Below are 56755 nucleotides of genomic sequence, written 5' to 3'. Positions count from 1 at the left end.
ATTGCTCGGACTGCATCCGATCCTGAATGGATTGGTTCCAGCTTCTTTCGTCTGGCGTCAATTCATGAGCATGCGGATGTTCAAGATTCCAGGATAAGAATGCCATTTCCTTTCCTTCAATGGGATTTCCGTCAGAATCAGCATAGGGATTTAATTGATCTGCTGCTGGTGTCATTTGAGTAGCTGAGCCGTTTCGCATACGTTTGAAGTCTCTTTAATTTACGACTTTTGGACCAACAGTGCAGAAAATTAACAAGGAAATTGTATTTGTTTGTTAAATAATGGGTGTACATGGTTGATGTTCCAAGTTTTCACTGATTGAAATATGAAGCCCGAGTTTATACTAACCTCTCATCAAATTTCCACGCTAGATGAATTATTAAAAGCTTATTACGACAATCGAGAGGATGTGGGTGAGCTAATATTCGAGCCCCTATTGTATAGATTGACAAAATCTTACGATAGTGCAGAGCTATACAAAAATACGCTAACCCATGATGGACACCTAGAGTTGACCCTTTCTGAATATGATAGGAGTCCTTGTCACCACGGACACATAACCCAAAGTGGAATCTCTTTTTATGAATCAGGAGGGTATCTTGCCCAGTCAAAGGCGCAACGCCAATTGCAGGAACAAGAGCAGGCTTTTCGACTAAGAGAAATTAATGCAGCCGAAGATAGTGCCAAGGCAGCGATACGAAGTGCCAATAGTGCCGACCAAAGTGCGAAGAGTGCGAGAAAAGCAAATCGATTATCGTTTTCATCCGTGCTAGTGGCTATGTCGGCCTTCGTGTTGTCAATATTCCAGTATATTGATAATCGAGGGCAAAATGAAGAAATTAGCTCCTTACGTGATAGCAAAAGGGTGCTCACATCGAAAGTTAGACAACTCAATTCGCAATTGATAGAAGATAAAATGAATCTAATCAGATTAAAGTCTCGATTTGATTCATTGTCTAAACGGGCGAATACTGGGCTTAAATCGAATTACCCTTCGAAATAATTTTCAATGTGAAAGAGAGGGGCGTATAATCAAAGTGCAATTTGGGCTGTGTGTAATTCTTAATATTTCGTTTTACACTTTTTAATAATTGGTTCTGTCACTCATAAGTCCGTGAGTTGCGAGTTACTCAATGAGGTTGCTAAAACTCACGGACTGAAGTCCGTGGGTACGTTGTATATTTGCGGCATGATTTTACAAAATGACCTTTTCCTGCGGGCGGCCCGGGGCGAGAACGTGGAGCGCGTTCCCGTCTGGCTGATGCGGCAGGCTGGCCGGATTCTGGCCGAATACCGGGCGGTTCGCGAAAAAGCCGGGAGTTTTATCAAGCTGGCAACGACGCCCGAACTGGCCGCCGAAGTTACCATTCAACCCGTTGACATTCTGGGCGTTGATGCCGCCATCATCTTCTCGGATATTCTGGTCGTTCCCGAAGCGATGGGGCTGCCGTACGAGATGATCGAGCAGCGCGGGCCGGTTTTCCCAGAAACCGTCCGGACGGCCGAACAACTCGAACGCATTCGGATTGCCGACGCCGAAAGCGACCTGGCTTACGTGCTGGAAGCCATCAAAATCGTGAAGAAAGAGTTGAATAACCGGGTGCCGCTGATTGGTTTCGCCGGTGCGCCGTTCACGATTTTTTGCTACATGACCGAAGGACGCGGCTCCAAAACGTTCTCGGTGGCGAAAAAACTGCTCTACGCCGATCCGGCGTTTTCGCACGCTTTATTGCAGAAAATAACCGACAGCACCATCGAATACCTGAAAGCCCAAGTGCGGGCCGGGGCCGATCTGGTGCAGATTTTCGATTCCTGGGCCGGAATTCTGTCGCCTGACCAATACCGCACGTTTTCGCTGCCGTACATCAAACAAATCTGCGACGCGGTGTCGGAAGCGACGGGCGTTCCGGTGACGGTTTTTGCCAAAGGGGCCTTTTTTGCCCGGCAGGAAATCGGGCAGTTGAGCTGCTCGGTGGTGGGGCTCGACTGGAACATGGACGCGGCCGAATCCCGGCGGTTGATTCCGAACAAAACCTTGCAGGGCAACCTCGATCCCTGTGTGCTGTACGCCGATTACGGCCAGATCAAAGCAGAGGTTCGGAAAATGCTCGACGCCTTTGGTACGCAGCGGTACATTGCCAACCTCGGCCACGGCGTTTACCCCGACACCGACCCCGAGAAGGTGAAGTACTTCATCCAGACCGTCAAAGAATTCACGGCATGAGCGAGTCGACCAAAAAAGTAGAAGCGGTTTTCAACCGGCATTCGGAAGCCGAAGTGGCGTATTTCGACACTGCCGAAGCCGCCATTGCGTTTCTGGATCAGGGATTGAAAGACAAGGAAATTCAGCCCATTGCCGTCATTGCCAACTACAAGGTGGTGCGTCGGTATCAGAACAACCGGGGCAAGAACTACACCGACGATTACATCAAGGAAACCCGGCAGAAAGCGTTGTAACCCAGTTTTTACCGCCGAATAGCGTCATCGTCGTATTTTTCCATGATGGTTTCCGGTTTGCTGAGCTCCGTAAAACCAAACTGGCGGTACAGTCCGTGGGCGTCGCGGGTGGCGAGCAACCAGCGACGGATCACCTGAAGGTCGGGGTGGCTCAGGATGGTTGCCATGAGCCACTTAGACAAGCCCTGCCCCCGGTACTCTTCCAAAACGAAGACGTTGCCGAGGTACGCAAAGGAGGTGTAGTTGGTCAGCACCTGTGCGTACCCGATCTGGTTTTCGCCCTCGTACAGCCCGAAGTGCAGCGTGGAATGCTCCATCTGCTTTTTTAGGGTTTCGCGGCTGATGCCGGTGGCCCAGTACGAGCGGTTGGCCAGAAAATCATAGATTACGTCGAACTGGAGCCGCGACGGATCGGTCGAAATCATGAACTTTCCCTGCTGAATGTCAGTCATATTCCTAAATTTTCCTTCAAGGCTTCCACTTTGAGCCGCTGTTTATCAATCGGAACTACGCCCAGCGACTCGCAGACCAGCCCACCCGCCAGGTTCGACAGCCCGGCAATGAGTCGGGGCGACAAACCGAGGGCGACGCAACAGGCGGCTACACTGATGACGGTATCACCCGCGCCCGAAACGTCGGAAATCTGACGAATATGGGCCGGAAACCGGTGCGTTTCACCCTGAAAATCAATCAAAACGCCCCGTTCCGAGAGGGTGATCAACGCCCCCCGAATGTGCAGGCGGTTTTTCAATTCGTCAATGGCCGATTGCAATTCATCCGGTTTTGTTACGTCAAAATCGATCTTCAGGCCTTCTTTCAGTTCTTTCAGATTGGGCTTGAACAGCGTTGTGTGGTGGTACGCCAGAAAATTGCGCTTTTTCGGATCGACTACCGTCGGCACGCCCTGCTGGTTGGCAAATTCGGTGATGACCGCAATGGCTTCCGGGCTCAGCACGCCTTTGTCATAATCCTGAAAAATAACGACCTGACAACTCGGAATTAGTTGTTTTGCTTTCTCGATCAGGAGGTTACGCTCGGTTACGGTAATGGCTTTGTCGGTTTCGGTATCCACCCGGACCACCTGCTGCGATCCGGCCATGATGCGCTCTTTGATGGTCGTAATGCGCGCATCGCTCCGGATCAGGCCGTCGCAGTTGAGCCCGCGTTCGGTGAGTTGGCCGACCAGCCGGTCGCCGGGTTCGTCGGTGCCGATCACCGAGCAGACGATGGCTTCGGCACCGAGCGATTGCACGTTCAGAATCACGTTGCCGGCCCCGCCCAGGCGCAGTTCCCGGCGCTGCACGGTCACGACCGGCACCGGCGCTTCCGGCGAAATCCGGTCGACGCGGCCCCAGACGTAGGAGTCGAGCATGACATCACCGATAATCAGCACCCGCAGCGTGTTGAAGGCTTCAAAAATCTTTTCCAGGGAGGGGGTATTGACCGGTTGGGTCATCGTGTAACGTGGGTGTTAGTGGGTTAAACCGCTCATTTCAACAACGGTTTTAGCTGGGCGGTCCAGATTTCATACCCTTTTGGGTTCATGTGCAGGCTGTCGGCCCGGAACAGTTCGCCCCGAATCTGGCCATTAGCGTCGAGCATCGGTGTGTAAACGTCGAGGTACTGCGTCCGGCGTTGCGTGGCTAAATAGTCTTTAATCAGGCGGTTAGCCTCTATCGTAATGGGCAGATACTTCCGGCGCGACGGGCTGGGTTTCATCGAGATAAACACCACCGGCGTTTTCGGCAATGCTTTCCGGATCGTCGTAAACAAGGTGACAAACCGGTCGTAGACTTCCTGCGCCGTGACTTTTCCGCTGGCCACGTCGTTTTCGCCCGCGTAGATCACGATCTGTTTCGGTTTATACGGAATGATTATCCGGTCAGTAAACCGGATCACGTCGGGCAGGGAAGAACCGCCGAAGCCCCGGTTCAGCACGGTTTTGTCCGGGAAATCGGATTGTAGTGTTTCCCAAAGACGGATCGACGAGCTGCCCGTAAACAGAATCGGTTTTTTGGGGGGCGGAGTCGTCCGGTCCTGCTGTTCGAAGGCCTGAATTTCGTTTTCAAACGGAGCAGCTTGCTGGGCCACCGCAACGAAGCGAATGGAGCCGATTAGGAGAAATAGGAAAAAGAGTTTTTTCATTAGATCGGGTTTATAAAACGGACAAGAAGATATCAGTCAACCACTCGAATAGCTCCATCTTCCACGTCCTTAATTTTGGTACGAATCTCGGCTAGTGCCGTATTGACAGATTGCCACTCGATGAAATCCTCCCACTGACCAACGATTTCGTGCTCCTGCTTTTGCAATTGCTTTTCAAAATCGCTGAAATCGACGCCATACTTTGCCTGAAACTGTCTCGTGCGTTCCAGAAGTTCGCGCTGTTCGGACAGCAGGCTTAGTAAAAGCCACTGCCCAACTGCTTTTTTACTAACTAATTGCATAGCTTTTCGCAAGTAAAGGGTACTACAAAAACTGCACAACCGACTCCAGGCCCATGCCCCGGGAGCCCTTGATCAGGATCGTTGTGTTGTCGAACGGGTGGTCCATGATCCAGTTGTGTAACGAAAATTTGTCCGGAAAATAATACGCTTTCGGCAACGCGGCCAAGGCATACCGCATGTCCTGACCGGCCAGAATGACGGTATCAAAACCGCCCTGCGCCACCAGTTCGCCCAGGGCCGCGTGTTCGGCGGGACTTTCGTCGCCGAGTTCGTACATATCGCCCAGAATGACCACCTTGCGGGGCGCGTCGAGCTTCATGAGGTTTTGAACGGCGGCCGCCATCGAACTCGGGTTGGCGTTGTAGGCATCCATCAGGATGGTGTTGGTGCCCTTCTGAATGAGCTGGGAGCGGTTGTTGGTCGGGTTGTAAGTGGCTATGGCTTCGTTGGCCACCTCGGCCGGAACGCCGAAAAACTTCCCGATGCAGAGTGCGGCCGCGATGTTGTCGAAATTGTAGCGGCCGGGCAAATGCGTCGTCACCACCTGCCCGGCTTCGTCTTTGAACACCACCGTCGGGCTGTCGCTGAGGATGTCGTACTGGTCGGTGAGTTGGTAAAAAACCGCTTCGCGAAACAGCCGCTCCTTGTACATCTCCATCAACACCGTGCTCTGGGCGTTGACGAAAACCGTTCCGCCCGTCTGGGCCAGAAAATCGAACAGTTCGCCCTTGCCTTTCCGAACGCCCGCGAGGCCCCCGAACCCTTCGAGGTGCGCTTTCCCGATGTTCGTGATCATGCCGTGGGTGGGTTGGGCAATCGAACTCAGCAACCGGATTTCGCCCTGGTGATTGGCCCCCATCTCGACCACGGCCATCTCATACTGCTCGTCGATCGCCAGCAGCGTCAGCGGAACGCCGATGTGGTTGTTCAGATTGCCCTGCGTCGCGTAAGTTTTGTATTTTTTCGACAGGACGCTGTAAATCAGCTCTTTGGTAGTCGTCTTGCCGTTCGAGCCCGTCAGCCCAATGACCGGGATGCCCAGCATCCGGCGGTGGTGCCGCGCCAGTTCCTGCAAAGCCGTCAGCCCATCTTCGACCAGCAAAAACCGGCTGTCGTTAGCCAGATCCGGGTTGTCGACCACGGCGTAGCGTGCGCCTTTCTCCAGGGCCTCACTGGCGAATAAATTACCGTTGAACTTTTCGCCTTTGAGCGCGATGTACAGACAGCCTTCTGTAATTTTACGGGTATCGGTCGACACGCCCATGCATTCGTGGAAGCGGTCGTATAAGTCAGGAATGGAAATAACCATTTTCCGGCAGGTAGTAAACCAACGTTAGGAATCTGTTCGTTATCAGGTAACCACCCGGTCGGTTGACTTGTTCCGGGCGGTTTAGGAGCCAAAGGTACATGAAAAAGCTGTTTACGATACTTTGTTTGCTGATTCTTCATAGCGTACGGGCCCAAACCGGCAACGGGCCGTTCTCGTTCCGATACGATGCGGGTGCGAGCGTTAAGGTAGCGGGCCGGACCCTGGCCAACCCCTGGGCGGGCGGCCTGAACGGGGCACAATATTCGACCATTCACCTCAATGCCGATGCGGTTTTGGATTTGGTCGTCTACGAGCGGCAGACGAATCGGGTGATGACTTTTCTGGCTGAAAAACAGGTCGATGGAAGCTCAGTCTGGCGGTATGCGCCCCAGTATGAAGAGCAATTCCCAGCCATTACGTTCGGCACCTGGATGCTGCTGGTCGATTACGACCACGATGGTAAAAAAGACCTCTTCACCCACGCCAATGGCGGGTTACGGATTCTGCAAAATACTTCTTCCAACGGTAAACTGTCCTGGAAAACCATCGCTGACCCGGTTTACCACGAAGGCTTGTCGGGCACCCTGAACCTCTACATCAACTCGGTCGACATTCCGGCTATTCTGGACGTGGACGACGACGGCGATATTGATATCATCACCTACGACATCATTGGTGGCACATCGAATTTGTACCAGAACATGAGCGTGGAGCGGAAAAATGACCCCAATGGGCTGGATTTCAAGCGCATCGGTTTTTGCTGGGGTAGCTTCAAAAGCGACGATGATTGCGACGAATTTTTGTTTGGACTGGACTGTGTCTACGTCGGCAACGGGACCGAAACCGGGAGCACGCCATCGGGTGCGCGGGTGAAGCACAACGGCAATTCGATGCTGGTGCTGGACCTCGACGGCGACGGCAAAAAAGACCTGCTGACGGCCCACGTCACCTGCCCGAACCTGTCGATGCTGACCAACGTGGGTGGCAACGGGGCCACCTCCCGGTTTACGACCTTCACCAGCCGGTTTCCGGCCTCGACGCCCGTTTCGTTCAATGTTTTTCCCGCCGTTTACTGGGAAGATCTTGATTTTGATGGCGTTAAGGATCTGGTCGCTTCGCCCAACGTCTACGGGAACGAAGGCAATCTGATCGACTACCAGTCGTCGAACTGGTGGTACCGCAACGCCGGAACGAACCAGCGGCCCAATTTTCAGTACATGAGCAAAGGGTTTTTGCAGGAAGACATGATCGATTTCGGGGAAACGGCCAGCCCGGTTTTGGTCGATCTCGATGGTGACGGCGACCTGGATTTGCTGGTGGGCAATGCCGGGTTGCGGGGGGATCGGGGCTACCGGGCCAGCATCGCGCATTTCGAAAATGTGGGCACCCGAATCAAACCAGCCTTTGAACTGAGGACGACGGATTACCTGAAATTGTCGGAGCAATTCCAGTTGACCGAACTGAAACCGGCCATCGCCGACATCGACGGCAACGGGAGTCTCGATCTGGTTTTTACCGGCAATTCCATCAACCGCGCTCCGGAAATCCGGTATGTGCTGAACCAGGCCCCGCGCGGAGCGGCTTTTCAACTGGATGCCACGAAAGTGCAGCAAATTCCGACGCCCGATCGGTTGGGTACGACCGACCTGCCGACCTGGTACGATGTGGATCGCGACGGAAAAACCGATCTGCTGCTCGGAAAAAATGCGGGAACAGTGGAATACCATCGCAATACCGGCACCAGCACCGCGCCCAAATTCGACTTGCAGCAGCAGAATTACGGACAAATTACCGTGCAGCCCGGCGGGAACAGTCCATCGATTTTGATTGTGGATTTAAACGGCGACCTGCGTCCGGAAGTACTGACCGGCACCCGCGACGGGGTGCTCAAGCTGTACGAGCTACCCAGTCAGCCCGGCGATAAAATGACGCTGCTCGATTCGATGCTGGTAATCAACGAACTGACCCAGGAAGCTGACAAAAGCATTCCGGGCGGGAGCCTGGCCCTGACGGCCGCCGACCTCGACGGCGACGGACTGGCCGACGTGTTGGCCGGGACCAGTTCGGGCGGGGTTCGGCACCTGCGCAATACGTCGGAAAAGGTCATCATCACGGGGCCGGTGGGTGAGGAGCCGACGCAGCCCTGGGTGTTTCCGAGCCCGACCGACCGGTTTTTGCGGGTCAATTCGCCGAACAATGGCGTCGTTCAGGTGTTCAATCTGCACGGTCAGCCCGTGACGGGGTTGCGGACGGTAAAGGCCGATACCGAAACCGTGGTCGATCTGGGTACGCTGCCGGTTGGGGTGTATGTGGTCCGGTTGCTGCGCGACGGGCAGCCGGTTCGGCACCAGAAAATCGTATTATCGAAATAAAAACCGGGGTTTGTTTACTTTTGCCGGACCGGCCTTTAATCCCTCTGGTATGCTTGTATTCGTAAACACACCCCTGACTGATTCGCACAAAGCCTATTTCCGCCAGCAACTCCCGGCGGATTTTGAGGTGATTTTCAAAAAAGATTTGCCCGAAACCGAACAACCGGTTGCTTTCCGACGCGCCGACTTCGTCCTGGGAAACCCGCCCGTCGCCTGGTTTGCGGAGGGCAATAGCCTGAAATGGTGGCAGTTGGACTCAGCCGGTTTTGATGCGTACAAAACGGTTTCGGTTAACGCGCCGGTCACGAACATGGGCGACTACTTTGCCTGGCCCTGTGCCGAAACCATTGTGGCCGGTATCCTGGCGTTTTACCGCGACATTCATGAACTGGCGGTTTTGCAAACGCAGAAAAAGTGGGTGGGCGTGCCGGTGCGGTTCAAGCTGGATTTGCTCAAAAACAAGAACGTGATCATCCTGGGTTCGGGCACCATCGGGCAGGCCGTGCGCGAAATGCTGACCGGTTTTCGGTGTCATGTCCGGTTTCTGGCCCGGACCAATCCCGACGCTGAACTGCACACGCCGGAGGAACTGAAAACCGCCTTACCCGAAACCGATCTGGTGGTCAATTGCCTGCCGGGAACAGCCAAAAGCTTTTTTTCGGCCGAACTCATCGACGCCATGAAACCGGGAAGCTTGTACGCTAACATCGGCCGGGGCAGTACCACTGACGAAAACGCGCTCATCCACGCGCTGCAACGCGGTCACCTGGCCGGGGCGGTGCTGGATGTCACGGAAACCGAGCCGCTCCCGACCGACAGTCCGCTTTGGGACATACCCAATGTGATTCTGACGCAACATACCGGGGGTGGGCAAATGACCGAAGATCAGGGGAAAATAGACCTGTTTCTCCAGAACCTGAAGCGGTTTCAAAACGGCGAACCGCTGCTGAATCCGGTGGATCTGGCCAAAGGATATTGAAGAAAGGGGCCTCTAACGAACCAACCACCATGAAACAGATAAGCCTAGGACTATTCCTGCTCTGGACCACGGTCAGTTTCGGACAGACGCTGACCAACCCGCTGCTGCCCTCGGGAGCCGATCCGTGGAGCATTCACAAAGACGGTTTTTATTATTACACCCACACAACCGGACGGAACATTACGCTCTGGAAAACCCGTTCGCTGGCGGATCTGAAAACTGCCGAGAAAAAAGTGGTCTGGACTCCGCCTGCGACCGGCCCGTATTCAAAAGAAATCTGGGCGCCCGAACTGCATTTTATCAACCAGCGCTGGTACCTGATTTTTGCCGCCGACAACGGCCAGAACCGCAACCACCGCCTGTGGGTGCTCGAAAACGAGGCCACTGACCCGCTGCAAGGCTCCTGGACGATGAAAGGCCAAATCAAAACGCCCGACGACAAATGGGCCATCGACGGCTCGGTGTTTGAGCATAAGGGCCAGCTTTACATGGTCTGGTCGGGCTGGGAGGGCAACGAGAACGGCGAGCAGGATATTTACCTCTGCAAAATGAAAAACCCGTGGACGGCCACCGGCAAGCGCGTCAAGATTTCATCGCCCACCTACGCCTGGGAAATCGACGGCAAGATTCCGAAACCGGGGCCGGACGACAAACCGGTGGTGCTGGTCAACGAAGGGCCACAGCCGCTTCAGTACGGAAACCGCCTGTTCGTCATCTTTTCGGCCAGTGGGTGCTGGACGGACAGCTACGCACTGGGGATGCTGTATATCGACAAAAAGAAGAACATCCTGAAGGCTAAAAACTGGACCAAGCACCAGGAACCGGTTTTCAAAGCCGTGAATGTGACGGGTACCCACGCGGCCGGGCATAACTCGTTTTTTAAATCGCCCGATGGCTCCGAAGACTGGATTCTGTACCACGCCAACGCCGAAGCCGGGCAGGGCTGTGGAACCAACCGCTCCCCACGCGCCCAGAAATTCACCTGGACTGCCGACGGCATGCCGCAATTCGGCCAGCCGTTGCCCGCCAACGTCGTCATCCCGGAGCCGAAATAGTAGCACGGACCGCTGGTCCGGGTTTTTTTTTAGATAAGTTAAACAAACTTCCACGGACCAGCGGTCCGTGGTACTAGGACCACTGCTGAATGATGATGCCCAGTTGGCTATCCATCAAGGCGAATTCTTTCGCGCCCCAGGGACGAAGCGTGACCGTGCTGAGGTTGGGATGGAGGAACTCGGGGTAGGAGGTGGCTACTCGTTGGTAAACCGCTTCGATATCGTCGGTCACGAGCCGGAGTTCAGGATGATGTTCCTGGGCAAAATCCTCGTTTTCAAATAGATAGATCTGCAAGCGGTCTCGTCCTATCACGTAAAACGGCTTGCCAGCGTGGAGTTCATGATGCTCGACGGTAAATTCAAGACAATCGACAAACAGCTTCAGGGCGTCCTGAATGTCCGTGTAAAACACACTAGGAACCAGTTTGGTAAAGTTCATAGTTGATAGAAAGTTAGGATTTACCTGGCCATCAGACGCTTTGGCCGAACGTAAGCAGGTTATGGTCCGGGTCCAGCACCGCAAATTCCTTTTGTCCCCACGGTTTAAGCTGTAAAGGACCAACCAGCCGGACGGTTTCAGGGTGTTTCAGCACAGACTGGTACAAAACGTCAATCGCATCCGTTCGGAGATAGACCTGTCCGTAGTTTTGGGTAGGATCAAGGTCTTCGAACGCAAAAAAGTGCAACTCGACGCCGTCTTTCCGGATCATCAGGTAGTCCGGAAAATCAGCCTGGCCGATCTTCTCAAAACCGAGGTAAGTGAGGTAAAAATCTTCGGTGACGCGCTTGTTTCGCATCGGCAATTTCGGGTGAACAGCGGTCAGCATCGGGGTATCGTTAGGGGTAGTTAGCGGGTTCCTTTCCGGATCAGGTGGAATGCTGCAAAGATGAAAAACCGGATGGAAAAAGACACTTGATCGAAATCAAGAAATGCCCCGGGCCAGGCGTTCTCTGACCCGGCTTAGTGTTTCAGGCGCCACTTTTAAATACGCAGCAATCATTTTCAAGGGAAAAGCCTGCATCAGTTGGGGGCGGTAATCGAGAATGTATTGGTATTTCTGAAGCGGTGTGAGGTTTCCATCGAAGAAGCGAATCCGGTCCGTGGCCTGATTCAGAAGGCTGGCCAGTTGCAGGAATACCGGAGATACCGCAATAAGGTCGTGCATTACCTGAATGGTCAGTTCCAGCACGGTGCCGTCGGTGTAAGCCAGCAAGGTGTAGGCGGAGGGCGTCTGAGTGACAAAACTATGGTGATTGAAAAACCACTGACCCGGCCCGTGCAGATCGATGATGGCCGGTTCCTGTTCGTCGTGATCAGAAACCTGGTAAAAAGCACCTTCCAAACCATAATACATGGTCTGACAAATGGCTCCTTCAGAGAGTAAAACAGCGCCTTTCGGAACCGTCCGACAGTGAACATGGTTCGCCAACAGTTGAAGTTGCTCAGGACTAAAGGTGCCAAGCTGGGCAAGCACATCCGAGTTCCGATCTTCAGTCATGTATGTCCCCGGACCAGCGGTCCGGGGGAGTTTTTAATTCAGAAGTTTATACCGACTTTATGCTGGTCAGATTTCCCCGGACCAGCGGTCCGGGGTACTAGAGCACATAGGGCGTGATTTCTTCGTCGGCGTAGCACCAGAGCCAGCGTTCGCCGGGTTCGGCGGAGGCCACAACCGGATGGCCTGTCTCGTGGAAATGCTGGGTGGCGTGTCGGGCGGGCGACGAATCGCAGCAGTGCGTCTTGCCGCACGTCTGGCAGGTCCGCAGGTGGACCCAGACACCACCATGCTTGACACATTCTTCACAGACAGCGGGTTGCTCCGGCAACACAACGGTTTCGATGGCGCTCAGGTGGGCGCAGCTTTTCCGTTTTAACATCGTAATGGCTAGGTTTCGGCTAAATATTTGTGAACAAAACTGACCGCCATCGCGCCTTCGCCCACGGCGGAGGCCACGCGGTTCATGGCCCCGGCCCGCACATCGCCAGCCGCGAAGATCCCGGCGCTGCACGTTTCGAGCAGAAACGGATCGCGGTTCAGTTTCCAGAAGTCTTTGTAATCCGGGTACTTCGCCAGGTCGCGACCGGTTTCGATGAAGCCTTTCGCGTCCTTGATGATGTTCATCTGAATCCAGTCGGTATACGGTTTGGTTCCGATGAAGATGAACAGGGCGCTGGCCGGTACCTTCCGGCTTTCACCCGTTGTCAAGTCCTGAATAATGAGGCATTCGAGGTGCGATTCGCCCAGCCCTTCGACCACGCTGGTGCAGGGCAGGACGTGAATATTCGGCGTTTTGTCGATCTGATCGATCAGGTACTGCGACATGGTGGCCGTCAGGTCGGGGCGCCGGATCAGAATGTAGACATCCGATGCCATGCGCGAGAGGTACATGGCACCCTGCCCAGCCGAATTGCCCCCGCCGACCACGTACACCGGTTTTCCCTTGAAGGCATACGCTTCGGTGGTAGCCGCGCCGTAATAAACCCCCGCGCCGGTCAGCCGGTCGAGTCCCGGACAATCCAACTGGTGGTACGAAACGCCCGTGCTGAGCAGAATGCTCCGGGCTACCACCTCGCTGCCGTCGCTGAACTGAACGTGTTTGTACTGTCCATTCGGTTTTATCGCGACTACCTCCTGCGGAGCGAGAAACTCCACGCCGAAGCGGGTGGCCTGGGTGATGGCCCGGCGGGTCAGTTCGGCCCCGCTTAGACCGGTCGGAAAACCGAGGTAATTTTCGATCCGCGAACTGGTTCCGGCCTGCCCGCCCGGCGCGCGTTTGTCGATTAGAATGGTGCGTAAGCCCTCAGAACCGCCGTAAACAGCCGCAGCCAGCCCGGCCGGACCCGCGCCGATGATCGCCAGATCGTACAGCGATTGCGTTGCCTTCGGTTTCAGGCCAATTTTCTCGCCCAGCGCCTGGAGGGTGGGTTGCTTCAAAACCGTCCCGTCCTCCAGCACCACCACCGGCATGTCTTTCGAGTCAATCTGGTGCAGTTCCACCAGGTTCCGGGCTTCCGGATTCAGTTCGATGTCGAGCCACTGGTAAGGAAACAGATTCCCCGCCAGGAAATCCTTCAATTGGTGGGTATGGGGCGAAAACTGGTAGCCGATCAGCGTCAGGCCCTCGAACGGCGGGCGGTAGCTCGACTGCCAATCGTTGAGCAATTCGTCCAAAACCGGGTACAGCTTTTCGGTCGGCGGGTCCCAGGGCTTGTTCAGGTAATAATCCAGTTGCACGTCGTTGATGGCCCGGATGGCCGCTTCAATGTCCGAATAGGCCGTCAGCAACACGGTTTTGGCGTTCGGATAAATTTTCCGGGCCTTCATCAGAAAGTCAACGCCCAGCATTTCGGGCATCCGCTGGTCCGACAGAAACAGGGCCACTTCTTCGTTTTGCTTCTTCAGTTCGACCAAGGTCTCCAGCGCTTCGCTGGCGGAGGTGGTGGCCAGAATCTTATAACTTTTCCGGTATTGCGGGCGCAAATCCCGCTGAATGGATTGCAAAACCGCCTGGTCGTCGTCGATGGCAAGAATGATGGGTGGTTTCATGGGTAATGGGTTAAAACGGCGAGGAGAGAGGGTTGGGCACCAGGATTAGTTGGTTCCATCCATGACGCTGACTTCCGGCGCTTCCTGAACAGTGTTTTGAATCGGTAAACAGACTTTAAATTCAGTTTCACCCGGTTTTGACTGGACGTAAATGCGACCGTTGTGGTGCCGGACGATGCCCTGTACGATGTCCAGACCCAGACCGGTTCCTTTGCCAACGGGTTTGGTGGTAAAAAACGGGTCGAAAATATGATCGAGACTGCCCGCCGGAATGCCTGCGCCGTCGTCGATAATCCGGATCAGGACAAACTGGTGATCGATTTCGCCCCTAATCTGGAGATGACCGTCTTTACTCATGGCGTCGATGGCGTTGTCGATCAGGTTGGTCCAGACCTGGTTCAGTTCGCTGGCAAAGGCGTCGATGGGCGGCAAATCGTCCGGAATCGTCACCTCCACCTGAATGTTCTTTTCCTTTAATTTATGTTTCAACAACACCAGCGTGCTGTCGATGCCTTCGCGCACCCGGATTCGTTCACGGCCCGTGCCCCGGTCCATGTGCGTGTAGGACTTGATGGCGTTGACGAGCAGCGAAATCCGTTTGGAAGCTTCTTCAATGTCGTTGACGAGCCGCTCCGTCACCAGGTTGTTCACCATCCAGTTCAGCACCGTTCCCCGCCCTTCCAGGGCCAGATCGCCCAGCAACTCGTCCAGATCGGCCGTCGTGAAGCCAAAATCGATCAGCGATTCGGTCAGGTCGTCGGTATCCGAAACCTGGTTGTCGTCGAACCAGTCGAGCAATTCATCTTCGAGCCTGCTCCGTTCCAGCAGCGACAGCCGTTTGTTTTCGGTTGACGGCTTCATTTTGGCAAACATCATCGCACTGACGCGGTCCACCATCGCGTCAGTCACGCGCAGGGCCATCACATTTTTAAACCGTTCGGGGGTATTTTGCAAATGAGATTTCAGCGTATCGGCGCTCCGGACGACGGCCGAAACCGGGTTGTTCAGCTCATGGGCCAGCCCCGCCGACATCCGGCCCAGGGCCATCATCTTGTCGTTTTGCTGCAACATCCGCGTCGTCTCCCGAACCCGGGTCGTCATCGTATGGACCAGCGTTTGTGTCAGTTCGTACTGGGTCTGAATCATCTCGCGGAAGTGGTCGCGGTGCAGCGCCAGCAGGGTTGTGGGGCCAATGGTATGCCAGTACGCCAGCGATTCGACCATGCGCGAAAACGGCAGAACGCCTTCCAGCGAGCCGGTTTCGGCCACGCGCAATTCCTGCTGCTGCCCTTGTTGCACCAGATAATACCGGATACGACCCGTCAGGATGATCAGAAAATGGTCGGTGGGATCGCCCGGTTTGTAGAGCATCGTATCGTCGGAATGTTCCTGGCATTCCGAACGATCGACCAGCCAGCGAAGCTGCTCTTCGGGGACGGACTGGAACGTCGGATTTGTCTTGAGTGCGGTCAGGCAATCCATGAACACGTTGATTTGGAACGAAAAGATAGGAAATTGTCGGTTACATCCCATAAAATATGTTCCGCCGGGCGGTTTTTCGCCCGCGGCTGGTTGCCCGAATCACCAAAGCGGTTTTACCCGGGGGAGCCACATCCCCATCGTAGCTGCAAAAATTCCAAGGCCCATCAGGATCGTACCGAGTAAAAGAAGGACGGATGTCAGGTAGCTAATGGCCTCGTTGCGTTTTCGCTGAGCATACAGGTACATTTCCAGGATAATCAGCGACAGGGGAATCGCATATGTAAAAACCGAAAGAGCCGTCAGAAAAGGACCCGTAAAGGTTTCGGGGTCAAAACCGACCGGGCCACCGTGGATCAGGAGCCAGCACATGAGCCCTACTCTGAAAAACCAAACGCCGTTGACTACCATAAATAACCGCAGCGCCCAGATTCGATGCTGGTCGAACTGACGGGATCGGGCGTAACGGATCGCTACAAGGGCAAAGCCTATGATGTACAGAGCCTGGATGCTGATACTGATTTGTTGGGTCGAATCGCCCACCACCTGGCGAGTCCAGGCCATGATCAGCCCGGCCGTACTGACCACGATGGCGGTGATAACATAGATGCGGCCAAGCCAGCGATGAAAACCGGGGGCGTAGCGACGGATCGCGGGAATCAGTTGCAGCGGGCCACCCATGACCAGGATGGCCGCCAGCAGGATATGAAAACCGACCACAAGATTTCCTTTCCAGTCGCCTTCAACATAGCCGTGGGGCAACACCTTATTCCACCGCTGGAAATCGCCCCCCATGGCGGACGTTCCGTAGAACAGGAGAATATAAAGTCCAAACAACCATTGGCCAATGGTGGCTACCGTAAGCCAGATGGCGGCTGCTAATGTCAGGGCTTTGGTGCCAGGAGAAGCCTGTGTTTTTTCGGGAAACGAAACGGGAGTAGTCGTGATCATCGGAGAAAGGGGCTATGTGTTGACGAAAGGTAAGAAGCCCTCTTTCCCGGCTCATTAGACATTTGTCTAATAAGGATGAACGGTTTTATAAATCTATGAATGTCAGGAAGCTGTGCCTCGCCGGAGTCTACTCAGATGCCGCTGGGTAATACCCAGATAAGAGGCAATATACTGCAAGGGTACGTGCTGGACGATGGCTGGTTTTTGCCGAAGAAATTTTCGATAGCGTTCCTCGGCGGTCAGGGTCGCGATGTCGTTGATCCGGTTTTTTTCTTCCTCCAGGTGTTTTTGCAGGATCTGAATCGTGTAATCTTTCTGGGTCGTGCTGCGCCGGGCTCCGACTTCCACATCATCCCGGCTGATTCGAAGAAGTTCGCAGTCGGTAATACAGTGCAGGTTTTCGTGGGAAACCGTCTGGTTCATAAAATGGAAATAGGAGGTGAAAAACCGGGGGCCTTCGTTGAGATCAGTCGTGATTTCCCGATCCTCATGGTCGATGTAGAAGTTCCGCATATGCCCCGAAACGATGAAGTTATGATAGCGGGGAACCTGCCCGGCGGGTTCAAGAATCGTGTCTCGGGGTACAAAAACCGGTTTAAACAACTGACGGATTGAGGCTTTGTCGGTTTCCGGCAAGAGTAGAATTTCTTCGATGTAATCGAATAATCTCTGGTAATAATGTTCCATACGGCCGTATTTAACGTAAGATCGTTAAATTTAAACAAGCCGCGTAACAATGATCGTGTTGACCGGCAGAATTCAACAGCCGGTTTGGTAAATCCTGAAACCCATGCAACTGCTCACGCAACTCCTGATTGGCCTCGTGGCCCTGCTGCACCTCTACATCCTGTGGCTCGAAATGTTTGCCTGGACCACGCGCGGCCCGAAGGTTTTCAAAAACTTTCCGGCGCACCTGTTCCCGGCCACGAAGGCCCTGGCAGCCAACCAGGGGCTGTACAACGGTTTTCTGGCCGCCGGGCTGCTCTGGTCGCTGCTCATCGGCGACCCGGCCTGGCAGCGCAACGTGGCTTACTTCTTTCTGGGTTGTGTGGCGGTGGCCGGGCTCTACGGAGCCGCCACCGCCGACCGGAAGATTTTCGTCACCCAGGCGCTCCCGGCCCTGGTCACCATCGGCTTGCTTTTATTGCAGCAGGGTGCCTGATTGGGCGGTCAACGGTGGGGAAGCCATCGCTTCGCCGAAAGCACCCAGCAAAACCGGCCGGTTTTGCGCGTTTCCGGATTCGATGCGCAGGTGGTAGCGATACCGATACTGGGTCGTTGATAGCACAAGCTCGTAAACGCCCAGGGCTAACTGGCCCATGTCCAGGTAGCGTTTGTATTTCAGATGAAGACTTGTTTCGCGGTAAACTGAGTGGCCGTTCGGATCGAGCAACTGAACAGAAACCGGTTCGTCGCCCGCGTTGGTGTAATGAACGGCCACTTTAAAGGCAGGTGACGGAACGACATTGGCCCGGAAACCGCGCTGGCTTGAATCGGGCAAAGGCCATTGAAGGAGTGAAACCGGGTTGGAAACCCGGCTGACGGGAGTTTCAGGACTGCCAGACAGGGGTTGGTCGAGCGCGTTGGCCGGGAGAACCGAAGCTACCAGTTGATGATTGGTCAGCCGCGCGCAGATGTCGTCGAGTCGCCGGACGTTTTTGGGCGTCAGGCGAATGTGCTGGCCCGGCAACGTTTCCCGGTAAATGACCCGATTTTGCTGGTCGTGAAACACGACGACGGTGGCCTGCGAAACCGCATCGGTGTGCAACTGCCAGCGGCAGGACTGGTAGTAGGCGTCAGGTTGGGCCTGGGCAGAAAAGCCCGCAAGGAGCAGGGCGGCACCCAGCCAGCCCAGACGGAAGTTCATTCGTTGTTTCATCGGTTCGGACACAATTGGAAAGATTGTTGCTACGAAGAAAGACCGCATCCGGATACCAAACCGGATTATTAGGCTAACCCAAAACCGGGCTCGACAGAGGGGGCAAAAACCGGATAAAGTGCATTGGCCGGGTTGGCGTGCCGTTCGTCGGCTGCGGTTGTCGTTCGTCTAAAAAAGACCCGGTAATAAACCGCCCAATGGGGCAATGTGGTACCTTTAGGGACACGAACGACCGTTTCACCGCCGATGGACTTGCTTTACAAACTACTGTTTCGTTACCGCCTGGTCTGGCATGGCCTGTTCTGGCTCTTGCTGTTGTTGTATGAAGGGCTGGTTTGGGGCAGTATTGACGACGATTATCGGGAGCGGTTTACCATCGCGTTGATCGAATTGCCGTTCAAAATGCTGGCAACCTACCAGTTGCTGTATGTGCTGATCGACAACTATTTTATCCGTAAACGGTATGGGCACTTTCTGTTGTATCTGCTGCTGTCGATGGCTGTGGCTGGTCTGCTAGCCCGGCTGATCGCTTATTACGTGATTTATCCCAATTATTACCCGGATGCGCTCTCGATGCCGGTCATTTTTCTGCCGAAAATTCTCATTTATATCTTCGGGCTGTACTCCATGGCGGCTATTCCGGCGGCTTTTCACCTCATGAAACACTGGTATCTCGACCAGCAGGGAACCCAGCAACTGCGGGAAATGACCCAGCAACTGGCCCGTGAAAAACTGGAAGCCGAACTGAAGCTGCTCAAATCGCAAATTCATCCGCATTTTCTGTTCAATACACTCAATAACCTGTATGCCCTGACGCTGACGGGTTCGCCCAAATCGCCCGAAATTGTATTTAAACTGTCGGAACTGATGAGCTACATGCTGTACGACAGCAATCTGTCGTTGGTGCCGCTCCGAAAAGAAATACAGTACATCGAGAATTACATTACCTTGGAAAAAATCCGTTACGGCGACCGGCTGGATGTGTCGTTGAACGTGTACACGCCCCTCGACGGAATGCAGATTGCCCCGCTGATCATGCTGCCGTTTGTCGAAAACAGCTTTAAACACGGCGTTAGCAAGCAACTCGACTGCGTCTGGGTGCGGGTCGATGTGCTGGTCAACGAGGAGGACCTGATTTTCAAGATTGAGAATAGCAAGGTGAGCCAGTTGCCAAAACCGGGTGCGCAGGCTCATGCCGGGATTGGCTTGCAGAACGTCCGGAAACGGCTTGACATTATTTACGGCGACCGGTATTCGCTGAACCTGTTCAATGAGGAAGAGACGTACCTGGTCGTGTTGAAGATTGAATTGGCCGCCATGCGATCGTCCGGAACCGTCGTACCGCAAACCGAACCGATGACCTCAAACTGACATGAAGTGTATCATCATCGAAGACGAACCGCTGGCGCTGAATCTGCTCGAATCCTACGTTCGGCGGGTCGAGGGATTGACCTTGATTCGCAGTTATACCAACGCCGTCGAAGCGTTTACGTTTCTGCAGTCCCGGGCGGTCGATTTGCTGTTTCTGGACATCGAACTGCCGCAGATTTCGGGGATGGACTTGCTGCGATCGCTCAAAAACCGCCCGCCTGTGATCATGACCACGGCCTACCGCGATTACGCCGTCGATGCCTACGACCTCGACGTAGTCGATTACCTGCTAAAACCGGTCACCTTCGAGCGGTTTCTGCGGTCGATCAGCAAGGTGTACCAGGGTCAGCAGCCGGTTCCGGCCGAAGCTGTGACCAATTCGGCGACCAGTGATTATGACCGGGCTTACATTTTTTTGCGGGAAGACCGCGAAATGGTTAAAGTGTATCTGCGGGACATTCTCTACATCGAAAGCCTGCGCGACTATGTTCGGGTGAAGTTGCCCGACCGACAGATTATTACGTACCAGAAAATCAGTTACCTGGAGCAGAAATTGCCCGAAACCAAATTCATCCGCATTCATCGCTCGTTTCTGGTTGCGATCGACAAGGTAACGGCTTTTACGCCGTTATCGGTCCAGGTCGGTGATAAAACACTGCCACTGGGCCGGAATTACAAGCACCAGGCTTTGAGGGCTTTACATAGTGATAATGTCATGTTGTAAACTATTCCCTGAACTTGTTCGACAACAAGCTTATGAACGAACGCGCTACGCCTACGTTACACGACTGGCTGGGCGGCACCGACCGGCTTGAACAACTGACAACCCGGTTCCGACCGAAGCGCCCATGCCCGTGTGGGGCTGGGGCGAAACCGGTGGCCCCTATCTTGCTGACGAAATTCTCTGACGTATCCTCTGCAATCAAACCTTGAATTGTGCCTGATACCCCTGGCGATGAGCAGCTTTAAAAGTTGAAATCGCCAGCGGTATCATCGTTTATTGCCTCCCGGGAACGGTTTTTGAATCGCTCATCTCCCGACAAATAATCCTTCTGATTTACCTCTTTCACTATTCGATAAATCTTCTCTGTTCGGTCTCTATTAGTCGACAAACTAAAGGCTGCAACTAGTCCCGAAAAAAACACCTCTAACCAGTTTCTAATTTCCTATTATTTTATCTACTTAACTAGATAAAATTGTAAATCAGATATTTATACCAAAAAATAACAAAACGTTTCGTTGGCATTGCTTTTGTATACTCCTATTCGCAACAGACTTTCATTTTTATTGTCAGACAACTTTATCGGTTGATTGGGCCCAACTAGTTGATTAGTTGTCGGGGAATACTATGGGTTTAATGCGAAAAACAAGTACGAATCAAGAGTATTCCTGTGAAACCTGTTAGTTGAAATCTTTTAAAACTCAACGCAATTATGAGTACAGCACTACCTGGCCGCATTGTAGCGATTACGTTTCAAGTATTATTGCTTCTCGTTACAAACGTATTGATTGGTAGGGCCAATCCGGCCGATAAGTTAGCGCCCCAGCCACCGAAAACCGCCCGGGTTGCTTCGGTCACCACTGACAATAAACGGTATGTGGGACTAACGATCTTTAACTTTGAAATGGACCCCCGGGTTGATGACGAGCGCATTGAGCACTCGGCTGCGACGGGCTGTAATGCGGTCGAAATTACGGTCAACTGGGACCGGGTTTATCCGACCGTTGACAGCAGCCCGATCTGGGAGGTGGTCGATTCGCACGTTCAGACGGCCCAACGGCTGGGACTGAAAATTGCCCTGCGGGTCCACGTCGGTCGCGATGCGACCCGGCTGGGCGGCTTCTGGACCCGGCACGAAACCATGCAGGCGGCCGACAGCTCGCGGAGCACCAATCACGGCATTGTTCAGTTTTCATTTTCACACCAGCCGACCATCGATCGGGCCAGCGGATTTGTGAAAGAAGTAGCTGAGCGGTATCATTACTTACAGCAACAGGGAAATTTATTGTTCTTCTCGGTGGTGGCTTCGGCCGCGCTCGAGTCGGAATACTCACCGGTTTATGACCCCCCGACGGGCGGAAAATACGTAGTTCCCTACGATTACAGCATTTACGAACTCCGGGCGTTTCGGCAATACCTTCAGGCCCGCTTCAGCCTGTCACAACTAAACCAGCGCTGGGGTACTGACTTTAGCGACTGGAGCCGGGTTATGCCACCCGCCAATAACCGGAACGATCCGTACGCTTCGCAATTGGGCGTTCGGGGAAACGACTGGTATGTTTTCCGGCACCGGCAACTGAAAGGATTTATCGATAAAATCAATGCAACGGTTAAAGGCGTTGATCCGGCCATTGTGATGGTCAACCAACACGGTTGTGTCTGGGACCGGTTATCGGGCCTGCGGGCAACGTTTGCCTTCAAGAACCTGGGCCAAACCGCCGACGGGTTGAAATTTAACGACGGTCCGGATTATAATCACCGGTTTTCGATGGATGTGGTGCGGACCAACCTGAAACCCGGCGCATTTATGATCAACGCCGTCGATGGCATGTTTCACGGGTCGGTATCGGTCGACAAGTACTACGAGCAGATCGAGCAATGTTTCGAGCACGGTGCAAAAATGTTGACGCTGGCCAATTTCGGGGGCAAGGATGCAAGGGCTAAATTGACGGAACTAATCAGGAAAGTGGTCGATAGTGGGTTACTGAATCAGCCGGTGACGCAGGTGCAAACCTCCGGTGCGGCCATCGGGTATAAATTATCGGATATTCTGAAATCCCATATCATTGCGCAGGAACGCTGGAATCAACGCTACCAGCAAAACGGTAAAAAACCGGTCCGGATCGAAATTGATGAGGATTTACTGCGGAATGAACCGCCGGTGATCAACAGTTTGCCGGTTTTGAGCACTCCGCTTACCGATCAGACGGCCACCGTGGGAAAACCGTTCAGCTATTCGATTGGTCAGGCTTTTACGGATTCCGATGGCCAGATTGTCAGTGTAAACGTGGGCAGCCTCCCCCAGGGTATCCAGTGGGATCGTTCGTCGGGCGTATTTTCCGGGACGCCGACCCGCGTTGAGGCCATGCTGGTGACGCTGACTGCCCGCGACAACCTGGATGCGGTCGCAACGGGTAGTTTCCGGTTGACGGTGGTCGACTCGGTTGCGACCAATCAGCCGCCGGTGGCCCCGGTTTTAACGGCTCAGTCCGGGCAGGTCGGAAGTGCGTTCTCCTATACATTGCCCGCATTTACAGACCCTGAAGAGCAACCGCTGGTCAACACCCTGGTCGGTGTCGTTCCGGGGCTTACGTATTCGGCCGAAACCGGTATACTGAGCGGCACGCCCACAACGGCCGGCGTTTACTCGTTGACGTATTCGGCCGCCGATCCGTCGGAGGCCGTCTCGTCGGCCATTTTCCAGCTAACGATCCGGGAAGCTGCCCCGCCCGTCAAACGCACCGGTAATTTTGAAGGCTATCTGGATACCTATAATTGCGAGGGTGATATCTGGGGCTGGGTCTGGGACAAGAACCTGCCCAACACGCCCATGCCGATTGAAGTCCTGGACGGTATGAATGTCATTGCCACGTTCAACGCCGACGTATACCGGCCCGATGTAGCGGCTGCTAAAAAAGGCAATGGGGTACACGGATTTCAGTATATCATTCCCGCCAGCTTGAAAGATGGACAACCGCATACGATCAGCATGCGGATTGAAAATTCGGATTATTACCTCAAAGGGTCGCCCCGGGTATTGACCTGTCCGCCCAGTACGGCCCAAACGTCTGATCCGACGAACATACCGCCGGTTGCTGTCCCGATTACCATTCAAACGGCGTATCAGGGCGTGCCTTTTTCTTACACCATTCCGGAATTTCAGCATGAAGAAGGGCAGACCATGATCTACGCCATCAGCGGTGGCATCGCGGGCCTGACTTATGATCAACCCAGCCGGACGTTCCGGGGAACCCCGACCCAGTTGGGTACGTTCACGGCCAGCCTGATCGTTTCGGATGGGGAAGGCGGCTACACCCCGGCACTCGTAACGGTGGTCGTGACCGCGGCTCCGGCCAACCGCCCCCCCGTGGTCAACCAGACGATTCCGGACCAGGTTGGAATGGTTGATCAGCCATTTGTTTACACACTTGAAGCCGGTGTGTTTACTGACCCAGACAACAACCTGACGAGCGTTCAACTGAGCGGTTTGCCCGCGGGCCTGTCCTACAATGCGTCAACGCGCCTGATTAGTGGTATCCCTACCACTGCAGGCGTCACTACGGTAACGGCCCGGGCAACCGATGCCCAGAGCGCTACGGCTGTAACCACTTTTAAAATAACCGTTCAGGCAGCTCCGGTTTCGAACCAGCCTCCGGCCATCGTGCAGGCTCCGGTTGATCAGACGGTTGTGGTCGGTCAGTCGTTTAGCTTTCAGATTCCGCTCGAAATCTTCTCCGATCCCGACGGCACCGTTGTCAGTCTGGCGGTTGAGGGCTTACCGGCCGGGTTACTGTACGATGCCGGTACCCGGATGATCAGCGGAACCCTGACAACCCCCGGCACAGCGACCATTCTTGTCAAAGCGACCGACGACGACGGCGCGGTGGGTACAGCTAGTTTCAAACTGACCGTCGTCTCCGCTACGGCACCACCCGCGTCCAACAATCCGCCCATCGTAGCCCAGACGATTCCGGATCAGCAGGCAACCATTGGTCAGGCGTTCAGTTACGCCATTGGTAACCAGGTGTTTGTCGATACCGACGGAACAATTACATCCGTTGAGATTACAAGTGCGTTACCAGACGGATTGACCTATGCGCCCCCAGTTCGGATCATCAGCGGAACACCCGTGCCACCCTCCAGCCAACAACGGGCTTTGATCAGTACGGTTAGTGAACCAACCACCACGACCGTAACAGTAAAAGCCGTCGATGATCATGGGGCTTCGGTGACGACGAGTTTCCGGCTGACGGTTTACCCGGCTCCGGTGGAAAATCAACCTCCGGTGGTTGTTCAACCGATCCCGGACCAGACGGCTACCGTCGGGAAAGCCTTTACTTACACCATCGGAACGGGTGTGTTTGCCGACAAGGATGGCAGCATTTCAAAAGTTGAGGTATCCGGTTTGCCCGCCGGTCTGACCTACTCGGGAGCCAATCAGGTTATTGCGGGAACCCCGGCTACGACCGGCGTCGTGAACGTAACGGTAAAGGCCACTGACAACCAGGGTGCTACGGTCACCGATGTGTTCCAACTAACGGTTCAGACGGATGTTTCCGGCGGAGTCGTAACGGGGAATTTTGAAGGATTTCTGGATAAAGTGGAATGTGGATCGATTCGGGGCTGGGTCTGGGATCGCAACAAACCGAATGCCCCGCTGACGGTTGAATTCTCGGCCGACGGGAAGGTGATCGGGACGGCCGAAGCGAATATCTTCCGATCCGACCTGCTGAACGCCGGAAAGGGGAATGGAGTTCATGCCTATTTGTTTCCGACTCCGGCCAGCCTGAAAGACAACAAACCGCATGTGATCAGCGCCAAGGTGCTTAACAGTACGTATATCCTGAAACAGGCACCCAAAACGTTGACCTGTCCGTCGTCGGCGCGGATCTCGGCCGAATCGGCCGAAACTGTCTGGACCGCTTTCCCGAATCCGTTCCGCGATCAGTTGGTGGTCAGTCTGCCTGCCGAAACTCAGGATTCGCCCATACCGCTGGCTCCTTACCGTTTTTCCATTGTCTCGCCTGTCGGAAAGCAGATCACCTTATCGGCTCAGGATACGCAAATTGAAGCCGGAAAGGCGATGTTGAACGTCCAGCCCTACGGTTTACCGGCGGGTCTGTATCTGCTCCGGATTCAACGGGGAGACGACTTGAAACACACGCTGAAAATTTTAAAACATTAATACACGTAGATTGATTAGCAACCTGGACTAACTGGAAAACCTGCTCCCAGAGAGAGCAGGTTTTTTTGTGGTGATGCGGTTTTCGATAAGTTGCGCCGACGATCCGAAAAGAATCGAAATGAGCGTGTGTGGTTTGTCTGATAAAATGGTAAATTTTATTTGAGTTATTGTCATTTGTTTTGTTTTTTGCAGAAAAAGGAACATTTAGCTAAAAAAAGACTATACCGTTTAATCACATTAATAAGTAATATTACTTAGCTTTTAAAGATGTTGGTATCTTTGTCATACCTTACCATAACACAAAATGCTAATGAATGCAATTAAGGATGCTTCAGCACTCATGGCTCCTCTTTTAAGACGGGCTCAAGTATCGTCCTGTTCGTTCAAAAGTTTGCCGCAGGCGATCATTTGTGCCAACAAACTGTTCATGCAAGGATTTAATGCCCAGATTATCACCAGAGATAAAAATTATTTTTTAGTTGTTACTTCCGAAGTGGCTCGTACGATGTATGGAAGAGGGTTCCATTCTATTTACGGTCATTGATGGACACCAAACGGTTTTTAAAAGCACAATTAATCAGGTTACATAGAAGAAAAAACCAGTCAATTGACTGGTTTTTTTCTATTCAGGATAGCTATGTTACTACTCCTTCGTTCATTTGGGAAAACCGGGCCAGTTTTACGGCTGCACCGTAATATGATGGCGTAAGTCGAGTCGCTTCCCCTCGTTAAACAGACCATAAGCCCGAAAAACGCAAGTGGGTTGTTTCTGATAAAGCCCGGCCGAATACCAGCCAAGCAGAGAAGGCTGTAACTGTCCGTTGACCACTTCGACCTCTAACAGGGGGTCAATATCCAGGACGACGAGCCGTTTGATTTGCGGGTGAGAGAGCACAAACTGATTGCGTTTTTTGGCCCGAAAACGGATCGACGGATGAATGTGAAAAAGCACTTCGACGGCGACGTCTTTCTTCTTTCTTTTGCGGTCGATCTGGTCGTCAATCCGGAGCCGGTTGTTGAGTTTGTCGAACTCCAGCCGACGCTGGTGCGAACAACCGATCCGGTCGTACCCACTGTGTGTTGCACTAACTTCCTCGGTATGGTCGTTCATCTCCGCTTTGACGACCCGAACTGTATACGGGTTCAACCACCGGAGCGCCTTATCCTGAACCGCCTGGTTTAGTTCGTTCAGACAAACCGTGTTATGTGCCCGGGTGCTGGTAAAATACCGGCGCCAGTTGACGGCTGATTCCGGAAGGTAAGTCCCTGGATCGACAAAAAAAGGTTGACCATCGATGTGCATACTAAACGAAAGCGCATCGGCATGTCCACGTACGCCCAGGGGAGCCGCGTTGAAATAAATGTAAATCTCGTTGGGGGCCTCTTCCGCTTTACGCAGGATAAAATGACCTTCGGCCGCATACAACTGGCTGCTTAACCCGCCGGAACGGACCGCAAGTTTCTGAAACGTCCGACGCCCTTCGGGTCCGAAGAGAAACTGGTTTTTAAAATCAAAACGGATCGGACGGGGCTTAAAAAACGGATCACCGAACAAAACGGCTGCTGACGTGAGTAAGGACTGAAAATTGTTCGTCGGTACCTGGTAGTCGAGCTGCCATAACCGACCGATACCTTCGTCGCCGTAGGTTGGAAGGTTGCCCAGCCGGTCGACCAGGTAAGCAATGTACGACAGAATAAGGCGCAATTGGCCGACGAAGGTTTCCGAAAACGGATTGTTCGTATGAACACCGGTTAGGTGGGCCAGCAGCAGTAAATCGGTTCCGAACTGGATGGAATCGGTGGCTTCGTCCCGGTTGATGCCGTTCGCGCTATGCTGTTGTTGAATGGCGTGCTCAAGGCCATCTTTGGTGTAACTATTCCAGGTTGTCGATTCGGCAAAGGGCCAGAACGAACTGGCCACAAACAAGGCTGCGTAACCCGCCAGGCGCTGATGGCCCGTTGTCGGGGACAGGGTCAGCTCCTGATAGATGTAGGTGCAGTGCTGGTAAATAATCGGTACCCAGACGGACTCAATAAAATGGCGAAAAACCGGATCGTTTTCGGCCAGGACCGATGCGTTCAGGATATTCCAGGTAACAAACCAGTTAATCAGGCGAATGCTTACTTCCAGATTATTGTGCCAGTTGATCCCAGTCAGGTACGGATTTGCCTTTTCCCAGGAAATCAGTAGCGAGGTCAGGTGAGTCAACTCGTTCGGATTGGTCGTTAGCCGATAACGCAGCGCAAGGGTCGGCAGAAAGTAAAACCGGTTGATTTCCCATACATACCGGGCGCGGTGGTAAGCGGCTCCCGACAGGCTGATCTCCCGACTGTAAATCGCCGGGAAGCTTTTGTCTGTTCCCGGGTCCAGGTGCCAGTCGATCGGAGCGGTGCTGTCGAGAGATTGTTCAAAGACAGGAAACCGAAGCGGTAAATCGGACAGGGCAATGGCAGACTCGTCGATGCTAAAAAGACGGGCCGGATCGTTCATCAGCCGGACCGATGGTTTCCAGCCGACCTGCTTTTTTTCGACCTTTTTGCGGATAAAATGCCGAAGCCGGGCGACAAGTTTTGCCGTTGAAAAGGATTGGAGCCGGTAATAAAATTCATGATACCGATTCAGCATGTCGATGTGGGCGGTTACGTAAAATCAAACCAAGGTAACTTGCTTACGAACCCGACCCGGTTTTATGGGCGGAGGATCTTACCGGTTACCCGATGATTTCAATGCTGGACAGAGGCCCGGAGAAGGAGGAAGTCTGGCGACTTTGGTCCGGAAGAATGCGTTGCCGACGGAAAGAATTGCAGATAAGCCAGTTGAAACCAGCGTTGGGAGGGCCGAGGAGTGGAGGCTGGGTCGGCTCAATACCTGGAAGAGCAGCACAAGATTTAGTGGCCGCTAACGGCCACTAAACGGTGCCTTTCTTCTTTGTTAACGTTGAGTAAATCGTACTGTCATACCGGGAAATTACGCTTCCGTTGTATCTGGCTGAATTGGGTTAAGAAACCGCCAGGTTAAAATACTTTGCCAGCGTGGCAATGGACTTCACCCGCCGACGACTGACCGATAGCCGGGTTTCGTCTGATAACTCCACCCAACTGTTGTGCATATCGTGCAAGTCCATCTGAACAATATGTTCCGGATTGACCAGATGGGAACGCGAAATACGCCAGAAGGTCGGGTGGTATTCCTGTTGTTCTTTCAAGGTGTAACTGGACACAAAGCCATGCTGTTTCGTGAGAAAAATACGACTATAGTTGCTCCAACCTTCAAAAAAGAGGATTTGCTTCGCAGGAATTGTGATGGCTCTTCCCCGGCGATCTCTGACTTTAATGCTGGTACGTGCTGTATTCATAAAACGTGACGTTGAGTGCGTGGCCTTGCGCTAACGGTAGCAAACTCTATGCCATTGTGTAACCATTGTTAAATATTTAGTAACAGGTGGCACGTCTGTTAATTAGGGAGCGGGCGCACTGGCTCGTCCAATTTATTGGGTTCGGGCTTCCACTTCTTCCGAAAAGAAAGGAGCTATGCCAAATGCGAAACAATAGCATGAGTAACTAACCGATCTGCGAAAAAAATAGAAGATACCTGTGAATTGCCTGAAGTCACAGACAGCAATCGAAATCCATAGTCTATTTTGGGAAAAACTATGCAATTATTTATGCAGAAACCAAACTAGGTAATTCCTGAATCAAATCATCATTTGTGTGCGCAAATGAAAAAAATTCTTTTAGTTTCATTGAATATAGCTGAAATACAGGAGCTTTTTCGAAAAAAATGTTCCTTTTTATTTGGAAATAAGAACATAATATTAATTATATTTGCCTAAGGGTTACTCAACGTATCTGATAAAGTATTTTTGAAATTTAGAGTATTATTACTCATATCTCTGTCTGATACCTTGAAAGTGACCTTTACCCTCGCAAGCCTTTTTTGCGTGCTGTCGGCATTTCCGTTGCTGGCTCAGCACCCGCTCACCCTTTTGGGCACTGTCTCGGAATCGGGTGGTCGCCAACCGCTCTCCGGCGTTCACCTTATGGTTTTGCCAAATCAGATTGGCTTGGTCACAAACGCATCAGGCCAGTATTCCATCACGCTTCAGTCGAAAGACAGTCTCACATTAGTCTTCTCGCATGTTGGCTACAAAACCGTAACGATCACTACGGTTCCGGCTGCCGGAAAACAAATCGATGTCGAACTGACGCCGGGCACTACGCTGGCGGAAGTCTCGGTAAAAAGCCGCCTGGCCGGGCCAAAAGAAAGCGATAGTCCGCAGTTGGGACGAATTGAGGTGCCGATGGCGCAACTCTCGAAAATACCGGCTTTGCTGGGTGAGAAAGATGTGCTGAAAGTGATCCAGTTACTGCCGGGGGTTCAGAAGGCCTCAGAAGGCAATGCGGGCGTTTATGTACGCGGAGGTGGCCCGGACCAGAACCTGATTACCGTCGATGAGGCTGTTGTGTACAACCCAAGTCACCTGCTGGGTTTCTTTTCCGTTTTCAACGGCGATGCGCTGAACCGGGTGGAACTCACCAAAGGTGGTTTTCCGGCCCGCTACGGCGGGCGTCTATCGTCGGTCATTGAAATGGGCATGAAAGAGGGCGACAAAAACGGATTTCATGGCACCGGAAGCATCGGCCTGATCGCTTCCCGGCTGACGCTCGAAGGGCCATTGCAGAAAGGCCGGTCGTCGTTTCTGGTCGCGGCCCGGCAGTGTTACCTGGGTTTGCTGACCCAGATGGTTGCGCCTGCGCCAGAATCCGGCATTCCATCCCGCTCCGGTTTCGGCGATTACAACGCCAAATTTTCATTCGAACTCGGTCCCCGCGATCAGTTGACTATCGGCGGCTATACGGGTTCGGATCAGTTCCAAACTCAGCGCCTGTCCGGCGATCATACGCTGGAAGCGGGCCTGAATTGGGGAAATACCACCGGAACTCTCCGCTGGAATCACCGGTTCAATCGCCGGGTTTCGGCGCATACGTCGCTGATTTATAGCCAATATCGAATGCAGGTAGCGAACGAGGAAGTGCTGAATACCGCCAGTTCGGGGCAAGCCGGTATGGCATTCTGGCTCAGCTACCGCTCGGGGATTCGGGATTTTTCCTTTAAACATGATCTGAATGTTTACGCGGGGTTGGCTCACCAGTTTCGGGTTGGCGTTCAGGTTACCACTCACCGGTTTACGCCCAGTGCGGTGGTCGCTGCTTCGTCGGAAACCGGTAGCCCCCTGTTGGATTCCCGTCAGCACATCAATGTCGTCGAATCCGGCGTTTATGCCGAAGATTTCTGGCAACCTACGGAACGCTGGCGAATCAATGGCGGTTTGCGAATCAGCCATTTTCTACATGAAAACGGGCAGTACATCCGTCCAGAGCCCCGTCTGTCGGTGGCCTATAAGTTCCCGGCCAACTGGACGGTCAAAGGCGCCTACGCCCAGATGAACCAGTACGTTCACATGCTGTCGAGTTCGGGGATTGGTTTGCCTGCGGACCTGTGGGTACCGGTGACCGATCGCGTAAAACCGCAGCAGTCGGAACAATGGGCGCTGGGCCTGGCCAAGGACTTCAAATCTGATGTGGCGCTGACCGTTGAGGGGTATTACAAAACCATGACCGACAACATCACCTACCGCGAGGGGGCCAGTTTTCTGCTGGTCGACCCGTCGGCAACGGGCGGAAAAACGCGGTGGGAGGACAATGTAACGGCGGGCCGGGGCTGGTCGTATGGTGCGGAAGTGATGCTGCAAAAGAAAACCGGCAGGCTGTCGGGCTGGATGGGCTACACGCTGTCCTGGACGCAATGGCAGTTCGCAGGCCTGAACGACGGACGCAAATTTTTTCCTCGCTACGACCGGCGTCATGATTTCTCACTGGTCGGTGTGTACGAACTGAGTCGACGTATAACGGTATCCGGTACGTGGGTCTATGGTACCGGGCAGGCGCTGACAATCCCGATGTCGCGGTATTCAGTCAGTGCCAATAACCCGGCCCCGAACAGCAATCCCTTTACGGATACGCACAATGTGAAAGACTACGGCGAACGAAATAGTTTTCGGGCCGAAGCGTATCACCGGATGGATTTTGGTTTGCAATACCATGTTCGCCGGAAAAACCGGGAAGGAATCTGGGAGGTAAGCGTTTACAACGCGTATAACCGCCGGAATCCTTTTTATTATTCTCTGGAAGGGAAAGTTGAAACCGATGGAAAGCCATCGAAGTCGGTGCTGTACCGGTATTCGCTGTTTCCGGTCATTCCGACGGTAAGCTACACCTTCAAGTTCTGATTGCGCGTAATACATTCTCTGTCTTATTTATATACATACACATGAAACGGATTCACTCTGTAATCCTGCTGGTAGCCCTATTGGCGACCGGTTGTCAGAACATGCGCCAGGAAATCGAACCTGCCAGCCTGGGAAATATTGAAAAGAAACTGGTTATCATCGGTTTTATCTCGCCACAAGACTCGGTTTTGGCCATTAAAGTGAACATCACCCGACCGGTGGCCGATCCGAATTACACCTCGAATTTCGGAACCGTGCCGAATGCCAAAGTTTTTCTGAAAACGGGGTCCCGCTCGATTCAGTTGACGTACAATGGCAAACAGTCTTACTACCAGGCCGATCCGAAGAAGTTTCCGATCCGGGCCGGAGAGTCGTACCAGATCAGTGCCGAAACGCCGGAAGGGCTGAAGGCGTCGGGAAGTTGCACCGTTCCGCAGGCCGTCCGCTTGCAACGCATCCGGCTCGATTCGGTAGCCGAAGGCGGTCAGACGAAGCAGTACTTTGTCCGATATTACTGGGAAGATGCGGCCCGGGAAGTGAATTATTACCAGACTCACGGGACTTTTCAATACGCCAAACCCTGCCCGACCTGCAAGCCGGATGCGGGCGTAAAACCGAAGTCAGAAACGGCACCAGTGTGGTTTGAGTCGCTGGGGCAGGTCAATACGCTGTTGAGCGATCAGAGCCGCGACGGCCGCCAGTTGGAGTCGTACCGGGGGTTTCTGAACGAAAGCAAATCTACTCAGACTTTGTCTGATAAATTAGTATTTTCAACCGCTTACGATCGGGCTACGGTTCTGGCTACGCTCCTTACGGTAGACGAAGCTTATTTCAAGTACCATCAGGCGTTGGAATTGCAGAAAAAAGCGGACAGTAATCCCTTTTCAGAAGCGGTTTTGTTGCCAACTACGATTGTGGGTGGTTTAGGGTGTTTCGCCGGTTATAACCAATCTTCATTATTTGTAACCTTAAAATAACTATTTACACTGATCTGGTAAATTTTTATCAGTTTTTATTGGGTACAAATACTTAGTGTTTCTATCTTTGTTTTGTACTTAGACGCTGTCCGAGATTCATGAAAGATTACATGGTTGTTCATTTTGATGGCAACAACACCCAACTGACCTACACGGACACCGAAGAGGATGCCCGTGCGTATCTGGCAGCCCTGATTACAACAAATCAGGTAAAGGCCAGTGACACCCTATCGATTGTTCGGGTGTTCGACGATTACCTGATTTACTACAAGCGCCGAAACAATACACTGAAGTCGGTTTTGGGTAAAAAGCAAGCCAGCCTGTTACCCGGAACGACCACCTGGCTGGGCACCCTTCGGGAAGTTTGCGCTCGGCTGTACCGGAAGCTGGCCAACGTCAGTCTGGCGTCGGAGGGGCGTTGAGATCCGGCGTCTCTGTGGACGAAATATTTAGTTTCTTTTTGACGACATCGACCGGATACTTCAGGGCCAGACGCCGGATTTCATAACTAAACTCCTCGAATGTTTCGCGCCACAATCGGGCTTCTTCGGGCGTGTAATCATAAAAGCCGTTGGCGTTCTGAACACCTTTTCCACCCCGCTTTACCACTTCATCAATTAATCCGGGCACTTCCGTCGCCGTGCTGAGGGTAGGGAGTAATTCCTTCATGACAGCATGGTAGGCGGGAACGCCGGTCAGGTCCATCCAACGGAAAATACCGACCAGGGTCATCCAGTAGCCCGCGTTGTTGCGGCAGGCCCGGTCGACGTCCTCGATGGACGCATACCCGTTTTCCACTAGGTAAAAGGCTTCCCGGTACAGTGCGTACATGAGCCGGTTGGTAATAAAACCCCGAATATCTTTCCGAACCAGCGTGGGTTCCTTGCCCCACTGGTGGGCCAGCGTATACAGCCATTCGGCCCGGTGGTGATCACTGGCGTCTCCGCAGATAATTTCCAGAAAGCGCGTCGTGTGTGACGGTTCGGCCCAGTGCAGCCCCAAAAACCGGGTTGGCCGGGCGGTTTCCTGCTGAAGCGTACTGATCGGAATGGCGGACGTGTTGCTGGTGATGACGGTTTCAGGGGCTACGGCGGCTTCAATTTTTTGGTAAACCAGCCGCTTGATAGCAATATCTTCCAGCGTACATTCAACGACCAGCCGAGTGTCTTTCAGGAGATTGTAGTCTTCCGAAATGATTAGATTCTGAAGGTATTCATCCGGTTTTCCCGGGCACAGGCCTTCGGCAAAAGATTTTGTAAGGTGTTCGTGAATGCGCGGTTCGGCGGTGGTCAGATCACCCGGAATGGGCGCGATAGCCACCACGGGATGTCCGGCCATCAGCAAACAGGTGGTGATGCTGCACCCCATCAGCCCCAGGCCGACGACGCCCACCGGTAGTTCGGCTGGATGGGTGGAAAAGAAATCCGGTTGGGCTTCGTTGCTTTTCATGGGGGTTCAGGAGAGTTAAAAACAGAAGGTAAAGGCGTTGATCCTGTCGATTTTACTTTAAAATTGTAGCTTGAAAATCAATCCGCCAACCCGATGACAATGCGCTTTCTTTTCGTTCTGGTCCTGATCTGTGGGCTTACCAAGGGGTGGGCGCAAATACCGGCGGGCAAAGCCTTTCGCGTGGTTCCGCTGGGGGTGAAAGGCGGGGTTGATGAAAGCAACCTGTCGGCCTACCTGCTGGCTGCGCAGGGCACCAATTCGTATGTTTGCCTGGATGCCGGAACATTGCACGCCGGTATTAAGAAAGCCATTCAAAACCAAGTATTTAAGGTTGATTACAACAAAGTTTTAAAAGACTACATTAAAGGCTACCTGATCAGCCACGCGCACCTGGATCATCTGGCGGGCCTGGTTTTGAACTCGACCGAAGATGGTAAAAAGCCGATTTACGCAACGGAATCAAACCTTGACATCTTCCGAAAGCATTACTTCAACTGGAAAGCCTGGCCGAACTTCGGTAGCGAGGGCGATCAACCGGCGCTGAGCAAATACCAGTACACGGTTTTGGCTCCCGGCACGGAAACGCCCATCGACGGCACGGGACTAAGTGTCCGGGCATTCCCCCTGAGCCACGGGTTTAGTTACCAAAGTACAGCGTTTCTGCTTAAAAGCGGAGGTGCCTACGCGTTGTACCTGGGCGATACCGGACCGGATCTGATCGAAAAATCGACCAACCTGGCGCAACTCTGGAAAGCCATTCAGCCGCTGGTGCAGGCCCGGACGCTGAAGGCGTTGTTGATCGAAGTGTCGTATCCAAACGAACAGCCTGACAACCAGTTGTTCGGCCATTTAACGCCCAATTGGCTGATGCATGAACTGACGGCCCTGAGTAAACTGACGGGGCCGGATGCGCTAAAGGATTTTCCGGTGGTCATCACGCACATGAAGCCGACCGGCACCAACGAAGCGCAAATCAAGCAACAACTGCGGGAAGCCAACCGGCTGAAGGTGAAGCTGATCTTTCCGGAGCAGGGCAAGCTGCTGGAATTCTAACCTCTTTCCGGACGTCCTCATGTTTCCACTCTGGTCGACTATTGCATTTGCTTTTCTTACGGTTCTCGGTGCCGTACTGCTCATCAAAAGCATTGGCCGGATGATCGCCATTTACACGGCCGGAGCCAGAATCGAAGAATCAGCGCTGGTGACAACCCTTGAGTTTCCGTTGAAGGACCCCGGTTCGTACGAGATTGCGGTCAAACGCCCTTCGCTGACGGGTATCATACCGACGAGTATACCGTTTCAACTGGCAGAAGTCTCGACCGGGAAGACCATCGTTGTCCAAGCCTTTGTCAACCTTCTGTCGCAACGCAGGGACATGTCCGGCCATCGGATCGTACCCATTGCTGAGTTTACGATTGAGCAGGCGGGAACATACCGGCTGACGAATCCGGCCATCGACCGGTTTAAAGACAAAGACAAACTGATCATCATGCCCAAAACCGGTTCGCAGGGGTTCTTACTAATTTTTGCCATTCTGTTTTCGGCAATTTTGTTAATTGGTGGGCTGGTCCTGTTCATTTTGTCGCTGGTGAAAAGGTAGCCTGTCACAGCCACTCCCAGGCGCTGCGGTAGGCGTTGAGTTGCTCGGCGTAAGTGATGAAATTGGCGTAAAAAGGCAGGCTGGCCAGCGTGGCACTGTCGCCGACGACCACCAGTTTCTTGCGGGCGCGGGTCATGGCGACGTTCATCCGGCGGATGTCGGCCAGAAAACCGATTTCGCCTTCGGCATTGCTGCGGGTCATCGAAATGTACACAATGTCGCGTTCCTGCCCCTGAAAACCATCGACGGTATTGACCGAAATTTTCGCCCGATACGGCAGCAACTCCGGCGTGTGGGTTAGCTGTTCGTTCAGAATGACCAACTGCTGTTTATACGGCGAAATGATCGCAATACTCGGAAACTGCGCGGGCGGATACAACGGACTCAGTTCGCCGACCAACTCCGTTAAATGCTTCACCAGCAAAGCGGCTTCTTCCGGATTGGTCGAACTCGTACCGTCCAGTTTTTCGTCAAAACCGCAGCCCGCCGTGTCGATGAACTGGAGCGGAGCGTCGCCCGGAAACAGCGAGTGCGTGGCCACCGACAAATGCGCCCGGACCCGGTTGGCGTAAAATACCTGCGATGAATACGCCATGATGTGCTCGTTCATCCGGTATTGTTCTTCCAGCACACTGACGGCTTCGGGGTGTTGGGTTACGCACTTTTCCAACAGGGTCGTATTCAGGCCATTGCGGGCGGCTTCCGTCGATTTGATGGTGGGCGGCAACTGGCAGTGGTCGCCCGCCAACACCACCTTTTGCGCTTTCAGAATCGGAATCCAGCAGGCCGGTTCGAGCGCCTGACCGGCTTCATCGATCACAACGGTTTGAAAGCGGAGGTCTTTGATCAGGTACTGATTCGAACCCACCAGCGTGGCCGCGACCACCTGCGCTTTGCCCACCAAATCATCCAGGATGTACTGCTCGGTCTGGGCCACGTCTTTCATGATCCGGTGCGCTTCGTCAAACAGGGCTTTCCGCTGGTCGCGCTCGGCTTTGCCAAAGTTGCGCTTGTACTTGTGCGCCATGTTTTTGAACTCGCTGGCCTGCTTTTTCAGCTTTTTGGCTTCTTTCATGAGGGGGTGCTCGGCCATTTTTTGATCCAGCGTGAGGGCCATCAGCCGGTCGGAAATGCGTGCCGGATTGCCGACCCGCAGCACGTTCAGCCCCTGTTCGTGCAGTTTTTCGCTCAGTAAATCAACGGCCGTGTTGCTGGGTGCTACCACCAGAATCTGCCGGTTTTCTTCTTTCCATAACGCCTTGATGGCCTGCACCAGTGTGGTCGTTTTGCCCGTTCCGGGCGGGCCGTGCACAATGGCTAACTCGTTGGCTGCCCGAATCCGGTCGACCGCCCGCTGCTGGCTTTCATTTAGTTGGGGAAGTAAAAAAGGCGGCAGGTCCGCCCGGAACGTGGGCGACGCCTGGCCGGTCAGGATGCGAATCAGGCGATTTTCCGGTTTTTGGCTCAGGGTGTCGGCCAGCTTGAGCGCGTCCTGCATTTCGTCGTAACTCTTGTCATCGAACAGCAGTTCGACGCCCAGCTTGCCATCCCGTGACCAGTCGGGCAGGTCGTCGGTCAGCAGGGTTATTTTGAGCCGGTTGCCGCTTTGGTACGAAACCGTGCCTTCAATGCGGTCGGTTTTCGGGTCATGGTTGCTGAAAAATACGGCGGGCATCCCGGCCCGAAACTGGTGCGAAAGCTCGTGGTGTGTGGTCCGCTCAACCTCAACCGTGACGTAATCGCCCCGGGCGGGTTCATTGCCCCGGATCGCAATCGGGTACCAGGTCAGGCCGTTGGCCCGGCGCTCGGCGATGGAGGTCGCTTCGGTGAGTCGGCGGTATTGCAGGCGGTCTTCTTCCCGCTCGATTTTGAGCAGCGAAAGAAGCTGTTTAAAATAATCCATCCACAAAGGTAACCGTAGTCGGTCGGGCAGAAAACTTTTCTTATCCTGACTAATGGGTCCCAGGAACCCTAAAACCGGCTGTTACCTGACGGGCAGGCTAAAAATTAATTGTCACTCCTATGTTTTTATTAGTTACAATTAAGTATTTATCCTTATATTTGAGTGCTCGTCCTCTCCATTCGTTCCGCCCATTTTTTAACTCATCTCTATTAATGGTTTCAAACCGTGAAAAGACTTTTTGCGGCTCTGATCTGGGTTTTTGCCTGGGTAGGGGCCGATGCGCAACCGTACAAATTACTCGGCGGAGCCACTGCGCTGGGGGGAGATTGCTACCAGATTACAAAAGCTGCGCCGAACCAACGCGGTGTGGTGTGGCGCAACGATAAAATCAAGCTGAACGAACCGTTCGATCTGGAGTTTTTGATGAATTTCGGCGACCGCGACCAGAACGGCTCCGACGGCATGGTGTTTATCCTGCAAACCGCCGGAAACGACAAACTCGGTCCGAACGGGCGTGATCTCGGTTTTTCCGGAATTTTCCCATCGCTGGGTGTTGAATTCGATACCTTCCAGAACAATCGGACCGGCGGAACGGGCTACGGCGATCCGGAGTTTGATCACATCGCCGTGGTGAGCAATGGGAATGGCAATCACACAACGCCCCACACCCTGTTTATGCCCGTACCGGCGCTGGAATCCGGCCGGAACATCGAAGACGGGCGTGGTCATCTCGTTCGGATTGCCTGGAACCCTACAGCCCGCGAACTGGACGTTTATTTCGATTGCCAGCAGCGGGTTAAACTCCGGAAAGACCTGATCACCGACCTTTTTGAAGGCCAAACGGAGGTGTGGTGGGGAATTAGTGGTTCAACCGGAACGGCGTATAACCGGCATACCGTATGTTTGCTGCCACGGACGCCTTTTCAGTCCACGATGACGGTCTGTGCGGGTGAGTCGGGGACGCTGACGAGCCGAATGGCCGTCGATAACCAATACCGTTGGTTTCCGGCCGAGGGCCTTGATAATCCGACGGTCCGAAGCCCGAAAGTCCGCCCGCTTCGGCCGACCACCTACACGGTTTCGTACCGGAACCATTGTGGTCAGTCGGTCACCGACACCATCCGGGTATCGATTGCCACGTCAAACCTCGAACTTGGCAAAGACACGACCCTTTGTGAGGGACAAACGCTTACACTGAGCACCCATTGCCAAAACGCGACGACGGTGCTGTGGAACGATGGCACGGGCAAGGCTACGCTGACCGTACACCAGCCGGGCCGTTATTGGGTGAGGGTCGAGGAGGCCGGGTGTGTTTTCCTGGATACGGTTTTGGTTCGGCTGGAATCCTGCCAGGAGGCCAACGTATACATTCCGGATGTTTTCACCCCAAACGGTGACGGCGTGAATGACGTGCTTACCCTGCATTATTCGGGAATTGATTCCTACGAATTCTTTGTTTACGACCGCTGGGGCGTGGTACTGTACAAAGGCGAACTGAACAAAGCCGCCTGGGATGGGCAAAACTACCCGGCGGGTCTTTACACCTGGGTGGTTCGGTACCGGTTTACGGACCAAAAGCAGCAAAAGCACGAGGTCCGAAAAATGGGCCAGGTGCAGTTATGGCGGTAAATTGCCATCAGCCGGGTAATTTGATGATCATTTGAGTACCCTCGCCCGGTTGCGATTCTACTTCAAACGCTCCGTGGTGGCCTTTCGTGATGATGTCGTAGCTCAGCGATAAGCCAAGGCCGGTACCCTGTCCGGTGGGTTTGGTTGTAAAAAAAGGCTGAAAGATTTTCTGCTGAACGTTGTCCGGAATGCCCACACCGTTGTCGTTAACCCGAATTTCAACCCCGGCCGGCTGGCGTTTGGTTTGTACCCTCACCTGCGGTACGTATCCGGGCTGACCGCTTTTCTGACGTTCCCGCACGGCGTAAAACGCATTGTTGTATAAATTGAGCAAGACCCGGCCAATGTCCTGGGGAACCAGTTCAATCGACCCGGTTTTTGCGTCGAAGTCGGTGAGCAGTTCGGCCTGAAAGTCTTTGTCTTTGGCCCGCAGTCCGTGGTAGGCCAGCCGGAAATATTCATCGGCCAGGGCATTGAGGTCGGTAGGCTGTTTTTCGCCACTGGATGCCCGGCTGTGTTCCAGCATGTTTTTAACGATGCTGTCGGCCCGTTTTCCGTGGTGATTGATCTTCTGTTGGTTCTGGCTCAGGTCGTCGATCAGGCCGGTAATGTACTCTTTGTCGATGGGCTCCTTACCGAGTTCCTCTTTCAGCTCATCAGCCAACTCGACCGAGAGTTCCGAAAAGTTGTTGACGAAGTTGAGCGGGTTCTGAATTTCGTGCGCAATCCCGGCGGTCAGCTCACCGAGCGAGGCCATTTTTTCCGCCTGAACCAGTTGCATCTGGGTCGACTGAAGTTGGGTCAACGCGGTTTGCAGTTCTTCTTTTTGTTGTTCCAGGAGCGTATTGGCTTTTTGCTTGGTCCGGAAGGCGTAGAAGGAGACACCGGCCAGCACCAGCGTCAGTCCCAAACCGGCTCCGAGCGTTCGCTGCCGATTTCGGGCCAACTCGTTCTGTTTCTGCTGTTCGGCCCGGGCCAGTTGCTGTTTCTTTTCGAACTCATACGTCATTTTAAGTTCGGTTCCTTTCTGTACATTCTCTTTGCTCCGGATCGAATCGCTGATGGTACTGGCGGTTTTGAAGGTGGCCAGTGCCTGCCGATACTGGCCGGTTTTTTCGTAACAGTCGGCTAATTCGGCATAAACCTCCTGAGTTTGTTCATCATAGATATCGGTTTCTTTCATGACCGCAAAGCTCTTTTCGTAAAACGGAATCGCCGACGCAAACTTGGCCTGCCGTTTCAGAATGGACCCCATCGCCGAATAGGTCTGGTGGATGTTGAGCGGTTGCCGGGATGCGTTGGCAATGGTGATGGCCTTTTTCGCCAGTGCTTCGGCTTCGGTGTACCGTTTCAGGTGGGACAGGTTGGTCGCGGCTCTCGACAAACTCGTGGCTTCAATGCCCTGATCGCCCATTTCGTGGCCCAGACGAGCGGCTTTCATGGCAAAGTCGTAGCCTTTCGGGGCGGTTGGGCCTCCTCCGCTGAACATGCCGGCCAGGTTGGTGTAGGCATACAACTCGACGTTTCTGATCCCGTCCTGTTTGGCTAGTTTGATGGCTTGATAAAACCGCTGTTCAGCGCCTTTCAGGTCGCCCATTAATTTGTAGGTATTCGCCAGGTTGACCAGCGCATACGCCTGACTGTTGATATTCCGGTCGGCTTCAGCCATATCCAGAGCCATTTGCTGGTAACGCAGGGCCTGGGGCAGATTGGACAGCATCTGGTACGAAATCCCAATGTTGGTGTATAGCGTACCCTCCAACCGATGGTTGCCCATTTGTTTGGCCAGCACGGCGCTTTTTTCGAAGAAGGTAATCGACGTATCGTATTTACTTTGCATGCCGTACATCATGCCGTAGGTATTGTACACCTTGAGTAGCAGCGTCGAGTCATTCAAGGCCAGGCTTATGGGTTCCAGCGCGTTTAATTCGCTTTTAACGGCTGCGTAATTCCCCTTGTAATTGTAATTCTGGGCGGCAAACAACCGGGCGTAGGCTTCTCCGCGCTTGTACCGGATTCGCTGAGCTTCCCGAATGGTGCGCAAACTAAGGCTCAGCGACGAGTCGATGTTGATTTCCGAAAGCAGGGCAATTTTCTGGTTGATCTGGTTGATCCGGGCGGTGTCGGTTTTAGCCCGGCTGATCAGGCGGTTCAGGCTATCGATTTTTGGCGTTTGGGCATGGGCGATTGGCATCGCCAGCAGGACGAGAAAGAAAATAATCCGGTAATTCATAACGGGGTAGGGTTGAGAAAAACGTGTTCCGCTTAGCTGCGGCAATTTCATAACAAGATACAGCATCACCCTGAATATCACGTCATCTGGAGCTAAAACACGGCCGTGTTTTAGCTGTTCAAAAACAGTATGACCAGCAGCAAATGAAAAAATCGGGGCTATAGGTACTCTCGGAGCGTTTTAGGTCGTAAAATTACCAGACGGATTCGTCCGGCAAACAAGGTCATTTTTAACGAATTTTAATGCCCATTAAACTTTAGTTAATTGTTTAATAATCAGCGTGTTTTGTTGAATTAGAGTCGTAAGTTTGAACCCTGTAAACAACAAGACAACAGACAAACCGCATGCCTCAACGCAACTCGACACCCAAAGAATATGCTTTACCGATTGTCCTGGCTTTAATCGCTGCTTTAGGAGTTCTTGGGATTATGACGTTGCTGCTCTAAGGAAAATCGCTTATTCAACTGAAATAATAAAACAATCTGGCAATCGGAGCGTTAGAAATAAAGATTTATTACTTTTTTATTAAAAATTTGAACTAAATAGCGGTACTTTGTAATTCTTTCCAATCCAGGGTGCTCATGGAAACCTACTCTAATTTTTCGCCAAGCCGTACGAAAGTCAAAATTCTTTCGGTCCTTCTTGTTCTGGCCATGCTGATCGTTTGCATTGTGGTCGCAAGTCCGCCCCACCTGCGTGGCGTTTTGAATATCATTGGCAGTCTGGAACTGATCGGACTTGGTTGCATCGCCTGGATGGTTGATGCCGCGCACTGCATAAAAGAAGAGTAACCGGGACGAAAAGTCGACGGAGTAGCTGGGTTATCTGGAACCGCCAATAAATGGAAAAGGGTCAATCAGTCAACAAACTGATCGGCCCTTTTTTGATTTTATTCGTTCTTTAGCACGTTCGCGGGATTACGGCGGGCGGCCTTCATCGTCTGCGATCCGATCATCAGGAAGGCAATCAGCAAAACCACCAGCAAGCCGACGAATAATTCGGCGATCTGCACGGGGGGGTGATACGGAAAACGCGTGAGCACCACGTTTTCGAAAAAGAGGTACGTGACGGGTAGCGCGATGAGGGCCGATACCGACAGCAGAACGAGAAAACTCCGGCTTAACAGGTAAATCAGATTGCTGGAACTGGCCCCCATCACCTTGCGGATACTGATCTCCTTCAGCCTGGTTTCGGTCGTGTAGACCACCATGCCAAACAAGCCCATCGAGGCAATCGAAATGGCGAGGAAGGATAAAAAGCCGATGATCCTGATCAGGATGGAAAATTCGCTGTAGGCTTCTTCGATGGCTTCGTCGTAGAATTGGGCCTCAAAGGGATGTACCCGATCGATCTTCTTCCAGGCCGACTCAATCTTGGCTCTGGTTGACGGCAGGTCAGTACTTCGTAGTTTGACATTGATGATGGCCCGGTCTTCGGGTGTCCAGGGCATAAGGGCGACTGGCTCAATGAGGTTGTCGACCTTGCTATAATGAAAGTCTTTTATGACGCCAACAATGGTCATCCGGCGACCATGCGCCCTGAAACTACTGAATGTAATTTCTTCACCAATCGCTTTGTTCGGGTCGTTGGTGCCCATGTTAAACCGCTTCAGAAATTGCTGGTTAACAATCACTTCCGTTGCAGCTTCGGCCTTCGTGGGTCGCGCCTTGAAATTCCCGCCCGCAAGGAGCTTGTATTGATGCACGGACAAATAGTTTTCGTCGACGTGGTTGGTCAGGACCAGCGCCGAGTCGCGCGAGTCCTTGTATTTTATAAAACCGCCCCATGCATTCCCAACGCTGGTAATGATTAACGAGCGCGATAGGCCCGTAACTTCCGGCATCCCGCGCAGTTCCTTGAGAAATGCATCCGATTTGTTCCCCTGCATATCGATGTTCAGGATGTTTTCGGTGCTGAACCCCAGGTCGAAAGCCAGAATGTTTTTGTACTGCACATACCCGATGGCGGTGGTGGTAATAAAAATCAGGGTGAGCGTGTATTGAACGACCACCAAAGCGCGTCGAAGGGGCATGTATTTGAATACGTTGACCGTCGTGCCATTCCGGAGTGCCTGAATCGCGCTGATTTTTGAAAAGAAGAGGGCGGGCAGAAAACCGGCCATCAGCCCGACGATGACCGAAAAAAGGAGGAAGGCCAGAACCATCGGCAGCGTAAGCTGAAGTTTCACCATGCGCTGCATCTCCGGCGCCAGGTTGATCAGTTGAGGCCGCAAGACGAGAAACAGCACGAAGGAAAGAAGCAGGGCTGCCCCGGAAATCAGGATGGCTTCGGCCAGGAATTGCTGCCAGACCTGGCTCTTTCCGGCACCGATCGCTTTGCGAAGACCTACCTCCTTGAAACGACGCATGGCGCGGGCCATCGACAGGTTGGTGTAGTTGAAACAGGCCGACAGGATCACCACAAGGGCCAGCCCTCCGAGGATCCAAAGCACCACCGGAGGCACGTGTGGACCCACCGAGCCCGGCCCCCCTTCGGAGCGACGGAGCGTCTCACCGACTACAATCTCGTATAAAGGAAGCAATTCGAGCCGGATCTTCGTGTCTTCTTCGGGGCGGTTTTCCTGTCGCGCAAGGGCGTCGAGCTGCGACTGGACGGCGGCCATATTACCGGGTTCGGGCAGCAGGAGGTACACAAAGTTCGACGACATGTTGGTCCAGGCATCAAAGTTGGGGTTGCTTCGGTTGAGTTGCTCGGCCGTCGAGAGCGATACCAACGCTTCGAACTGGAGGTGCGAAAAGAAGGGAACGTCCTTCATGACACCGGTCACCTGGTAATCGAGCGTATCGAACCGGATGGCCTTGCCCAGCGCCGATTGGTCGCCGAACAGCTTTTGGGCGGCTGTCTCGGTCAGAACGATTGAGTAGGGATCTTTCAGGGCCGTGTTGGGATTGCCTTCCAGCATCGGAAAGGTAAAGATCCGGAACAGCGACGGCTCGGCCCAGCAGCCCTTGATCGGGAGAATTTTGTCGCCAACCCGCGCGTCCTGCGAAAAGTCGTGGCGCACAATCGCCACGTCTTCCAGGCCGGTGACTTTCTGACGGATCAGCTTGCCGGTTTTTAGGGAGGTGGTGGCAAACTTGCCTTCGGTCCGTGCCCGGCCGGGCCGCGATCGGCTTTGTGCACGATTGGCCGTCAATACGTTGGTGACGCGATAAACTCGTTTCCCATTCCGGTGAAACCGGTCGTACGAACGCAGGTCAAGGACGAACGCAATCAGCAGTAAGCCGACGGACATACTGATGGCAAGGCCAACGATATTGATGGCCGAGAATAGCTTGTTGCGCAGTAAGTTACGCCGGGATGTTTTGAGGTAGCTTCCGATCATGACCCAGTTGTTAAAAAAGATTGACAAGGGTTGGTTTTCATACCGCAGCCAACGAAGCAGAAAAAACGGGTTTCGTGCTTTCTGGAGGCCTTGGCCGGACAATCGTCTTCGGTGGCAAGAATACGAAAGTTGGTCAGACCGATTGAAAAAATGATGTGAACCAGGCTGGAAATGGGATGAATGAGCGTGTAACTAGATACAAAAAGTTATTTCCCGAGGATCTTTTTGCGGTGTTCCAAGCCCCAGTCCGTCAGGTTGTTAATAATGGTTTGCAGGGTTTTACCGTGTTCGGTTAGCTCATACTGTACCGTCACCGGCTGGGTGTCCAGCACGGTTCGCCGAACCAACTGATTGATTTCGAGCTCTTTCAGCTCCTTACTCAGCATTTTGTTGGAGATACCGGCTACGTCGTTCAAAATATCGGAAAACCGCCTTTTGTTGTAGTAGCAGATTGACGAGATGATCGAAATCTTCCACTTCCCATTCAGCACATCCATCGAATCCTGGACGGCCATCATCTCCTTTTTGTATAATTCTGGTTGACGCGGATCACACTGCATACGTTACCTGGTTACCTGGAGGTTACTGTTACTTTTTGTAACAAAGTTACTAACTGAAACAGAATCGACCTAGCTTTGTCATTCGAAAGTTAAACGAATTGCAAAATGATCAAGTTAAAAAACAAGGTAGCTGTCATCACAGGCGGCAATAGCGGGATTGGCTTCGGCATTGCGGAGGCATTTAAGAACGAAGGTGCGGTTGGTACGATTACCGGAAGAAAAGAGGTAACGTTAGCTAGGGCTGCTGAGGCATTGGGTGCAAACTTTATCAGTATCAAAGGGGATGTAACCAACCTCGATGATCTGGAGAATATATTTACAAAAACCGCTGATCAATTCGGCAAGATTGATGTGTTGGTCGTCAATGCCGGGGGGATTGTCGACGGTTTCCCGATGGCGGCCATTAACGATGTTACGGAAGAAAGTTATGACCGTTACATGGACCTGAACTTGAAGAGCGCCTATTTTACGGTCCAAAAATCGCTGCCGTATTTGAACGACGGTGCTTCCGTCATCCTGATTGGATCGAGTGCTGCGCACCGGGCTGCTCCGGGAATGACCATTTATGCGGCTGCGAAAGCGGCTATCCTGTCATTGGCCAAGGGCTTGTCGCTGGATTTGTTGCCGCGGAAAATCCGGGTGAATGCTCTTTCGCCGGGTTCAATAGATACGCCGGTTTTTGAAAAAATAGTCCCGGCGCACCAGGTGGGCCAGGTAAAACAGATCTGGATTGATAACACACCGGTAGGCAGGCAAGGGCTTCCGGCTGACATCGGAAACGCGGCTGTCTTTCTGGCATCGGATGATTCGGCTTTCATTGTGGGTACCGAAATCCTGTCAGACGGTGGCCTCACCAACATCAGCCTGATGAACTAATTCTTCACCAATCAATACATTTCAACAAAACAAGCCGGGCGTTTGACTCGATTGTGCTGGATGATCCTTCGGCACCGCCCTGCTTTTTCGTGATTAATCATGGAACAAACGAATGCTAACGGAGCCTTACAGAAACCAATCGGCTCAGGATTTAACGCAACGTCAACGGCAAAGGATGTCATTCAGGGAATTGACCTTATTGGGAAAATTGCCATTGTAACCGGCGGTTACACAGGTATAGGTCTGGAAACGACCAAAACACTGGCCGGGGCAGGCGCTACTGTCATTGTACCGGCAAGAAGTATTGAAAAAGCGAAGGGAAATCTGGCGGGGATTGCCAGGGTGGAATTAGAACCCCTGGATCTGATGGATCATACGTCGATCGACCGCTTTGCTGAAAAATTCCGGGCATCAGGCCGACCATTGCATCTGCTGATTAACAACGCCGGAATTATGTTCGTGCCGTTCCGCAAGGATGGCCGCGGACTGGAATCACAGTTGGTTACGAATTACCTGGCACCCGTTCAACTCACGGCCCGCTTGTGGGATTCGCTACAAAAAGCGAAGGGGGCCAGGGTTATCAATGTATCTTCGCAGGGACACCAGTTTGCTCCGTTCGATTTTGAAGACCCGACTTTTGAAAACCGGGTATACGACACACTGCAAGCCTACGGCCAGTCAAAAACCGCCCTGAACCTGTTCTCGCTCGAATTGGACCATCGGGCCAAAGCCTTTGGCATACGGGCCTATGCAGTACATCCCGGCAATATCTGGGGAACGGAATTAACCCGGGAAGCTCCCCTGGAACTGTTGCAGCAATTTGGCTTTTATGATGCTCAGGGAAAGGTTGTGCCGGAAGTGATTGCATCGCTAAAAACCGTTCCGCAAGGTGCCGCTACGACAATTTGGTGTGCTACGAGTCCGTTGCTGGATACGATTGGGGGCGTGTATTGCGAAGATGCCGACATTGCCGAACTGGCTACCGGCCAGGGCTTCTCAACCGGTGTAAAACCGTATTCCCTGGATGAACCTTCTGCAAAAAAACTGTGGCGATGGACGAAAGAATTGACCGGCGTCGGCTTTGACTGGCTGAGTTGATAATAACCGAAACCGCGTTTTGTGTTGGAGAAGCTTCATTTTGTATAACCCGCCCCCGGAGCCGGAAGCCGACCTTTGTCGTGTTCTTTAAAAACAAATCCACGGTATGAACACGATCAAACAAGTGGCTCTGGGGAGCCAGGGATTGCAGGTGTCGGTTGAGGGGCTGGGGTGCATGGGGATGTCTCCGGCACCAACCGGCACGATTTATGGCCCGGCCGACGAGGCCGAAAGCATTGCCACCATTCACCAGGCCCAGGAACTTGGGGTTACGATGCTGGACACAGCCGATATTTATGGCCCGTTTCACAACGAGGAGTTGATTGGTCGCGCGTTGGTGGGTCGACGCGACCAGTTTGTGATCGCGACGAAATTCGGGTTCAACATCGATGACAACGGGAACTGGGATTACCGGTTTAATGGCCGCCCCGACTACGTTCGTCGATCCATCGAAGGGTCGCTCCGTCGACTCAAAACCGACTACGTCGATTTGTACTACCTGCACCGGCTTGATCCGGCTACGCCGATTGAGGAGACGGTCGGGGCGATGAGTCAACTGGTGGCCGAAGGCAAGGTGCGCTACATCGGACTGTCGGAAGTGGATGCCGATACGCTCCGCCGGGGGCACGCCGTTCATCCCCTGACGGCGCTCGAATCCGAGTATTCGCTCTTTGACCGCAGTGTCGAAGAAACCGGGATGCTGGCGTTCTGCCGGGAACTGGGCATCGGTTTTGTGGCATATTCGCCCCTGGGCCGAGGCTTTTTGTCGGGCGAGATCAAAAGCCCGGACGATTTTGCCCCGGATGATTCGCGTCGCTATTTTCCCCGGTACATGGGCGACAATTTCTACAAGAATCTAGAGTTGGTCGAAAAACTAAAAAGCTGGGCCATTTCCAAAAACACGACACCGGCTCAGTTGGCGCTGGCCTGGGTGCTGGCGCAGGAGGTAGTCTGTATTCCCGGTACGAAGCGTCGGGCGTATCTGGAAGCGAACGTCGTGGCTGCTTCGCTAACGCTCAACCCCGCCGAACGGGCTGAACTGGATGCGTTGATGCCGGTGGGCAGTGCGGTCGGTGACGCGTACCCGTCTTTTGGCTAAAAATGGGGGGCAGGAACAACCACGGGATGTTTGGTGTTCCTGCCAACTCAAGCTTTTACCAGAATGAAAACAAAACCGATCCCCTTCAGGGTGCTGGAAACCGTGACCGAATACACCCGGTTTTACGACTTGCCGACCCCGCTTCATCCGTTGCTCACCGTGCTGGATTTGAACGACCTGCACCGGCAGCCGGTTGACACGATCCCGGCGGCTGCTCTGACGCCCGTCGTACAGCAGTTTTATATGATTTCGCTTAAACAGGGCCTGGGCAAGGCAGCCCTCCGGTACGGGCATCAGTCGTATGATTTTAATGAGGGCGTCATGAGTTTTCTGGCCCCCGGCCAGGGTTGCTGGCTGGCGAATGCGGCCAGTGCCGAAGCGTTGGCCGACATTTTTGCGAGCCTCAGGGGCTGGACGTTGCTGGTCCATGCTGACCTGCTGGCCAAATATCCGCTGGGGCAGAAAATCACCCGGTATGGCTTCTTTTCGTACGATACGAACGAGGCCTTGCACCTTTCCGAAGCCGAAGAAGCCACGATGAACCAGTTAATCGGCAGCATTCGGGCGGAAGCGGAGCGGTCGGTCGATTCGTTCAGCCAGGATATTCTGGTGGCTCAGATCGATCTGTTGCTCACCTACGCCGACCGGTTTTACCACCGCCAGTTTCTGACCAGGCACCAGGCCGAAGTCAATCGTGACGAGGATTCCCTGCTGAGCCGTTTCGAGGCACGACTGATCGGGTACTTTGCGCAGCCGGGTGAACATCCGTTGCCCACGGTGCAGTCGTTGGCTGATGATTTGAACGTGTCACCGGCGTACCTGAGTGATACGCTCCGAACGCAAACCGGACAGAACACGCAGCAGCACATTCATAGCGCGCTGATCGAAAAAGCGAAGCGATTGCTGATGAGCACTTCGCTGTCGGTGAATGAAACGGCTTATCAATTGGGCTTTAAGTATCCGCAGTACTTTAGCCGTCTGTTCAAGAAAAAAACCGGCTTGACCCCCGCCGAATTTCGATTCTCGATGCAGTAATTCCCGGGTAAATTAACCGGTTCGTCGGGCCGACTTAGCTACCTCGTGTTGATCACTTCGTACCGGGCGCGGACAAACATGAATATCCCGTAGCAAAACAAGCCCAACGCGACGGCACCCAGCAGAAAAGAGCCGTAACTGGCTTTTTCCAGAAAGGCAAAAGCATGGCTACTGCCTCCGGCCTGGCTGGCATTAGCCGCCAGGGCCGCTTTGATGAATAAATATCCGATCAGCCCCCAGACGATTCCCCGCGCGATATACCCAATTTTTCCTGACCGGATAATCATCTCCTTGAGTTCCGCTTTGATGGTAGCGGTTTGAACATTTTTCAGGTATTTACCCGACAAAGCCCGGTAGATCTGGTACACCCCGATGGCAATGATCCCCAGGCCGATCAGGCCGACGAGCCACTGACCAAACGGTTTCTGCAGGAGTTCCCGGACGAGGGTCTGGCGCGTATCACCCCCGCCCTGATTACCCGGGTTGCCCAGCACCATCCGCCAGGAAGCAAACGCCAGGGATGCATAGACCAACCCGCTGAAGGCATACCCGGCCCGACGCCCGATGCCTTTGGCGTCGGTTCCTTTGCGCTCGTTGTCGAGAAAAGCCTGCGTGAGCCGCCAGAGGGCGTAGCAGACCAGCCCTGTGGCCACCAGGGCCAGCAAAGCCTGCCCAAACGGTTGCTCCAGGATAAATCGAAAGACGCCCTGTTTAGTGAGATTCTGTTCCGAACGGCCGCCGATTTCAAAAGCCGCCATAAACGCCAGGATACCCACCAGGCAGTAAACCACTCCTTTGGCCGCCAGGCCAAAGCTGGCAAAACGCTTCACCCATTGCGGCTGGGTCGAAGGAATGTGGGAGGAGATGCTCGATACGTTCATCATCTAAATCGGTTTGTTCAGCACTATCGGTCTTCTGTCAATACCATACTTGATTTGGGGGCATAATGTTTCAGGTTTTGCAGCGGAACAAGCCGTGGACGGAAGCCGTACGGTAATGAAAGCCATGAGTAGGCAGCTTATTCAATGGCATGGTAGGGAGCTTGACTGGTCTGGATGAATTGATGCATGGGGTGTTGGCCGCCACTACCGGCGGTCAGGTACCCGGGAAATACGTCGTTTTCAGGTATTCCCGCAGCGAAGTTGGCCTGCGGCCCAGCAGACGCTCGACAGTATCGTGCGTCCCGGCCAGCATACCGTGTTTGGCTGCGGCACCCCACTGGGCCAGGAAGTTGGCGACACCTTCGGGAAAACCGGCGGCTACTTTCTGTGCGATGTAGGGGGCCAACTCGCTGCTTTTGTAAGCGATGGGTCGACCTGCTAACGCAGAGAGTTCCCGGGCGATATCGTGAAACGAATAAGCTTCACTCCCTGTCAGCGTATACTCCTGGTTGTCATGCCCTTCGCTGGTCAGCAGGGCGGCCGTGACAATGGCCAGTTCGGTCCGCTTGATGAAAGCGATCCTGCCTTCTCCCGCCGGGAAACGTATCGCTGTGTCCGGCACCTCGCTCCCAATCAGGTACCCAAGTCCTTCAAAATAGTAGCCGTTTCTGAGAATGGTGTAGAACAGCCCGGACGCTTTGAGGTAGGCTTCCGTGGCCAGGTCGCTTTCGGTGACCTCCTGCAAGACAAAATTTGTGCTGCGCTGGATGCCGGTGTAAAAAAGATGCTTTACCCCGGCTTCTTTAGCTGCGTCGATGACGTTCCGGTGCTGGCGCACCCGGTCGGTAAATGCCACGGCGGAAACCAGCAACACCTTGTCGATGCCCCGAAAGGCCTGCACCAGCGAGGAGTAGTCAAAATAATCGCCCTGGCGGACATTTACGCCCCGCTCCACAAGGCCCGTGGCTTTGCTGGTGTCGCGCACCAGGGCGGCAATTTCTGCGGCCGGGATGGTCGTGAGTAATGAGTCGATGGTTTGGTGGCCTAACCCACCGGTGGCTCCGGTTACGAGAATCATGGTAGAAAGAATTAAAAATTTGTATACATTTACTTGCAAAATGCAAGTGTAAAGGTAAGGCAAAATACTTGCATATTGCAAGTAAAAAAGCAAGTCGTTTTTTATGAAAGAGCTAAAACAGCGTTCTACCTGCCCCGTCAGCACCTCGCTCGACGTGCTGGGAGATAAATGGACCCTGCTCATTCTCAGGGATATGGTGTTCGCGGGGAAGTCAACGTATGGGCAATTCCTGCAATCAGCAGAAAAAATAGCGACCAACGTTCTGGCCGACCGCCTGGCGGTTCTGGAGTCGCAAGGCATCTTGACCAAGGCCGTGGCCGCTGATAAGAAATCGAAGTTCACCTACCGCCTGACAGAAAAAGGTGTTGATACAGTCCCAATTATAGTGGAGTTCATTCTGTGGGGAAGTAAGCATTGCCCTACCGTCGTCGATCCTGGCTTGCTGGAAGAACTTCAGGCGGAGAAAGACACGGCCGTTGCGAAGTACCAACGGCTTGCCCGCGAAAAGGCCCGGGCTTAAAAAAATAACGCCTTTGTCCTGACTGGTACGGGAAGTGTAACAAATATAAGTATCCGGTTAAGGGATTGTAAAAGAATGGTAATGAGATTTTAACGAATTAAACTATCCCAAATAAGTTACCAGTTGACCACTGGAAGAAGTGGGCGGGCGTCGAGCGAAAGTTTCAGGAAAAGGCTCCTTTAAAAGCCTGACTGGAGCATCGTGCTTTTAAAGGAGCCTTTCGATGGTGTTCTTCCCGCCTACGTGAAACCAAAGATAGGTTTCAGGGGGCATAAACGAATTCTTCCTGATAGGACCACTCCGTCCAGCGAGGGTCGTAATCCCTGTAGTCGGTTACACTACGCTGTTGCACAGTTGATAAACGTCCTTGCGCGTCGTAGCCGTACCGGTACTGGTGGGTTTCGCGGTCAAGACGGGTAACACCTGTGCCGATGGGATAATGGACCGTCATCACGTTTTGCGGCCAAACATGCAGGCGGGCCCGGGGGTTCGTCACCTGATTGTAAAAGACCCGCTGGGTCGGCTCGACCGGCGTCTGATTGGGGTTATAGACCTCCTGTCGGTACACATCGCCATTCTCCCAGTAGCGAATCTCAACCGGGTAACTACCCGGTTGACTCAGACTAGAGCCAAATGCCAGTCCCATCGTATCCCGCGTCAGGTGCAACTCCCCGGATGCGTTGTATTCATACTGAATCCGGTGATTAAGCTTAAATTGCCCGCCGACATTCTCATAAACCAGGACCTGGGCCAGCCGATGCTGGGCGTCATATTCGTACTTACTCACCCAGCCAATGGCGTCAACCCGTTTGGGACTCGCGGCTCCCCGGCGGTAGTCAAATCCGGTATATACCTGGGCCAGGTAAGCTCCCTGGTAGCGCACGAGTCTGAGCTGGTCATAGCCAAAACTCGTCTGCTCACTACTACCGATCAGGCGACTTTGCTGATCGTATGTATAGGCAGTAAAGTTGTTGCCGGGCGAACCGGGCAGATTCCAGCGAATGAGCGTGCCGCCTGGCCCTTGACCGGTTTTTGAAACGACCGAGAAGTCAAGATCATCGGGGAGGATAAGTAGCGAATCCGGTTGCGCACTGACTTGAAGTTGGACCGGTACGGGGTCCGACGGGCTTATCCCGGCAGACTGGGGATCACAGCTGGTCAAGACCAGACTGAAAAAACTCAGAATGAAAGTCGATACGCAACGGTGGAGTAACGGGAATGCAAAGGAACTGCTGAATTGAAAGGACTTTGTTCTCATCGTGGATAAGCTTTGATTGGAAACCAATTTTAAAATAGGGGTATAACCCAGATCAGCCGGGTTCCTTTAATAGGCATTCTCTTAAAAAGGTGAATGGGCATTAGCTTCTAATTAGGAAAGGAGAATAAAACGTCGATCTGCCGGATGAAGTCAACAACCATTCCTCTTTGAATACTTCTAAGGTTCTGACGTCCAGAATTCGGATACAATTCTGCCGAAAACGGTTAATCGGCACCCGCAGCGCTTCCCTACTTTTGTAGCGGTCAACAAAAACGATTAATTCGATCTTATGAAACGGGTAAAATTAGGAAGCCAGGGACTCGTGGTCCCTGAACTTGGTCTGGGCTGCATGGGCATGACAGCGATGGCCCACATGGATATTTATGGAAAAGCGGATGAAACGGAGGCTATTGCAACGATTCATCGCTCGCTTGAATTGGGTGGTAACTTTCTGGATACGGCGGATCTATACGGACCATTGGTCAACGAACAATTGATCGCAAGAGCGATTAAAGGCCGACGGGACGACTACCTTATCGCCACCAAATTTGGTTGGGAAATTGATGATTCCGATCAGATAACCTGGCAATACCGGGCCGATAAGGCCTATGTCAGGAAAGCCGCCGAGCGTTCCTTAAAAAATCTGGACACGGACTACATTGATCTGTATTATCTTCATCGCCTGGACCCTAAAACACCCATTGAAGAAACCGTGGAAGCGATGTCCGGGTTAGTGAAGGAAGGGAAGGTCCGCTACATTGGCTTGTCCGAAGTATCCTCAGAGACGATCAGGCGGGCCCATGCGATCCATCCCATTACGGCTGTCCAAACAGAATATTCGCTTTTTGAACGCAGCGCGGAAGAAACCGGCATTTTACGTACCCTGGATGAACTGGGCATTGGGTTTGTGGCCTATTCGCCCCTTGGCCGCGGCTTTATTACGGGTGAATTGAAAAGTCCGGACGATCTGGCCGCCGATGATTTCAGGCGTTCCCTGCCCCGCTTTCAGGGTGAACAGTTTTATAAAAACCTGGAACTGCTCGGCGAAATTCAGGCTATGGCGGTTGAAAAACAGGTCACCACGTCACAACTAGCCCTGGCCTGGGTGCTGGCGAAAGGCGTGGTACCGATCCCCGGCACCAAACGTCGGAAATACCTGGAAGAAAATATCGGGGCTACGGAAATACGGCTTAGTGAGGAAGACCTGGAACGTCTGGAATCGATTATTCCGCTGGGAACCCAGACGGGTGATCGGTATGATCAGGCTAACATGCAAGGCATCGACCAGTAGTAACTTATCCAGGCGGGGTTTAAATCCTGCCTGGAGCTTATTCTCAGCGTATGAAAAAGCAATCGCCCCATCCGATCCATTCCATTTCGGAGCAACACCGGGTCCTTGGATTACCCAAACCGGTGCATCCCTTGATCAGCGTTTTCAATTTCGATGACATGGATCATACCCGAGCCGACACCCGTCCGCAAACACTTGTGCTTGATCTGTTTTGCATCTCGCTGAAACGCAACGTAACGGGTAAAGTACGCTACGGACAGGGCTACTGTGATTTCGACGAAGGCATCCTGTTTTGCACCGCGCCAGGCCAGGTGACAAGTAACATAACCGACGACCACAAACCAAGCGGCTGGTGTGTCGTGTTTCATCCCGATTTCATCCGGGGGCATCCTCTTGGTCAGCGGATAAAAGAGTATGGTTTTTTCGACTATACCGTCAATGAGGCCCTTCACTTGTCGGATCAGGAAGAAACGTTGATGATTTCAGTGATGACAATGCTTCGGCATGAAATCAACGCACGGATTGACCTGTATTCCGAAGCGGTGCTAATGGCTCATCTTGACCTTTTATTGAGTTATGCCCAACGGTTTTACAGCCGGCAGTTTATGACCCGAAAGCCCATCAGCTATGATGTACTGATCCGGCTGGAAACCGTCTTATCCGATTACTTTTCCGATGAAAAGGCCCTAAGCAACGGACTGCCTTCCGTCTCCTATCTGGCCGAAAAGATGAATTACTCGGATAGTTATTTAAGCGACCTGCTGAAAATGTACACGGGTCAAAACACCCAACAGCACATTCACCGCTACGTTATCGAAAAGGCCAAAGAATTACTCACGCAAACGAATCTAACCGTTAGCGAAATTGGCTTCCGACTGGGTTTTGATTTTCCACAATCGTTCAGCCGTTTGTTCAAGAAAAAGACGAACGTGACTCCCTTACAATACCGTCAATCGTTTAATTAAGCAATGGATTATTGAATTGCCGTTTCCAGGGCGTTCTTATAATTCTTTGGCTTAAGGAAGCTTGAGACTTGCTGGGTTTGGCTACCAAGTCTACGGACCCATTGTGATTGTCAGCCTGCGCTAGGAGCTTGGGCCCTGAAAACGCTACTTACAATTCTTTAGGGTGTGCAGCAGCCACGGGCGTTTTGCGTGACAAAATTTGTGCCTTCTACCCTGTTGATAAACCGCTTAACTAATCGGGGATAAATTCTAAATCAGAACTTACCGCTTGTTTCAAAATCACAGCCCGCAAACGGTTCTCGTGTTCATCGGCCCATTGCCCTAAGGTGGCAATCACGGGGATTAATGTCTTACCAAAGTCGGTAAGGCTGTATTCTACTTTTGGCGGGACAACGGGATAAATTTTTCTCGTAACCAGTTCGTGGTCTTCCAGTTCTTTCAACTGCATCGTTAAAACCCGGCGCGAAGCATCGGGGATTTTGCGTTGCAGTTCGCTTGGCCGTTGATACCCTTCATTGATAAACCACAGCAAACGGATTTTCCATTTGCCGTAAAGTACTTCACCAATCAGATCAAGTCCACAATTTAAGTTCGGTATTATTTTCCGCTCATACATATTGCAAAACTAACCGTATGCCTCAGTTTGTGCAATAGGGGATTAATTTATCCCTATGTGAATCGTAATACCGTACTTGTGCTAACTGTTTTTACACTCCAATTTTGCCCCATAAAATTCTTAAAAAAGGAGCGATAAAAATGGAGCAGTTCGATTTCAACAACGAGTTATCAGGCAAGATTGCCTTGGTAACCGGAGGTACAAAAGGAGCCGGAAGAGCAATCGCAGAAAGGCTTTTACAAGCAGGCGCAACGGTAATTATTACGGCAAGAAACCCGCCGGAAAAAGAAAGCAGCCA

52 protein-coding genes (2 of these 52 cut by a window edge) are annotated in these 56755 nt (G+C 53.0%); 26 read left to right on the top strand and 26 right to left on the bottom strand.

Features of this window, described 5'->3' with window-relative positions; genetic code table 11:
• Positions 1-199, bottom strand: partial view of a hypothetical protein gene (locus tag ACO2Q8_RS04040; protein WP_423343498.1) — the 5' portion only. It extends 8 nt beyond the left edge of the window; only the first 199 of its 207 coding nucleotides appear in the window; its start codon is at positions 197-199; the stop codon falls past the left edge of the window.
• A gap of 126 nt (positions 200-325) precedes the next feature.
• On the opposite strand from ACO2Q8_RS04040, the gene ACO2Q8_RS04035 reads away from it, so the two are divergent.
• From ACO2Q8_RS04035 to ACO2Q8_RS04025, 3 genes are all read left to right on the top strand, one after another.
• Positions 326-1003 (top strand): hypothetical protein, encoded by a 678-nt coding sequence (locus ACO2Q8_RS04035; RefSeq protein WP_423343497.1) that lies wholly within the window; start codon positions 326-328, stop codon positions 1001-1003.
• A gap of 186 nt (positions 1004-1189) precedes the next feature.
• Positions 1190-2224 (top strand): uroporphyrinogen decarboxylase, encoded by a 1035-nt coding sequence (gene hemE, locus ACO2Q8_RS04030; protein ID WP_423343496.1) that lies wholly within the window; start codon positions 1190-1192, stop codon positions 2222-2224.
• Positions 2221-2457, top strand: a complete 237-nt coding sequence (locus tag ACO2Q8_RS04025) for a hypothetical protein (protein WP_423343495.1) — start codon at positions 2221-2223, stop codon at positions 2455-2457. Before hemE ends, ACO2Q8_RS04025 begins: the two co-directional genes overlap by 4 nt.
• An 8-nt stretch (positions 2458-2465) precedes the next feature.
• Here the strand turns inward: ACO2Q8_RS04025 and ACO2Q8_RS04020 are convergent, their stop codons facing one another.
• From ACO2Q8_RS04020 to ACO2Q8_RS04000, 5 genes are read right to left on the bottom strand one after another with little or no spacing between them, the layout of a single operon-like run.
• Entirely contained in the window at positions 2466-2909 is a 444-nt protein-coding gene (locus ACO2Q8_RS04020; protein ID WP_423343494.1) for a GNAT family N-acetyltransferase, read from the bottom strand.
• Positions 2906-3913, bottom strand: coding sequence for a bifunctional heptose 7-phosphate kinase/heptose 1-phosphate adenyltransferase (locus ACO2Q8_RS04015; protein WP_423343493.1), 1008 nt, complete (start codon positions 3911-3913; stop codon positions 2906-2908). Before ACO2Q8_RS04015 ends, ACO2Q8_RS04020 begins: the two co-directional genes overlap by 4 nt.
• 32 nt (positions 3914-3945) lie before the next feature.
• Positions 3946-4602 (bottom strand): SGNH/GDSL hydrolase family protein, encoded by a 657-nt coding sequence (locus tag ACO2Q8_RS04010; protein ID WP_423343492.1) that lies wholly within the window; start codon positions 4600-4602, stop codon positions 3946-3948.
• 32 nt (positions 4603-4634) lie between these two features.
• Complete coding sequence (locus ACO2Q8_RS04005) at positions 4635-4904, bottom strand: hypothetical protein (protein WP_423343491.1); 270 nt, start codon at positions 4902-4904, stop codon at positions 4635-4637.
• Between the two features lie 22 nt (positions 4905-4926).
• Positions 4927-6213, bottom strand: a complete 1287-nt coding sequence (locus tag ACO2Q8_RS04000) for a UDP-N-acetylmuramoyl-tripeptide--D-alanyl-D-alanine ligase (protein WP_423343490.1) — start codon at positions 6211-6213, stop codon at positions 4927-4929.
• A 98-nt stretch (positions 6214-6311) separates the two neighbouring features.
• Here ACO2Q8_RS04000 and ACO2Q8_RS03995 point away from each other — a divergent pair, with 98 nt between their 5' ends.
• From ACO2Q8_RS03995 to ACO2Q8_RS03985, 3 genes are read left to right on the top strand one after another with little or no spacing between them, the layout of a single operon-like run.
• A complete protein-coding gene (locus ACO2Q8_RS03995; protein WP_423343489.1) occupies positions 6312-8585 on the top strand; it encodes a T9SS type A sorting domain-containing protein in 2274 nt (757 codons plus the stop codon).
• A 49-nt stretch (positions 8586-8634) separates the two neighbouring features.
• Positions 8635-9564: a D-2-hydroxyacid dehydrogenase gene (locus tag ACO2Q8_RS03990; RefSeq protein ID WP_423343488.1), complete on the top strand. Its 930-nt coding sequence runs from the start codon at positions 8635-8637 to the stop codon at positions 9562-9564.
• A 29-nt stretch (positions 9565-9593) separates the two neighbouring features.
• Positions 9594-10619, top strand: a complete 1026-nt coding sequence (locus tag ACO2Q8_RS03985; RefSeq protein WP_423343487.1) for a family 43 glycosylhydrolase — start codon at positions 9594-9596, stop codon at positions 10617-10619.
• Positions 10620-10692: 73 nt separating this feature from the next.
• Here the strand turns inward: ACO2Q8_RS03985 and ACO2Q8_RS03980 are convergent, their stop codons facing one another.
• The 8 genes from ACO2Q8_RS03980 to ACO2Q8_RS03945 all read right to left on the bottom strand — a co-directional run bounded on the left by ACO2Q8_RS03980 (position 10693) and on the right by ACO2Q8_RS03945 (position 17284).
• Positions 10693-11058 carry a hypothetical protein gene (locus ACO2Q8_RS03980; protein ID WP_423343486.1) on the bottom strand — a complete coding sequence of 122 codons (366 nt, stop codon included), beginning with the start codon at positions 11056-11058 and terminating at the stop codon, positions 10693-10695.
• A 31-nt stretch (positions 11059-11089) separates the two neighbouring features.
• Complete coding sequence (locus ACO2Q8_RS03975) at positions 11090-11446, bottom strand: bleomycin resistance protein (RefSeq protein WP_423343485.1); 357 nt, start codon at positions 11444-11446, stop codon at positions 11090-11092.
• Between the two features lie 96 nt (positions 11447-11542).
• A complete protein-coding gene (locus ACO2Q8_RS03970) occupies positions 11543-12118 on the bottom strand; it encodes a Crp/Fnr family transcriptional regulator (protein ID WP_423343484.1) in 576 nt (191 codons plus the stop codon).
• 97 nt (positions 12119-12215) lie between these two features.
• A complete protein-coding gene (locus tag ACO2Q8_RS03965) occupies positions 12216-12497 on the bottom strand; it encodes a UBP-type zinc finger domain-containing protein (RefSeq protein WP_423343483.1) in 282 nt (93 codons plus the stop codon).
• An 8-nt stretch (positions 12498-12505) separates the two neighbouring features.
• Entirely contained in the window at positions 12506-14167 is a 1662-nt protein-coding gene (locus ACO2Q8_RS03960; RefSeq protein WP_423343482.1) for an FAD-dependent oxidoreductase, read from the bottom strand.
• Positions 14168-14212: 45 nt separating this feature from the next.
• Complete coding sequence (locus tag ACO2Q8_RS03955; RefSeq protein ID WP_423343481.1) at positions 14213-15649, bottom strand: sensor histidine kinase; 1437 nt, start codon at positions 15647-15649, stop codon at positions 14213-14215.
• Between the two features lie 99 nt (positions 15650-15748).
• A complete protein-coding gene (locus tag ACO2Q8_RS03950) occupies positions 15749-16597 on the bottom strand; it encodes a DUF2306 domain-containing protein (RefSeq protein WP_423343480.1) in 849 nt (282 codons plus the stop codon).
• A gap of 102 nt (positions 16598-16699) precedes the next feature.
• Complete coding sequence (locus tag ACO2Q8_RS03945; protein WP_423343479.1) at positions 16700-17284, bottom strand: Crp/Fnr family transcriptional regulator; 585 nt, start codon at positions 17282-17284, stop codon at positions 16700-16702.
• Between the two features lie 103 nt (positions 17285-17387).
• Between ACO2Q8_RS03945 and ACO2Q8_RS03940 the strand changes: the two genes are divergently transcribed.
• Positions 17388-17759 (top strand): DUF1304 domain-containing protein, encoded by a 372-nt coding sequence (locus ACO2Q8_RS03940; protein WP_423343478.1) that lies wholly within the window; start codon positions 17388-17390, stop codon positions 17757-17759.
• Here ACO2Q8_RS03940 and ACO2Q8_RS03935 read toward each other — a convergent pair.
• A complete protein-coding gene (locus tag ACO2Q8_RS03935) occupies positions 17739-18464 on the bottom strand; it encodes a hypothetical protein (protein WP_423343477.1) in 726 nt (241 codons plus the stop codon). The genes ACO2Q8_RS03940 and ACO2Q8_RS03935 overlap by 21 nt on opposite strands.
• Positions 18465-18722: 258 nt before the next feature.
• Between ACO2Q8_RS03935 and ACO2Q8_RS03930 the strand changes: the two genes are divergently transcribed.
• From ACO2Q8_RS03930 to ACO2Q8_RS03915, 4 genes are all read left to right on the top strand, one after another.
• Entirely contained in the window at positions 18723-19847 is a 1125-nt protein-coding gene (locus tag ACO2Q8_RS03930) for a sensor histidine kinase (RefSeq protein ID WP_423343476.1), read from the top strand.
• A gap of 1 nt (position 19848) precedes the next feature.
• Positions 19849-20571, top strand: coding sequence for a LytR/AlgR family response regulator transcription factor (locus ACO2Q8_RS03925; RefSeq protein ID WP_423343475.1), 723 nt, complete (start codon positions 19849-19851; stop codon positions 20569-20571).
• Between the two features lie 709 nt (positions 20572-21280).
• Positions 21281-25753 (top strand): putative Ig domain-containing protein, encoded by a 4473-nt coding sequence (locus ACO2Q8_RS03920; protein ID WP_423343474.1) that lies wholly within the window; start codon positions 21281-21283, stop codon positions 25751-25753.
• 310 nt (positions 25754-26063) lie between these two features.
• Positions 26064-26297, top strand: a complete 234-nt coding sequence (locus ACO2Q8_RS03915) for a hypothetical protein (RefSeq protein WP_423343473.1) — start codon at positions 26064-26066, stop codon at positions 26295-26297.
• Between the two features lie 135 nt (positions 26298-26432).
• Here ACO2Q8_RS03915 and ACO2Q8_RS03910 read toward each other — a convergent pair whose 3' ends face one another.
• Entirely contained in the window at positions 26433-28379 is a 1947-nt protein-coding gene (locus ACO2Q8_RS03910; protein ID WP_423343472.1) for an alginate lyase family protein, read from the bottom strand.
• A gap of 373 nt (positions 28380-28752) precedes the next feature.
• Positions 28753-29109, bottom strand: a complete 357-nt coding sequence (locus tag ACO2Q8_RS03905) for a LytR/AlgR family response regulator transcription factor (protein WP_423343471.1) — start codon at positions 29107-29109, stop codon at positions 28753-28755.
• Between the two features lie 555 nt (positions 29110-29664).
• Between ACO2Q8_RS03905 and ACO2Q8_RS03900 the strand changes: the two genes are divergently transcribed.
• The 3 genes from ACO2Q8_RS03900 (at position 29665) to ACO2Q8_RS03890 (ending at position 33442) form a co-directional block, all read left to right on the top strand.
• Complete coding sequence (locus ACO2Q8_RS03900) at positions 29665-32043, top strand: TonB-dependent receptor (protein ID WP_423343703.1); 2379 nt, start codon at positions 29665-29667, stop codon at positions 32041-32043.
• 41 nt (positions 32044-32084) lie between these two features.
• On the top strand, positions 32085-33020 hold the full coding sequence (locus ACO2Q8_RS03895) for a DUF4249 domain-containing protein (RefSeq protein WP_423343470.1): 936 nt from the start codon (positions 32085-32087) through the stop codon (positions 33018-33020).
• A gap of 98 nt (positions 33021-33118) precedes the next feature.
• Positions 33119-33442: a hypothetical protein gene (locus ACO2Q8_RS03890; protein ID WP_423343469.1), complete on the top strand. Its 324-nt coding sequence runs from the start codon at positions 33119-33121 to the stop codon at positions 33440-33442.
• Here ACO2Q8_RS03890 and ACO2Q8_RS03885 read toward each other — a convergent pair.
• Positions 33417-34469 (bottom strand): 3-hydroxyacyl-CoA dehydrogenase family protein, encoded by a 1053-nt coding sequence (locus tag ACO2Q8_RS03885; protein WP_423343468.1) that lies wholly within the window; start codon positions 34467-34469, stop codon positions 33417-33419. The genes ACO2Q8_RS03890 and ACO2Q8_RS03885 overlap by 26 nt on opposite strands.
• A gap of 99 nt (positions 34470-34568) precedes the next feature.
• On the opposite strand from ACO2Q8_RS03885, the gene ACO2Q8_RS03880 reads away from it, so the two are divergent.
• Together ACO2Q8_RS03880 and ACO2Q8_RS03875 are read left to right on the top strand one after the other, a co-directional pair.
• Complete coding sequence (locus tag ACO2Q8_RS03880) at positions 34569-35522, top strand: MBL fold metallo-hydrolase (protein ID WP_423343467.1); 954 nt, start codon at positions 34569-34571, stop codon at positions 35520-35522.
• Positions 35523-35541: 19 nt separating this feature from the next.
• Positions 35542-36069, top strand: coding sequence for a hypothetical protein (locus tag ACO2Q8_RS03875; protein WP_423343466.1), 528 nt, complete (start codon positions 35542-35544; stop codon positions 36067-36069).
• A gap of 4 nt (positions 36070-36073) precedes the next feature.
• Here the strand turns inward: ACO2Q8_RS03875 and ACO2Q8_RS03870 are convergent, their stop codons facing one another.
• Positions 36074-37972, bottom strand: coding sequence for an AAA domain-containing protein (locus tag ACO2Q8_RS03870; RefSeq protein ID WP_423343465.1), 1899 nt, complete (start codon positions 37970-37972; stop codon positions 36074-36076).
• Positions 37973-38197: 225 nt separating this feature from the next.
• On the opposite strand from ACO2Q8_RS03870, the gene ACO2Q8_RS03865 reads away from it, so the two are divergent.
• Entirely contained in the window at positions 38198-39601 is a 1404-nt protein-coding gene (locus ACO2Q8_RS03865; RefSeq protein ID WP_423343464.1) for a lectin-like domain-containing protein, read from the top strand.
• A 7-nt stretch (positions 39602-39608) separates the two neighbouring features.
• On the opposite strand, the gene ACO2Q8_RS03860 is transcribed toward ACO2Q8_RS03865, so the two are convergent.
• Entirely contained in the window at positions 39609-41834 is a 2226-nt protein-coding gene (locus ACO2Q8_RS03860; RefSeq protein ID WP_423343463.1) for a tetratricopeptide repeat protein, read from the bottom strand.
• 581 nt (positions 41835-42415) lie between these two features.
• Here ACO2Q8_RS03860 and ACO2Q8_RS03855 point away from each other — a divergent pair.
• Complete coding sequence (locus ACO2Q8_RS03855) at positions 42416-42625, top strand: hypothetical protein (protein WP_423343462.1); 210 nt, start codon at positions 42416-42418, stop codon at positions 42623-42625.
• 98 nt (positions 42626-42723) lie between these two features.
• Here the strand turns inward: ACO2Q8_RS03855 and ACO2Q8_RS03850 are convergent, their stop codons facing one another.
• The gene (locus ACO2Q8_RS03850; RefSeq protein ID WP_423343461.1) at positions 42724-45180 is read right to left on the bottom strand and encodes an ABC transporter permease; all 2457 of its coding nucleotides are present in this window, start codon (positions 45178-45180) and stop codon (positions 42724-42726) included.
• A 206-nt stretch (positions 45181-45386) separates the two neighbouring features.
• Positions 45387-45740 carry a winged helix-turn-helix transcriptional regulator gene (locus ACO2Q8_RS03845; protein ID WP_423343460.1) on the bottom strand — a complete coding sequence of 118 codons (354 nt, stop codon included), beginning with the start codon at positions 45738-45740 and terminating at the stop codon, positions 45387-45389.
• 105 nt (positions 45741-45845) lie between these two features.
• Here ACO2Q8_RS03845 and ACO2Q8_RS03840 point away from each other — a divergent pair, with 105 nt between their 5' ends.
• From ACO2Q8_RS03840 to ACO2Q8_RS03825, 4 genes are all read left to right on the top strand, one after another.
• A complete protein-coding gene (locus tag ACO2Q8_RS03840; protein ID WP_423343459.1) occupies positions 45846-46616 on the top strand; it encodes an SDR family oxidoreductase in 771 nt (256 codons plus the stop codon).
• Between the two features lie 99 nt (positions 46617-46715).
• On the top strand, positions 46716-47714 hold the full coding sequence (locus ACO2Q8_RS03835; RefSeq protein WP_423343458.1) for an SDR family NAD(P)-dependent oxidoreductase: 999 nt from the start codon (positions 46716-46718) through the stop codon (positions 47712-47714).
• 106 nt (positions 47715-47820) lie between these two features.
• Complete coding sequence (locus ACO2Q8_RS03830; RefSeq protein WP_423343457.1) at positions 47821-48813, top strand: aldo/keto reductase; 993 nt, start codon at positions 47821-47823, stop codon at positions 48811-48813.
• A gap of 63 nt (positions 48814-48876) precedes the next feature.
• Positions 48877-49848: a helix-turn-helix domain-containing protein gene (locus ACO2Q8_RS03825; protein ID WP_423343456.1), complete on the top strand. Its 972-nt coding sequence runs from the start codon at positions 48877-48879 to the stop codon at positions 49846-49848.
• A gap of 38 nt (positions 49849-49886) precedes the next feature.
• Here the strand turns inward: ACO2Q8_RS03825 and ACO2Q8_RS03820 are convergent, their stop codons facing one another.
• Together ACO2Q8_RS03820 and ACO2Q8_RS03815 are read right to left on the bottom strand one after the other, a co-directional pair.
• Positions 49887-50732, bottom strand: coding sequence for a DUF1206 domain-containing protein (locus ACO2Q8_RS03820; RefSeq protein WP_423343455.1), 846 nt, complete (start codon positions 50730-50732; stop codon positions 49887-49889).
• Positions 50733-50943: 211 nt separating this feature from the next.
• Entirely contained in the window at positions 50944-51807 is an 864-nt protein-coding gene (locus tag ACO2Q8_RS03815) for an SDR family oxidoreductase (protein ID WP_423343454.1), read from the bottom strand.
• Between the two features lie 103 nt (positions 51808-51910).
• Between ACO2Q8_RS03815 and ACO2Q8_RS03810 the strand changes: the two genes are divergently transcribed.
• A complete protein-coding gene (locus ACO2Q8_RS03810) occupies positions 51911-52327 on the top strand; it encodes a winged helix-turn-helix transcriptional regulator (RefSeq protein WP_423343453.1) in 417 nt (138 codons plus the stop codon).
• 262 nt (positions 52328-52589) lie between these two features.
• Here ACO2Q8_RS03810 and ACO2Q8_RS03805 read toward each other — a convergent pair whose 3' ends face one another.
• Positions 52590-53489 carry a hypothetical protein gene (locus tag ACO2Q8_RS03805; protein ID WP_423343452.1) on the bottom strand — a complete coding sequence of 300 codons (900 nt, stop codon included), beginning with the start codon at positions 53487-53489 and terminating at the stop codon, positions 52590-52592.
• Between the two features lie 385 nt (positions 53490-53874).
• Between ACO2Q8_RS03805 and ACO2Q8_RS03800 the strand changes: the two genes are divergently transcribed.
• Both ACO2Q8_RS03800 and ACO2Q8_RS03795 read left to right on the top strand, forming a co-directional pair.
• Positions 53875-54876, top strand: a complete 1002-nt coding sequence (locus ACO2Q8_RS03800; RefSeq protein ID WP_423343451.1) for an aldo/keto reductase — start codon at positions 53875-53877, stop codon at positions 54874-54876.
• A gap of 50 nt (positions 54877-54926) precedes the next feature.
• Positions 54927-55841, top strand: coding sequence for a helix-turn-helix domain-containing protein (locus ACO2Q8_RS03795; RefSeq protein WP_423343450.1), 915 nt, complete (start codon positions 54927-54929; stop codon positions 55839-55841).
• A 232-nt stretch (positions 55842-56073) separates the two neighbouring features.
• On the opposite strand, the gene ACO2Q8_RS03790 is transcribed toward ACO2Q8_RS03795, so the two are convergent.
• Positions 56074-56457, bottom strand: coding sequence for a winged helix-turn-helix transcriptional regulator (locus ACO2Q8_RS03790; RefSeq protein WP_423343449.1), 384 nt, complete (start codon positions 56455-56457; stop codon positions 56074-56076).
• Between the two features lie 140 nt (positions 56458-56597).
• Here ACO2Q8_RS03790 and ACO2Q8_RS03785 point away from each other — a divergent pair, with 140 nt between their 5' ends.
• On the top strand, positions 56598-56755 hold the start of the coding sequence (locus ACO2Q8_RS03785; protein ID WP_423343448.1) for an SDR family oxidoreductase. The gene runs 634 nt beyond the window's last position; the window shows 158 of its 792 coding nt (coding positions 1-158); its start codon is at positions 56598-56600; its stop codon lies off the right edge, out of view.

The sequence above is a fragment of the Larkinella sp. VNQ87 genome, assembly GCF_049445795.1.
Taxonomy (GTDB): domain Bacteria; phylum Bacteroidota; class Bacteroidia; order Cytophagales; family Spirosomataceae; genus Larkinella.
Note: the sequence above shows the minus strand (reverse complement) of the source record. Positions and strands in the feature narration are given on the sequence as shown.

Excerpts from the sequence above, each read along its gene's own strand:
- ACO2Q8_RS04035 (WP_423343497.1), top strand. The coding sequence starts at position 326 with ATGAAGCCCGAGTTTATACTAACCTCTCATCAAATTTCCACGCTAGAT.
- hemE (WP_423343496.1), top strand. The coding sequence starts at position 1,190 with ATGATTTTACAAAATGACCTTTTCCTGCGGGCGGCCCGGGGCGAGAAC.
- ACO2Q8_RS04025 (WP_423343495.1), top strand. The coding sequence starts at position 2,221 with ATGAGCGAGTCGACCAAAAAAGTAGAAGCGGTTTTCAACCGGCATTCG.
- ACO2Q8_RS04020 (WP_423343494.1), bottom strand. The coding sequence starts at position 2,909 with ATGACTGACATTCAGCAGGGAAAGTTCATGATTTCGACCGATCCGTCG.
- ACO2Q8_RS04015 (WP_423343493.1), bottom strand. The coding sequence starts at position 3,913 with ATGACCCAACCGGTCAATACCCCCTCCCTGGAAAAGATTTTTGAAGCC.
- ACO2Q8_RS04010 (WP_423343492.1), bottom strand. The coding sequence starts at position 4,602 with ATGAAAAAACTCTTTTTCCTATTTCTCCTAATCGGCTCCATTCGCTTC.
- ACO2Q8_RS04005 (WP_423343491.1), bottom strand. The coding sequence starts at position 4,904 with ATGCAATTAGTTAGTAAAAAAGCAGTTGGGCAGTGGCTTTTACTAAGC.
- ACO2Q8_RS04000 (WP_423343490.1), bottom strand. The coding sequence starts at position 6,213 with ATGGTTATTTCCATTCCTGACTTATACGACCGCTTCCACGAATGCATG.
- ACO2Q8_RS03995 (WP_423343489.1), top strand. The coding sequence starts at position 6,312 with ATGAAAAAGCTGTTTACGATACTTTGTTTGCTGATTCTTCATAGCGTA.
- ACO2Q8_RS03990 (WP_423343488.1), top strand. The coding sequence starts at position 8,635 with ATGCTTGTATTCGTAAACACACCCCTGACTGATTCGCACAAAGCCTAT.
- ACO2Q8_RS03985 (WP_423343487.1), top strand. The coding sequence starts at position 9,594 with ATGAAACAGATAAGCCTAGGACTATTCCTGCTCTGGACCACGGTCAGT.
- ACO2Q8_RS03980 (WP_423343486.1), bottom strand. The coding sequence starts at position 11,058 with ATGAACTTTACCAAACTGGTTCCTAGTGTGTTTTACACGGACATTCAG.
- ACO2Q8_RS03975 (WP_423343485.1), bottom strand. The coding sequence starts at position 11,446 with ATGCTGACCGCTGTTCACCCGAAATTGCCGATGCGAAACAAGCGCGTC.
- ACO2Q8_RS03970 (WP_423343484.1), bottom strand. The coding sequence starts at position 12,118 with ATGACTGAAGATCGGAACTCGGATGTGCTTGCCCAGCTTGGCACCTTT.
- ACO2Q8_RS03965 (WP_423343483.1), bottom strand. The coding sequence starts at position 12,497 with ATGTTAAAACGGAAAAGCTGCGCCCACCTGAGCGCCATCGAAACCGTT.
- ACO2Q8_RS03960 (WP_423343482.1), bottom strand. The coding sequence starts at position 14,167 with ATGAAACCACCCATCATTCTTGCCATCGACGACGACCAGGCGGTTTTG.
- ACO2Q8_RS03955 (WP_423343481.1), bottom strand. The coding sequence starts at position 15,649 with ATGGATTGCCTGACCGCACTCAAGACAAATCCGACGTTCCAGTCCGTC.
- ACO2Q8_RS03950 (WP_423343480.1), bottom strand. The coding sequence starts at position 16,597 with ATGATCACGACTACTCCCGTTTCGTTTCCCGAAAAAACACAGGCTTCT.
- ACO2Q8_RS03945 (WP_423343479.1), bottom strand. The coding sequence starts at position 17,284 with ATGGAACATTATTACCAGAGATTATTCGATTACATCGAAGAAATTCTA.
- ACO2Q8_RS03940 (WP_423343478.1), top strand. The coding sequence starts at position 17,388 with ATGCAACTGCTCACGCAACTCCTGATTGGCCTCGTGGCCCTGCTGCAC.
- ACO2Q8_RS03935 (WP_423343477.1), bottom strand. The coding sequence starts at position 18,464 with ATGAACTTCCGTCTGGGCTGGCTGGGTGCCGCCCTGCTCCTTGCGGGC.
- ACO2Q8_RS03930 (WP_423343476.1), top strand. The coding sequence starts at position 18,723 with ATGGACTTGCTTTACAAACTACTGTTTCGTTACCGCCTGGTCTGGCAT.
- ACO2Q8_RS03925 (WP_423343475.1), top strand. The coding sequence starts at position 19,849 with ATGAAGTGTATCATCATCGAAGACGAACCGCTGGCGCTGAATCTGCTC.
- ACO2Q8_RS03920 (WP_423343474.1), top strand. The coding sequence starts at position 21,281 with ATGAGTACAGCACTACCTGGCCGCATTGTAGCGATTACGTTTCAAGTA.
- ACO2Q8_RS03915 (WP_423343473.1), top strand. The coding sequence starts at position 26,064 with ATGAATGCAATTAAGGATGCTTCAGCACTCATGGCTCCTCTTTTAAGA.
- ACO2Q8_RS03910 (WP_423343472.1), bottom strand. The coding sequence starts at position 28,379 with ATGCTGAATCGGTATCATGAATTTTATTACCGGCTCCAATCCTTTTCA.
- ACO2Q8_RS03905 (WP_423343471.1), bottom strand. The coding sequence starts at position 29,109 with ATGAATACAGCACGTACCAGCATTAAAGTCAGAGATCGCCGGGGAAGA.
- ACO2Q8_RS03895 (WP_423343470.1), top strand. The coding sequence starts at position 32,085 with ATGAAACGGATTCACTCTGTAATCCTGCTGGTAGCCCTATTGGCGACC.
- ACO2Q8_RS03890 (WP_423343469.1), top strand. The coding sequence starts at position 33,119 with ATGAAAGATTACATGGTTGTTCATTTTGATGGCAACAACACCCAACTG.
- ACO2Q8_RS03885 (WP_423343468.1), bottom strand. The coding sequence starts at position 34,469 with ATGAAAAGCAACGAAGCCCAACCGGATTTCTTTTCCACCCATCCAGCC.
- ACO2Q8_RS03880 (WP_423343467.1), top strand. The coding sequence starts at position 34,569 with ATGCGCTTTCTTTTCGTTCTGGTCCTGATCTGTGGGCTTACCAAGGGG.
- ACO2Q8_RS03875 (WP_423343466.1), top strand. The coding sequence starts at position 35,542 with ATGTTTCCACTCTGGTCGACTATTGCATTTGCTTTTCTTACGGTTCTC.
- ACO2Q8_RS03870 (WP_423343465.1), bottom strand. The coding sequence starts at position 37,972 with ATGGATTATTTTAAACAGCTTCTTTCGCTGCTCAAAATCGAGCGGGAA.
- ACO2Q8_RS03860 (WP_423343463.1), bottom strand. The coding sequence starts at position 41,834 with ATGAATTACCGGATTATTTTCTTTCTCGTCCTGCTGGCGATGCCAATC.
- ACO2Q8_RS03855 (WP_423343462.1), top strand. The coding sequence starts at position 42,416 with ATGGAAACCTACTCTAATTTTTCGCCAAGCCGTACGAAAGTCAAAATT.
- ACO2Q8_RS03850 (WP_423343461.1), bottom strand. The coding sequence starts at position 45,180 with ATGATCGGAAGCTACCTCAAAACATCCCGGCGTAACTTACTGCGCAAC.
- ACO2Q8_RS03845 (WP_423343460.1), bottom strand. The coding sequence starts at position 45,740 with ATGCAGTGTGATCCGCGTCAACCAGAATTATACAAAAAGGAGATGATG.
- ACO2Q8_RS03840 (WP_423343459.1), top strand. The coding sequence starts at position 45,846 with ATGATCAAGTTAAAAAACAAGGTAGCTGTCATCACAGGCGGCAATAGC.
- ACO2Q8_RS03835 (WP_423343458.1), top strand. The coding sequence starts at position 46,716 with ATGGAACAAACGAATGCTAACGGAGCCTTACAGAAACCAATCGGCTCA.
- ACO2Q8_RS03830 (WP_423343457.1), top strand. The coding sequence starts at position 47,821 with ATGAACACGATCAAACAAGTGGCTCTGGGGAGCCAGGGATTGCAGGTG.
- ACO2Q8_RS03825 (WP_423343456.1), top strand. The coding sequence starts at position 48,877 with ATGAAAACAAAACCGATCCCCTTCAGGGTGCTGGAAACCGTGACCGAA.
- ACO2Q8_RS03820 (WP_423343455.1), bottom strand. The coding sequence starts at position 50,732 with ATGATGAACGTATCGAGCATCTCCTCCCACATTCCTTCGACCCAGCCG.
- ACO2Q8_RS03815 (WP_423343454.1), bottom strand. The coding sequence starts at position 51,807 with ATGATTCTCGTAACCGGAGCCACCGGTGGGTTAGGCCACCAAACCATC.
- ACO2Q8_RS03810 (WP_423343453.1), top strand. The coding sequence starts at position 51,911 with ATGAAAGAGCTAAAACAGCGTTCTACCTGCCCCGTCAGCACCTCGCTC.
- ACO2Q8_RS03800 (WP_423343451.1), top strand. The coding sequence starts at position 53,875 with ATGAAACGGGTAAAATTAGGAAGCCAGGGACTCGTGGTCCCTGAACTT.
- ACO2Q8_RS03795 (WP_423343450.1), top strand. The coding sequence starts at position 54,927 with ATGAAAAAGCAATCGCCCCATCCGATCCATTCCATTTCGGAGCAACAC.
- ACO2Q8_RS03790 (WP_423343449.1), bottom strand. The coding sequence starts at position 56,457 with ATGTATGAGCGGAAAATAATACCGAACTTAAATTGTGGACTTGATCTG.